At 59.3% G+C, this 55657-nt stretch carries 55 protein-coding genes, 1 tRNA gene and 1 pseudogene (2 of these 57 only partly in view); 32 read left to right on the plus strand and 25 right to left on the minus strand.

All coding sequences use genetic code 11. The features are described from left to right. The 4 genes in view from ACQ4MY_RS07425 to ACQ4MY_RS07440 are tightly spaced (each overlapping or abutting the next) and all read right to left on the minus strand, a layout consistent with a single transcriptional unit that may run on beyond the window. Window positions 1–190, minus strand: the start of a protein-coding gene (locus ACQ4MY_RS07425) for a DUF4350 domain-containing protein (RefSeq protein ID WP_440094598.1). Its footprint begins 974 nt before the window's first position; 190 of the gene's 1164 nt are visible here — the first part of the coding sequence; the start codon lies at window positions 188–190; the stop codon falls past the left edge of the window. Continuing rightward, window positions 187–1734: a DUF4129 domain-containing protein gene (locus ACQ4MY_RS07430; protein WP_440094600.1), complete on the minus strand. Its 1548-nt coding sequence runs from the start codon at window positions 1732–1734 to the stop codon at window positions 187–189. Before ACQ4MY_RS07430 ends, ACQ4MY_RS07425 begins: the two co-directional genes overlap by 4 nt. Then, window positions 1721–2698 carry a stage II sporulation protein M gene (locus tag ACQ4MY_RS07435; protein WP_440094601.1) on the minus strand — a complete coding sequence of 326 codons (978 nt, stop codon included), beginning with the start codon at window positions 2696–2698 and terminating at the stop codon, window positions 1721–1723. Before ACQ4MY_RS07435 ends, ACQ4MY_RS07430 begins: the two co-directional genes overlap by 14 nt. Further along, on the minus strand, window positions 2695–3420 hold the full coding sequence (locus tag ACQ4MY_RS07440) for an RDD family protein (RefSeq protein WP_440094603.1): 726 nt from the start codon (window positions 3418–3420) through the stop codon (window positions 2695–2697). Before ACQ4MY_RS07440 ends, ACQ4MY_RS07435 begins: the two co-directional genes overlap by 4 nt. A 181-nt stretch (window positions 3421–3601) precedes the next feature. Between ACQ4MY_RS07440 and sbcB the strand changes: the two genes are divergently transcribed. Then, complete coding sequence (gene sbcB, locus ACQ4MY_RS07445) at window positions 3602–5032, plus strand: exodeoxyribonuclease I (RefSeq protein WP_440094605.1); 1431 nt, start codon at window positions 3602–3604, stop codon at window positions 5030–5032. Between the two features lie 98 nt (window positions 5033–5130). Here sbcB and mvaT read toward each other — a convergent pair whose 3' ends face one another. Continuing rightward, complete coding sequence (gene mvaT / locus ACQ4MY_RS07450; RefSeq protein WP_007933316.1) at window positions 5131–5508, minus strand: histone-like nucleoid-structuring protein MvaT; 378 nt, start codon at window positions 5506–5508, stop codon at window positions 5131–5133. Between the two features lie 339 nt (window positions 5509–5847). Here mvaT and purU point away from each other — a divergent pair, with 339 nt between their 5' ends. Further along, window positions 5848–6696: a formyltetrahydrofolate deformylase gene (purU, locus tag ACQ4MY_RS07455; protein ID WP_007912774.1), complete on the plus strand. Its 849-nt coding sequence runs from the start codon at window positions 5848–5850 to the stop codon at window positions 6694–6696. Window positions 6697–6780: 84 nt separating this feature from the next. After that, window positions 6781–6957: a hypothetical protein gene (locus tag ACQ4MY_RS07460; protein ID WP_283439261.1), complete on the plus strand. Its 177-nt coding sequence runs from the start codon at window positions 6781–6783 to the stop codon at window positions 6955–6957. Window positions 6958–7029: 72 nt separating this feature from the next. On the opposite strand, the gene ACQ4MY_RS07465 is transcribed toward ACQ4MY_RS07460, so the two are convergent. The 5 genes and pseudogenes from ACQ4MY_RS07465 to ACQ4MY_RS07485 form a co-directional block, all read right to left on the minus strand. Next, entirely contained in the window at window positions 7030–8025 is a 996-nt protein-coding gene (locus ACQ4MY_RS07465) for a lysylphosphatidylglycerol synthase transmembrane domain-containing protein (protein WP_008080397.1), read from the minus strand. Then, a complete protein-coding gene (locus ACQ4MY_RS07470) occupies window positions 8022–8798 on the minus strand; it encodes a DUF2334 domain-containing protein (RefSeq protein WP_440094607.1) in 777 nt (258 codons plus the stop codon). Before ACQ4MY_RS07470 ends, ACQ4MY_RS07465 begins: the two co-directional genes overlap by 4 nt. Continuing rightward, a complete protein-coding gene (locus tag ACQ4MY_RS07475) occupies window positions 8791–9882 on the minus strand; it encodes a glycosyltransferase family 4 protein (protein WP_440094765.1) in 1092 nt (363 codons plus the stop codon). The genes ACQ4MY_RS07470 and ACQ4MY_RS07475 overlap by 8 nt, the downstream gene beginning before the upstream one ends. A gap of 185 nt (window positions 9883–10067) precedes the next feature. After that, complete coding sequence (locus ACQ4MY_RS07480) at window positions 10068–10832, minus strand: methyl-accepting chemotaxis protein (protein ID WP_371043227.1); 765 nt, start codon at window positions 10830–10832, stop codon at window positions 10068–10070. A gap of 93 nt (window positions 10833–10925) precedes the next feature. Continuing rightward, a pseudogene (locus ACQ4MY_RS07485) lies at window positions 10926–11957 on the minus strand (HAMP domain-containing protein); the annotation flags it as partial. A 186-nt stretch (window positions 11958–12143) separates the two neighbouring features. Here ACQ4MY_RS07485 and ACQ4MY_RS07490 point away from each other — a divergent pair. Next, complete coding sequence (locus tag ACQ4MY_RS07490; protein ID WP_045123087.1) at window positions 12144–13631, plus strand: helicase HerA-like domain-containing protein; 1488 nt, start codon at window positions 12144–12146, stop codon at window positions 13629–13631. An 80-nt stretch (window positions 13632–13711) separates the two neighbouring features. Here the strand turns inward: ACQ4MY_RS07490 and ACQ4MY_RS07495 are convergent, their stop codons facing one another. Beyond that, window positions 13712–14167 (minus strand): DUF721 domain-containing protein, encoded by a 456-nt coding sequence (locus ACQ4MY_RS07495; RefSeq protein ID WP_008080387.1) that lies wholly within the window; start codon window positions 14165–14167, stop codon window positions 13712–13714. Between the two features lie 308 nt (window positions 14168–14475). Between ACQ4MY_RS07495 and secA the strand changes: the two genes are divergently transcribed. The 4 genes from secA (at window position 14476) to ACQ4MY_RS07515 (ending at window position 20307) form a co-directional block, all read left to right on the plus strand. Then, the gene (secA, locus tag ACQ4MY_RS07500; RefSeq protein ID WP_158831161.1) at window positions 14476–17211 is read left to right on the plus strand and encodes a preprotein translocase subunit SecA; all 2736 of its coding nucleotides are present in this window, start codon (window positions 14476–14478) and stop codon (window positions 17209–17211) included. Window positions 17212–17333: 122 nt separating this feature from the next. Beyond that, window positions 17334–18551 (plus strand): bifunctional glutamate N-acetyltransferase/amino-acid acetyltransferase ArgJ, encoded by a 1218-nt coding sequence (gene argJ / locus ACQ4MY_RS07505; protein ID WP_008080378.1) that lies wholly within the window; start codon window positions 17334–17336, stop codon window positions 18549–18551. A 179-nt stretch (window positions 18552–18730) separates the two neighbouring features. After that, a complete protein-coding gene (locus tag ACQ4MY_RS07510) occupies window positions 18731–19363 on the plus strand; it encodes a glutathione S-transferase family protein (RefSeq protein WP_008080377.1) in 633 nt (210 codons plus the stop codon). Next, the gene (locus ACQ4MY_RS07515; RefSeq protein WP_440094611.1) at window positions 19360–20307 is read left to right on the plus strand and encodes a Nudix family hydrolase; all 948 of its coding nucleotides are present in this window, start codon (window positions 19360–19362) and stop codon (window positions 20305–20307) included. The genes ACQ4MY_RS07510 and ACQ4MY_RS07515 overlap by 4 nt, the downstream gene beginning before the upstream one ends. Before the next feature lie 120 nt (window positions 20308–20427). On the opposite strand, the gene ACQ4MY_RS07520 is transcribed toward ACQ4MY_RS07515, so the two are convergent. The 3 genes from ACQ4MY_RS07520 to ACQ4MY_RS07530 are packed head-to-tail and all read right to left on the minus strand — an operon-like array spanning window position 20428 to window position 24015. Continuing rightward, a complete protein-coding gene (locus tag ACQ4MY_RS07520) occupies window positions 20428–21012 on the minus strand; it encodes a cob(I)yrinic acid a,c-diamide adenosyltransferase (protein ID WP_008080375.1) in 585 nt (194 codons plus the stop codon). Window positions 21013–21015: 3 nt separating this feature from the next. After that, the gene (locus tag ACQ4MY_RS07525) at window positions 21016–23052 is read right to left on the minus strand and encodes a sensor histidine kinase (RefSeq protein WP_008080373.1); all 2037 of its coding nucleotides are present in this window, start codon (window positions 23050–23052) and stop codon (window positions 21016–21018) included. Between the two features lie 45 nt (window positions 23053–23097). Beyond that, window positions 23098–24015 carry a putative 2-dehydropantoate 2-reductase gene (locus ACQ4MY_RS07530; RefSeq protein ID WP_440094613.1) on the minus strand — a complete coding sequence of 306 codons (918 nt, stop codon included), beginning with the start codon at window positions 24013–24015 and terminating at the stop codon, window positions 23098–23100. A gap of 140 nt (window positions 24016–24155) precedes the next feature. Between ACQ4MY_RS07530 and ACQ4MY_RS07535 the strand changes: the two genes are divergently transcribed. After that, entirely contained in the window at window positions 24156–24641 is a 486-nt protein-coding gene (locus ACQ4MY_RS07535) for a YajQ family cyclic di-GMP-binding protein (protein WP_008080210.1), read from the plus strand. A gap of 137 nt (window positions 24642–24778) precedes the next feature. Beyond that, window positions 24779–25621, plus strand: a complete 843-nt coding sequence (locus ACQ4MY_RS07540) for a mechanosensitive ion channel family protein (RefSeq protein WP_008080211.1) — start codon at window positions 24779–24781, stop codon at window positions 25619–25621. A gap of 229 nt (window positions 25622–25850) precedes the next feature. Here the strand turns inward: ACQ4MY_RS07540 and ACQ4MY_RS07545 are convergent, their stop codons facing one another. Then, a complete protein-coding gene (locus tag ACQ4MY_RS07545) occupies window positions 25851–27176 on the minus strand; it encodes an OprD family porin (protein ID WP_008080212.1) in 1326 nt (441 codons plus the stop codon). 579 nt (window positions 27177–27755) lie between these two features. Here ACQ4MY_RS07545 and ACQ4MY_RS07550 point away from each other — a divergent pair. The 3 genes from ACQ4MY_RS07550 to ACQ4MY_RS07560 all read left to right on the plus strand — a co-directional run bounded on the left by ACQ4MY_RS07550 (window position 27756) and on the right by ACQ4MY_RS07560 (window position 28708). Continuing rightward, window positions 27756–27971 (plus strand): hypothetical protein, encoded by a 216-nt coding sequence (locus ACQ4MY_RS07550; protein ID WP_157173080.1) that lies wholly within the window; start codon window positions 27756–27758, stop codon window positions 27969–27971. Between the two features lie 101 nt (window positions 27972–28072). Then, window positions 28073–28498, plus strand: a complete 426-nt coding sequence (locus tag ACQ4MY_RS07555; RefSeq protein ID WP_158831169.1) for an HIT domain-containing protein — start codon at window positions 28073–28075, stop codon at window positions 28496–28498. 3 nt (window positions 28499–28501) lie between these two features. After that, a complete protein-coding gene (locus ACQ4MY_RS07560; protein ID WP_008080215.1) occupies window positions 28502–28708 on the plus strand; it encodes a SlyX family protein in 207 nt (68 codons plus the stop codon). A 66-nt stretch (window positions 28709–28774) separates the two neighbouring features. Here ACQ4MY_RS07560 and ACQ4MY_RS07565 read toward each other — a convergent pair whose 3' ends face one another. Continuing rightward, window positions 28775–29377 (minus strand): cold-shock protein, encoded by a 603-nt coding sequence (locus ACQ4MY_RS07565; RefSeq protein ID WP_008080216.1) that lies wholly within the window; start codon window positions 29375–29377, stop codon window positions 28775–28777. Window positions 29378–29690: 313 nt separating this feature from the next. On the opposite strand from ACQ4MY_RS07565, the gene ACQ4MY_RS07570 reads away from it, so the two are divergent. From ACQ4MY_RS07570 to nadA, 19 genes are all read left to right on the plus strand, one after another. Beyond that, window positions 29691–30161, plus strand: a complete 471-nt coding sequence (locus ACQ4MY_RS07570; RefSeq protein WP_008080217.1) for a Dps family protein — start codon at window positions 29691–29693, stop codon at window positions 30159–30161. 184 nt (window positions 30162–30345) lie between these two features. Continuing rightward, a complete protein-coding gene (locus ACQ4MY_RS07575; RefSeq protein ID WP_008080218.1) occupies window positions 30346–30684 on the plus strand; it encodes a ribbon-helix-helix domain-containing protein in 339 nt (112 codons plus the stop codon). 131 nt (window positions 30685–30815) lie between these two features. Further along, complete coding sequence (locus tag ACQ4MY_RS07580) at window positions 30816–31037, plus strand: FmdB family zinc ribbon protein (RefSeq protein ID WP_007912741.1); 222 nt, start codon at window positions 30816–30818, stop codon at window positions 31035–31037. 99 nt (window positions 31038–31136) lie between these two features. After that, a complete protein-coding gene (gene aspS, locus ACQ4MY_RS07585) occupies window positions 31137–32912 on the plus strand; it encodes an aspartate--tRNA ligase (RefSeq protein WP_008080219.1) in 1776 nt (591 codons plus the stop codon). 128 nt (window positions 32913–33040) lie between these two features. Further along, a complete protein-coding gene (locus ACQ4MY_RS07590; RefSeq protein WP_007912738.1) occupies window positions 33041–33787 on the plus strand; it encodes a YebC/PmpR family DNA-binding transcriptional regulator in 747 nt (248 codons plus the stop codon). Between the two features lie 156 nt (window positions 33788–33943). Continuing rightward, a complete protein-coding gene (ruvC, locus tag ACQ4MY_RS07595; RefSeq protein ID WP_008080220.1) occupies window positions 33944–34471 on the plus strand; it encodes a crossover junction endodeoxyribonuclease RuvC in 528 nt (175 codons plus the stop codon). A gap of 114 nt (window positions 34472–34585) precedes the next feature. Continuing rightward, window positions 34586–35194 carry a Holliday junction branch migration protein RuvA gene (ruvA, locus tag ACQ4MY_RS07600; RefSeq protein WP_008080221.1) on the plus strand — a complete coding sequence of 203 codons (609 nt, stop codon included), beginning with the start codon at window positions 34586–34588 and terminating at the stop codon, window positions 35192–35194. Then, the gene (gene ruvB / locus ACQ4MY_RS07605; RefSeq protein WP_008080222.1) at window positions 35195–36256 is read left to right on the plus strand and encodes a Holliday junction branch migration DNA helicase RuvB; all 1062 of its coding nucleotides are present in this window, start codon (window positions 35195–35197) and stop codon (window positions 36254–36256) included. A gap of 127 nt (window positions 36257–36383) precedes the next feature. Then, window positions 36384–36851, plus strand: a complete 468-nt coding sequence (gene ybgC, locus ACQ4MY_RS07610) for a tol-pal system-associated acyl-CoA thioesterase (protein ID WP_440094620.1) — start codon at window positions 36384–36386, stop codon at window positions 36849–36851. Beyond that, a complete protein-coding gene (gene tolQ / locus ACQ4MY_RS07615; RefSeq protein ID WP_008080223.1) occupies window positions 36841–37536 on the plus strand; it encodes a protein TolQ in 696 nt (231 codons plus the stop codon). The genes ybgC and tolQ overlap by 11 nt, the downstream gene beginning before the upstream one ends. Window positions 37537–37559: 23 nt before the next feature. Beyond that, complete coding sequence (gene tolR, locus ACQ4MY_RS07620) at window positions 37560–38012, plus strand: protein TolR (RefSeq protein WP_161806672.1); 453 nt, start codon at window positions 37560–37562, stop codon at window positions 38010–38012. Beyond that, window positions 38012–39079, plus strand: a complete 1068-nt coding sequence (gene tolA, locus ACQ4MY_RS07625; RefSeq protein ID WP_007912728.1) for a cell envelope integrity protein TolA — start codon at window positions 38012–38014, stop codon at window positions 39077–39079. Before tolR ends, tolA begins: the two co-directional genes overlap by 1 nt. A 17-nt stretch (window positions 39080–39096) precedes the next feature. After that, window positions 39097–40377, plus strand: a complete 1281-nt coding sequence (gene tolB / locus ACQ4MY_RS07630; RefSeq protein WP_177323305.1) for a Tol-Pal system beta propeller repeat protein TolB — start codon at window positions 39097–39099, stop codon at window positions 40375–40377. 52 nt (window positions 40378–40429) lie between these two features. Continuing rightward, complete coding sequence (gene pal / locus ACQ4MY_RS07635) at window positions 40430–40927, plus strand: peptidoglycan-associated lipoprotein Pal (RefSeq protein WP_003178634.1); 498 nt, start codon at window positions 40430–40432, stop codon at window positions 40925–40927. A gap of 6 nt (window positions 40928–40933) precedes the next feature. Continuing rightward, complete coding sequence (gene ybgF, locus ACQ4MY_RS07640; RefSeq protein WP_008080228.1) at window positions 40934–41770, plus strand: tol-pal system protein YbgF; 837 nt, start codon at window positions 40934–40936, stop codon at window positions 41768–41770. A 166-nt stretch (window positions 41771–41936) separates the two neighbouring features. Beyond that, the gene (gene queE / locus ACQ4MY_RS07645; RefSeq protein ID WP_008080230.1) at window positions 41937–42584 is read left to right on the plus strand and encodes a 7-carboxy-7-deazaguanine synthase QueE; all 648 of its coding nucleotides are present in this window, start codon (window positions 41937–41939) and stop codon (window positions 42582–42584) included. A gap of 1 nt (window position 42585) precedes the next feature. Continuing rightward, a complete protein-coding gene (queC, locus tag ACQ4MY_RS07650; protein ID WP_008080236.1) occupies window positions 42586–43278 on the plus strand; it encodes a 7-cyano-7-deazaguanine synthase QueC in 693 nt (230 codons plus the stop codon). A 62-nt stretch (window positions 43279–43340) separates the two neighbouring features. After that, window positions 43341–43416: transfer RNA gene (locus ACQ4MY_RS07655), tRNA-Lys, on the plus strand. Between the two features lie 271 nt (window positions 43417–43687). Next, a complete protein-coding gene (gene nadA, locus ACQ4MY_RS07660; protein WP_008080237.1) occupies window positions 43688–44746 on the plus strand; it encodes a quinolinate synthase NadA in 1059 nt (352 codons plus the stop codon). 136 nt (window positions 44747–44882) lie between these two features. Here nadA and ACQ4MY_RS07665 read toward each other — a convergent pair whose 3' ends face one another. From ACQ4MY_RS07665 to arcC, 9 genes are all read right to left on the minus strand, one after another. Continuing rightward, window positions 44883–45371: an RDD family protein gene (locus ACQ4MY_RS07665; protein ID WP_440094624.1), complete on the minus strand. Its 489-nt coding sequence runs from the start codon at window positions 45369–45371 to the stop codon at window positions 44883–44885. 97 nt (window positions 45372–45468) lie between these two features. Further along, the gene (locus ACQ4MY_RS07670; protein WP_003365337.1) at window positions 45469–45681 is read right to left on the minus strand and encodes a cold-shock protein; all 213 of its coding nucleotides are present in this window, start codon (window positions 45679–45681) and stop codon (window positions 45469–45471) included. A 405-nt stretch (window positions 45682–46086) separates the two neighbouring features. After that, a complete protein-coding gene (gene gcvT / locus ACQ4MY_RS07675) occupies window positions 46087–47211 on the minus strand; it encodes a glycine cleavage system aminomethyltransferase GcvT (protein ID WP_440094626.1) in 1125 nt (374 codons plus the stop codon). A 158-nt stretch (window positions 47212–47369) separates the two neighbouring features. Continuing rightward, window positions 47370–48746, minus strand: coding sequence for an L-serine ammonia-lyase (locus ACQ4MY_RS07680; protein ID WP_008086535.1), 1377 nt, complete (start codon window positions 48744–48746; stop codon window positions 47370–47372). A gap of 185 nt (window positions 48747–48931) precedes the next feature. Then, window positions 48932–51784 carry an aminomethyl-transferring glycine dehydrogenase gene (gene gcvP / locus ACQ4MY_RS07685; RefSeq protein WP_440094628.1) on the minus strand — a complete coding sequence of 951 codons (2853 nt, stop codon included), beginning with the start codon at window positions 51782–51784 and terminating at the stop codon, window positions 48932–48934. Window positions 51785–51795: 11 nt separating this feature from the next. Continuing rightward, window positions 51796–52179 carry a glycine cleavage system protein GcvH gene (gene gcvH / locus ACQ4MY_RS07690; protein WP_440094630.1) on the minus strand — a complete coding sequence of 128 codons (384 nt, stop codon included), beginning with the start codon at window positions 52177–52179 and terminating at the stop codon, window positions 51796–51798. A gap of 431 nt (window positions 52180–52610) precedes the next feature. Then, window positions 52611–54119 (minus strand): sigma-54-dependent transcriptional regulator, encoded by a 1509-nt coding sequence (locus ACQ4MY_RS07695; protein ID WP_102900179.1) that lies wholly within the window; start codon window positions 54117–54119, stop codon window positions 52611–52613. A 202-nt stretch (window positions 54120–54321) separates the two neighbouring features. After that, window positions 54322–54684 (minus strand): DUF5064 family protein, encoded by a 363-nt coding sequence (locus tag ACQ4MY_RS07700; RefSeq protein ID WP_008086543.1) that lies wholly within the window; start codon window positions 54682–54684, stop codon window positions 54322–54324. Window positions 54685–54746: 62 nt separating this feature from the next. Next, window positions 54747–55657, minus strand: partial view of a carbamate kinase gene (arcC, locus tag ACQ4MY_RS07705; protein ID WP_401241947.1) — the 3' portion only. 19 nt of this gene lie beyond the right edge of the window; 911 of the gene's 930 nt are visible here — the last part of the coding sequence; the start codon falls outside the window, past its right edge; its stop codon occupies window positions 54747–54749.

Genomic DNA, 55657 nt, shown 5'->3' on the forward strand with positions numbered 1-55657 from the left:
GGCTGACGTTGAGGCCGCGTTGCTGTAAGAACAGCTCTGCCGCCAGATACGGATTGGCCTGCACGGCAGGCGAGGGGCCATGATCGACTTCTTCCTGATAAGGCTTGGCCTTGAGGAACAGAAAAACGCTCAACGCGACAAGCAGCGTACCGATCAGCGCGCCGATCCACCACAGTGAACGCCGGTTCAAGACCGGGCCCCGTGACCGAACAGGGCGCGCCAGCCATCGCACAATTGCTGTTGCAGATGCGCCGCCGGGATTCGATGCCCGTAGGCCATGTTCTGCCAATGAGTGGTCAGTTCGCGGCTGAATGCGAGCAACTCCGGGCGCTGCAATTGTTCAACGCGCGCCAGCACCTGATGTTCGGTGTCGGCGGGTTTCAAGGTCAGCGCAAAGTCATGCAGCAGGTGGCTGAGCAGACCGCGATAGAGCAGGCTCAGCGCCGCGCGGGGCTGGGTTTGCCAGAGTTGTTCGGCGCGGGTGGCGATGTCGTCGGGCAGGGTGTCGCGGTTCAAATCCAGGCCGAAGGCTTGTTGCGGCAGCGCTCGCTTGGGTTTGGCCGGCAGGGACGGGCGGCGGCTGACGAAGGCTCGCAGAAATTCACGGTAATGCCAGATCAGCCAGCCGAGCAAGGCAATCACCGTGCCCCACAGCAGCACCTCGATCAGCTTGGCCAGCGTGTTGAAATGTTGACCGTCGAGCCATCCCAGCAGCGTCTTCAGCCACTGCGGTGCTTCACCGGGTTCTGAATCCTTGGCTGGCGCTGCCGGGTCTTCGCCAAAACGGTAGCGGGTGACGGACTCCTTGTTCTTGAACGGCGGCTGTTCGAGCAGGGCCTTGATACTGTCGCGCGAGGCCTGGCTGGTCAGCGGCTGATTCAACAAGCGCGGAGCATCGGGCCCGCTGTCGGCTTCGGCCGCCCACACCGAGGGCATGTTCGGCAATACCAGACACACCGCCAGTAGCAGACCCAGCACAGCGTTGTTCAGGCGTTGGCGCAAGCGACGGAACACCAGTTCGATGTCCCAGGCTTCCAGGTGCGTTCGGCGGTTCAGATAAAGACTGAACCCGCAGGCGACGTAGATCGGCTCCCAGACCACCAGCACCAGCGCATAAAAAGCGTTGGTCAGGTGCTCCAGCCAGCGCCAGTCGTGATCCGCCGCAAGAATCAGCGATTGCCAGTCCCAATCGGTTTCAATCGGCTGCGGCAGGAGCATGTAGAACAGCACCATCAAGCCGATCCACAACGCCGTTTCCAGGTGCACGCCGATGATCGTCAGCCATTGCGCAGCGCCCGCGTTGCGCTGCAACAGCACGGTTACCCGTTGCTGTCGCGCGTTGCCATCGAGGCCCTCAAGTTGCATCACTGGCATCAGAAAGCTGCGGCTCAGGCTCAGCCGGCGCCAGGTCAGGCTGGCCAGCAATTGAGGTTTGAGCAGCCGTGGCCACTCGCGCAGCGCTTGCTTGAGCGTCGGTGTTTCGCCGAACAGTGCTTTGGAAAGGATGTACAGCGGCAGGCGCTCGTAGGCTGGTTTCAACCACCAGAAAATAAACACCGCCAGCGACGGAGAATCCCACAGCAGCAGGCTGAGCACGGCAAACAGCGGCAGGGTGACGATGGCCCAACTGGTCATCAACAGACGTCGGTGCTGCTGAGACATCAGCACGCCGAGATCCATGGCTTCCCAGTTCGTGCGTGGACGGATCACCACCGTGGCGTCACTCAGGCGCATGGCGATTCCTTCCGGCGAACAACAGATAAGCCGCGACCATTAACCAGAGCCCGGCGCCGACCAGGTATTTGGTCAGCGGGGCGACACTGGTTTTCGATGACCAATAGGCCTCGATGAACGCCGCGATCAGCAGAAACACCATCACTCCGCAGACCAGCAACACGCTTTTGCGCGCCGCGCGTTTCAAGGCTTCGGCGCGGGTCAGGCGCCGGGGGGCAATCAGCGCCCAACCGAGTTTCAGACCGGCCGCGCCGGCGAGGGCAATCGCCGTCAGTTCGAAGGCGCCATGGCCGATGACGAACGGCCAGAAGGTCTGGCCGAAACCGATCTCGGTCAGGTGCCCGGCGACCGCGCCGATCACCAGCCCGTTGTAGAACAGAAAGAACGCGCTGCCGATGCCCATCAGCAATCCGCTGGCGAAGGTCTGGAAGGCGATGCCGATGTTGTGCATCACGTAGTAACCGAACATCACCCAGTCTTCGCTGGCCGCGCGCTCGGCGGGACGACCGAGGTGGCCGGCGACGGGGTCGTACATGCCTTGCATCTCGCGCACCTGTTCGGCGGGGATCAGGTTGTAGACCAGCTCGGGAAACCCATACACCAACACACCAACACCGATCAGGCTGCCGAAAAACAACAGCGCCGCGACCAGCACAAAAGGCCATTCGGCGCGCACCAGTCGCGGAAAACCGGCGAGGATAAAGCTCAGCAGATTGGCCCCGAGACGACTGCGATGGCGATACAACTGCTGATGCCCGCGCAGCACTTGCTGTTGCAACGAGTCGATGAGGAAACTGCTGTAACCGCGCTCCTGCGCCAACGCCAGGTGCTGGCAAAGTCGGCGATAGGCTTTGGGGAAAGCGCTGACCTGCGAGGTGTCCTTGCCGCGTTCAAGACGTTCGAGGGCCAGCGCAAAACGCTCCCATTCGGCCTTGTGGCGACTTTCGAAGAGGCTTTGCTTCATGTCGGGCCCAACAAGCTGCGTGCGATGCCGTTGAGTTCCGTCACAGCTTTGGGCGCGGAAATGTGCAGCGGCTGGGCGAGCAGGGCGGCCAGTTCATTGACCCGCGCTGCTGACAATTCGCCCTGACGTTCGGCAAACCCGAGCACCGCGCGTTGTTCGCTGAGGGTCAGCACAACGGGTGAACGGCGCGGTTCGGCCTCGGGCAGTTGCGGGCGGGTCAGCTTGCGTTCGCTGTAGACCACCAGCGTGCCGGCGGCAATGTCGCCGAGGCGTTTGAACGTCGGATGATGCAGGCAACTGAGGGTGCCGAGAAAGTAGCCGAACGGCAGCAGATCGACGAAGCGCAGCAGGTTGCGCAGCAACGAAGCCGACCAGCCCACCGGTGTGCCGTCATCGTGGACCACGCGCAGGCCCATCCACTGTTTACCAGGCGACTGGCCCTGACGCAGCACTTCAAACAGCACCATGTACCACCAGCTGATGGCGAACAGCAGCAACGAACCGAGACCCAGCCCCAGCTTGCCGAGGAACGCCAGTGCGATAAACAGCACGCCCGCGATTACACCGCGAATGCCCAGATCGATCGCGAACGCCACAGACCGCACCATCAATCCGGCCGGACGCAGGGGCAGGTCGATGCCTTCCGGCGTTTCGACCTGATGCCGCGTATCCAGCGGCGGGGCCAGCGGTGCTTTCCTTGGCGGTGCTGTGGTCTCGAGCATGGGCTACCTGATGTTCGCCTGTTCGGGGTGCAAGTGCGTCCGATGCTAGCAGCCTCTCGGGGGGAAACGACATCACTATGTATTGCACCGCGTGTGAGGCAACGTGCAGAAATGACGCGAGGCTGGCCGCGACAAGGGTTGAGCGCCTAGACTTTGCCGATCTTCAGTTCAGGAACCGCCCGTGACTTCAATCTTCTGGTACGACTACGAAACCACCGGCATCAATCCGCGTAACGACCGCCCGCTGCAGGTCGCCGGGATTCGCACTGACCACGAGCTCAACGAAATCGACGCGCCGGTCAACCTCTACTGCCAGCCCAGCGAAGACATCCTGCCGCACCCGGCGGCCTGTGCAATTACCGGCATCACCCCCAGCCAGCTCGCCGAAAAAGGTTTGAGCGAGGCCGATTTCATGACCCGCGTACACGCGCAACTGGCCGCGCCCGGCACCTGCGGCGCGGGTTACAACACCTTGCGTTTCGACGACGAGATGACGCGTTACAGCCTGTATCGAAACTTCTTCGATCCCTACGCCCGGGAATGGCAGGGTGGCAACAGTCGCTGGGATCTGATCGATGTGGTGCGCGCCGCGTACGCATTGCGCCCGGACGGCCTGGTCTGGCCGACCGATGACGAGGGCCGCGTCACCCTCAAGCTTGAACGCCTGACCGCCGCCAACAACATCGATCACGGTCATGCCCACGAAGCGTTATCCGATGTGCGCGCGACCATCGCGCTGGCCAGACTGATTCGCGAGAAACAGCCGAAGCTCTATGACTGGCTGTTTCAATTGCGCAGCAAACAGAAGGTCATGGATCAGATTCGCCTGTTGCAGCCGCTGGTGCATATTTCCGGGCGCTTCTCCGCGGCGCGCAGTTACGTCGGCGTGGTCATGCCGTTGGCCTGGCACCCGAAAAACCGCAATGCGCTGATTGTCTGCGACTTGCACCTCGACCCGCAGGGCTTGCTCGACCTGGATGCGCAAACCCTGCGCCAGCGCCTTTACACGCGCCGCGACGATTTGCTCGAAGGCGAATTGCCGGTACCGCTCAAGCTGATTCACATCAATCGTTGCCCGGTGGTGGCACCGTTGTCGGTGTTGCGCGCCGAAGATCAGCAGCGACTGGGTCTGGACATGGCGCTTTATCAGGCGCGAGCACTGCGACTAACTGACGCACAACAAGTTTGGAAAGATAAAGTCGCGGCGATTTATGCCAGCGAAGATTTCACCCCCAGCGAAGATCCGGAACAACAGTTGTACGACGGATTTATCGGTGATCGCGACCGCCGTCTATGTGAGCAAGTGAGAGCGTCCGATCCGGCACAATTAGCGCAAGAGCAATGGCCTTTCGATGATGAACGTTTGCCTGAATTACTCTTTCGATATCGAGCGCGTAACTTTCCCGATACGTTGAATTCTGAAGAGCAAGAGCGCTGGAGAATATTTTGCCAGCAGCGTTTGTCGGTGCCTGAATGGGGGGCGCCGAATACCCTGACATCATTTATCAACACGGCCGAGCAATGGCTGCTTAGTGCGACGCCGATGCAGAGCGCGGTGATCAATGAATGGCAGAATTATGTCCAGGCATTACGCAAACGTTTGGATCTTTGAAATCGAACATGCCCGGCATAAATGTCGGGCATAAAAAAACGCCAGCATTGGCTGGCGTTTTTTTTCGTCACCGATCAATCAGCGACGGGCGTTGCGGCTTAGCCCAGCAGGGTAGCCCAGCCTTCAACCACGTCACCGCCCCACTTGGCTTTCCACTCTTTCAGAGTTTTGTGGTTGCCACCTTTGGTTTCGATGACTTCGCCGTTGTGCGGGTTTTTGTATTGTTTAACTTTGCGAGCACGCTTGGTGCCGGTAGTTTTTACTGCGCCGCCGCGTGGTGCTTTGGTTTTCGACTCTGGGTCCAGCAGCGCGATGATGTCACGCAGCGACTTGGAGTATTCGCCCATCAGGGTGCGCAGTTTGCCTTCGAATTCCAGCTCGGTTTGCAGTTTGTCGTCTTGCGACAGGTTCTTCAAACGGGCTTGCAGCTCTTTGATAGCTTCTTCGGTGGCGCGATATTCGTTGATCAAGGACATGAGAACTACCTTATGTGGAGGTGTTGAATGGCAGGGGACAGTGCCGCAATAATAGTCAGGCTGTTTCATCAAGTAAACATTTAACCGGAGTTTTTATTTAAATTAGTTACGATTAATAGGCATGAATTGATTGTTCCGTTAAATAGTGTGATGCAGTCATCACAGATATTCACAAAGATCTGTTGATGCGGTGCCATTAGAGCGCCATCACGTTGACGTTTATCCCCGTCAAAAAGCCGTATCGTCTGCCCAAACCCACCCCTGCGCCGATCAATACTGCAGTTTTCCCGCGCAGTCGCTAGAATGGCGGCCTTTGCGAAGTTCTGGAGTCTTCCCCTCATGCGCACTTTTCGTCTGGTGATTTCTTGCCCGGACCGCGTTGGCATCGTTGCCAAAGTCAGTAATTTTCTGGCAGCCCACAATGGCTGGATCACCGAAGCGAGCCACCACTCGGATAATCAGGTGGGCTGGTTCTTCATGCGTCACGAAATTCGTGCCGACTCGCTGCCATTCGGTATTGAAGTGTTGCGCGAGAAGTTTGCACCGATCGCTGAAGAGTTCTCGATGGACTGGCGCATCACCGACACCGAGCAGAAAAAGCGCGTTGTATTGATGGCCAGCCGCGAATCCCACTGCCTGGCGGACTTGCTGCACCGCTGGCACAGCGATGAGCTGGATTGCGAAATCTCCTGCGTGATCTCCAACCACGACGACCTGCGCAGCATGGTCGAGTGGCACGGCATCCCTTATTACCATGTGCCGGTCAATCCGCAGGACAAGCAACCGGCCTTCGATGAAGTGTCGCGTCTGGTCAAACAGCACGACGCCGAAGTCGTGGTGCTGGCGCGCTACATGCAAATCCTGCCGCCGGACATGTGCCGCGAATATGCACACAAGGTCATCAACATTCACCACAGCTTCCTGCCGTCGTTCGTCGGCGCCAAGCCGTACCACCAGGCTTCCCTGCGTGGTGTGAAACTGATCGGCGCGACCTGCCACTACGTGACCGAAGAGCTGGATGCCGGCCCGATCATCGAGCAGGACGTGGTACGTGTCAGCCACAGCGACAGCATCGAAGACATGGTGCGTTTCGGCCGTGACGTCGAGAAGATGGTGCTGGCTCGCGGCCTGCGTTACCACCTCGAAGATCGCGTGCTGGTGCACGGCAACAAGACCGTGGTGTTCTGATCGAGCGCCCGCAGGCTTGAAAAACCAAGGGTCTGGGCGTTCAATCGTCCAGACCCTTTGTCATTTCTGCTTTGAGGAAAAGCCATGACCGATCCACTGGACAAAGCCACTTCCAAAGCACCGGCGACGTTGGGCGAGGGGTGTTTGAGTCGCTACGACCCGGAGGACATGAGCCCGGAGGATGGCACCGAGTTTCCCGGTGCGGCCGAGTTGTGGGAGCAGGTAAAACCAGAGTCGGACGATGAAACAGGCGAAGCCTGAAAAGATCGCAGCCTGCGGCAGCTCCTACATTGAAACCCAATCCCTGTAGGAGCTGCCGAAGGCTGCGATCTTTTAAGCTTGACGCACTTTCATCAGTTTCCTTAGCAAAGGCCGCCCCAGCATCAACAAAAACACCGGTCCCCCTACTACCAGATAAAAGTAATACGTCACCACCCGCCAGATCAGAATCGCCGCTGCTGCCGTCGATTTCCCCACCATCGGCGCCAACAGCGCCGCCGAGGTCAATTCCGCCGCCCCCGCGCCACCTGGCAACAGACTGAACTGCCCGGCGCCGAGCGAAAGCATCTGCACCAGAAAACTCCACGCCCACTGCAAGTCTGCGCCCAGCCCGCGCAGGGCCAGATACAGCACGCTATAGCGCAGCAGCCAATGCACGCAGGTCAGGGCGAACACCTTGGCCAGGGTTTGCCAGGGCAATTTCAACGTGTCGGTAAACGCGGCGAGAAAGTGCAGCAGCTTGCGCGCCCAACGGCGACGGGTACCGGCCTTGACGTTCATCCTCGCCAACAGACGACCGCTCAGCCGGATCAGGGCGCGGTGGTAACGTGCCAGCAACACGCAACTGAACAGGCCGCCAAACAACGACACGGCGCTGACCATCAGCAGCCATTCGAGGCGATCACTGAGGTGCTGGAACAGCGCGTAAATCAGAATCCCGCTCAACGCACAGAGAAAGAACAGCAAATCGCTGAGCTGGTCCATGGCAAACACCGCACTGCCACGCGCCGGACGTACGCCGCTGCGCGCCAGTAACGCCATGATCGTCAGCGGCCCGCCACTGCCGCCGGGTGTGGCGCAATAGGCGAACTCAGCGGCCATGACCACGCCGAGACTTTTCAGTGGCGTGACGCGCTCGCACTGATCGCCGAGCAACAAGCGTAAACGCAAGGTATTGATGCCCCAGCAGAGCAGGATCATGCCGAACATGACCAGCAGCCAGTGCAGCGGAAAACTTTGCAGACGCGCCCAGATTTCGCCGCCGCCCAGCACCACCGGGATCAGCACTGCCGCGAGCAAGCCGATCAGTAACAGAATGCCGCGACTCATGCGACGTGTTCCAGTTGACCGCGCTGTTGTGCCAGCCAGTTGATTTTGCTCATCGGTACGCGTCCATCCGCCAGCAGTTGTTGAAGAGTGTGCAGCCAATAATCACGGGAAAAACGGTGACGCATGTCCACGGGGTGCAAGCCTAGCCGAATCACCGGCGCCTGGCGCCAGCGCTGTTGCCGCTGATCGCTGAGCATTTTCGACAGGCCTCGACGCCAGGCACTGCGGGCGCTCCAGACCAGACCGGGGGCCGCTATGGGGGTGAAGTCCGGCAGAAGATAAAGATGTTGCGGGTCGCTGGTGTAACGCAGCGGCAATTGGCGCAAGGCTTGGCGGGTGCCATCGCTCATCAGCCAGGCCGGGGCGACGAAACCGTGCAGTGGCCAGTTGTGGCGCTGGAACATTTCGACACCGGCGCGCAGGCGGGTCAGGGCGGCGTCGTGGGACAACCGATAGAACTCGCCTTCGTGGGTATAAACGCGGCGCATGAACCAGTCTCGCGGGGTGTGCGGGCCGGGTTCCTGATCGTCATGGTAATAACCGTGCAGCGCCAGTTCATCACCGCGTGCCACGCGTTCGCTGAGCATCCGGGAAAACGCCGGATGAGCGTCGAGCGTGTCGTGGCGGTGGAAGTCCGGCACAACCAGCCACGTCATCGGCACGTTGCCCAGGGCGTCGATCGCTTCGACAAACGGCTGGTAATCCGCCCACGTCGAAGGTGCTACATCGTGCAGCACCAGCAACACGGCGGGTTTGGCGAGGGGGTCAGCCATTGGCAACTCTGGGCAACGAATCGCCGAGCACGGCGTGATAGTGACCCAGCAGGCTGTCGACTACCGTGTCCCAGGCGTAATGCTGTTCGACATGTTGGCGGGCTTGCTGGCCAAGCCGGGTGTTGCCACGACTGAATAGCTCACGCACCGCATTGGCCATGGCTTGCGGGTTGTTCGGCGTGCAAAGCAGGCCGCACGATTCATTGACGATTTCGGTAAACGCGCCAGCCGCGACGGCCACCACCGGAATGCCGCAGGCCATGGCTTCAAGAATCACCAGGCCGAAGGTTTCCTGATCGCCGGCATGCAGCAACGCATCGGCACTGGCCATCAACTGCGCGACCCGTGGGGCCGGGCAGAACTCATCGATGACACTGACGTTGTCCGGCACCACGGCGGGCATCGACGAGCCAACCAGCAACAGGTGATAACGCGGGCCCAGCCGCTGCATGCATTTGAGCAGCACTGGCAGGTTTTTCTCTTTCGAGCCTCGTCCAGCGAAGATCAGCAGGCGCGTGTCTTCGGCAAGGCCCAACTCGGCGCGCAGATTGCGGTCGCCAGCGTGCGGATGAAAAGTTTGCAAATCGACGCCCAGCGGTTGCACGAAGACATTGCGTACGCCGAGGCTGCTGAGCTTGTCGGCCATGACTTGGCTTGGCGCCAGCACCCGATCGAAATTGCCGTAAAGTTTGGTGACGTAGGCTTCGACATTCGGCGTGAGCCAATGGCCCATGCGATTGCCGACCAGCAGCGGCAGGTCCGAGTGATAGAAACCGATCACCGGCACGTCGAGTTGCCGGCGCGCATCAAGTGCGGCCCAGGCGGTGAGGTACGGATCGCCGACTTCGATCAGATCGGGCTGTAAATCCTGCAGGACGTTTCGCCATGGCGCGAGCCGCAGCGGGAAGCGATAACCCTTGCCGAAGGGCAGGGCAGGGGCGGGAACCGTGTAAACGCCGTCGTCTTCGCCGAAATGCGCACCGGGGATCAACAGGCTGTGACGAATGCCAGGCTTAAAGCCGAGGCGACGATGTTTGGCATCCAGATACGTCCGTACGCCACCGCTGGCCGGGGCGTAGAACATGGTGATGTCGGCGATGTGCACGGTGATCAACCCTCCGCTGCGTGGTTCTCCCTTGGTTGACCTTTATCCAGAATAGATGTTCGGTCGGGATTACAACGGGGGGCAGATGCAAAAAGATCGCAGCCTGCGGCAGCGCCTACATTCGAATCCCGGTAGGCGCTGTCGCAGGCTGCGATCTTTCAATCTTAGATGCGGAAACTACCCACCAACTGCTTCAACCGCGAAGCCTGCTGCTCCAGATCCGAGCAAGCCCGCAACGTCGCCTGCAGGTTCTCCACGCCTTCCTGGTTCAGCGTGTTGATCTCGGTGATATCAACGTTGATCGACTCGACAACGGCAGTCTGCTCTTCAGTCGCCGTGGCCACCGACTGGTTCATCCCGTCGATTTCGCCAATGCGCTGCGTCACGCTGTTCAAGCGTTCCCCGGCAAGGTTGGCGATCTCCACGCTGTCCTGACTGTGGCGCTGGCTGTCGCTCATGGTACTCACCGATTCACGGGCGCCCACTTGCAGCTCCTCGATCATCGTTTGCACCTGTTGCGCCGATTCCTGGGTGCGGTGCGCGAGGTTACGGACTTCATCCGCGACTACCGCGAAACCACGGCCAGCCTCACCGGCACGCGCCGCTTCAATCGCCGCGTTGAGCGCCAGCAGGTTGGTTTGCTGGGAAATGCTGGTGATGACTTCAAGAATCTGACCGATGTTCACGGTTTTGCTGTTCAGCGACTCGATGTTGCTGCTCGACGCGCTGAGCATGCTCGACAGCTGGTTCATTGCCTTGATGCTGCGATCCACCACTTGCTGGCCGTCTTCTGCCAGGCCGCGAGCATCGCTGGCCTGATTCGAAGCCTGGGCGGCGTTGCGGGCGATTTCCTGCGCGGCGGCGCCGAGCTGATTGATCGCGGCGGCCACGCTGCTGGTGCGCGAAGCTTGCTGATCGGAGTTGTACATCGACGAGTTCGACGCGGCGACCACGCGCAGCGCCACTTCGTTGACCTGGCCGGTGGCTGACGACACTTCGCGGATCGAACTGTGAATACGCTCGACGAAACGGTTGAAAGCGGTACCCAGAATGCCGAATTCATCGTTATTGACGATGGTCAGGCGTTTGGTCAGGTCGCCTTCACCGTCGGCGATGTCTTCCATGGCGCGGGTCATCACGTGCAGCGGCTGGATCAGCAGGCGGATCAGCATGCCGAGCAACGCGATGATGATCGCCACGGCGATGATTGTCGCAATCACTGCCGAGGTGCGGAACTCGCTGAGCATCGCGAACGCCTGATCCTTGTCCACCGACAATCCGATGTACCAGTTCACCGACGGCAGGCCTTTGATCGGCGCGAAGGTGACGATGCGGGTCTTGCCATCAACGGTGACTTCACTGAAATCGCTGCTGATGCGCGGGGTGTCCTGTGGATAGGCTTCCTTGAGTGATTTCATCACCAGGGCCTTGTCCGGGTGCACGAGGATCTTGCCGTCGGCGCTGACCAGGAACACATAACCCATGCCGTCGAAATCGCGGGCGGCGAGGGTATCGACCAGCGATTGCAGGCTCAAGTCGCCGCCTACCACACCGACGCTCTGGCCGGCCTTTTTCGAGGCGGTGGCGATGGAGATGATCAGTTGCCCGGTGGCGGCGTCGATGTACGGTTCGGTCAGGGTCGAGGTGCTGCTGCTCTCGGCACCTTTATACCAAGGGCGCACGCGCGGATCGAAACCGTCTGGCATTTTCGTGTCCGGGCGAATGGTGAAGTGCCCGGTGGCATCGCCCAGATAGGTGGCCATGAACGTCGAGGTCAGGGTCTTCTGTTCCAGCAGGCTGGCGACGTTGGCCGGTTCCGGGTTGATGGCGATGTTCTGGGCGGCGTTTTCGATCAGCAGAATGCGACCGCTGAGCCAGGTCTGGATGTTGCCGGCGGTGACCTCGCCCATTTCGTTGAGGTAGTTGTTCAGGTCATCGCGGATCGCGTTGCGCTGTAGCCAGTCGTTGTACAGCGTAAACGAGGCGAAGGCGGCGATGACGATGAGGGCGGCGGCAAGCAAAATTTTATGGCTGAAGCGCAGATTTTTGTTCATGGCTTGGGGTTCCGCTAAGGTCTTAATGTCCTGGGCGTGCTTTTATAAAGGCGCGCAATATGGGCAAAGGTGAATGCAAACTGATATTTCCGACTCTCCTTAGGGAAATGTCCGACCGACTTTTCAGTCAGGTTCACGCTTTATCTATCGGCCAAAGTGAATCAAAGATTAACCATGGGTGACAAAATGCCTGACTCATCGCAACTCGTAATCGGCGCCGATCTCACCGCGCAACCGATTGGTCAGGCCATGCGCCTGGCGAACCGCCACGGCCTGATCGCCGGCGCGACCGGTACCGGTAAAACCGTGACCTTGCAGCGTCTGGCCGAAGCGTTCAGCGACGCCGGTGTCGCGGTTTTCGCCGCTGACATCAAGGGTGACCTGTGTGGCCTCGGTGCTGCCGGCAACCCGCAGGGCAAGGTCGCCGAGCGCATCGCCGGGATGCCGTGGCTCGACTACAAGGCGCAGGCGTACCCGGTGACCTTGTGGGACATCCACGGTCAGTCCGGTCATCCATTGCGCACAACGTTGAGTGAAATGGGCCCGCTGTTGATCGGCAGCTTGCTGGAACTCACCGACAGCCAGCAGGCGGCGTTGTATGCCGCTTTTAAAGTGGCGGATCGCGAAGGGTTGTTGCTGCTGGACCTGAAAGACCTGAAGGCGCTGCTCAATCACCTCAAGGACAACCCGCAAATGCTCGGCGAGGACGCCGCGCTGATGACTACCGGTTCCAGTCAGGCGCTGCTGCGCCGTCTGGCGACGCTGGAACAGCAGGGCGCCGAAGCCCTGTTCGGCGAACCGGCGCTGCAATTGGAAGATATTTTGCAGCCGGCGGCCGATGGGCGTGGACGGATTCATCTGCTCGATGCCAGTCGTCTGGTGCATGAGGCGCCAAAGGTCTACGCAACGTTTTTGCTGTGGCTGCTGGCGGAGTTGTTCGAACAGCTGCCGGAGCGCGGCGATGCCGACAAACCGCTGCTGGCGTTGTTTTTCGATGAAGCGCATTTGTTGTTTGGCGATACGCCCAAGGCCTTGCAAGAGCGCCTGGAACAAGTGGTGCGGCTGATCCGCTCGAAAGGCGTTGGCGTGTATTTCGTTACGCAATCGCCGGCGGACTTGCCGGATGATGTGCTGGCGCAACTGGGCCTGCGCGTGCAGCACGGCTTGCGCGCATTCACCGCCAAGGAGCAGAAATCCCTGCGTGCAGTGGCGGACGGCTTCCGGCCGAATCCGGCGTTCGACACGTTGTCGGTGCTGACCGAGTTGGGCATCGGCGAGGCATTGGTCGGCACGCTGGCCGAGAAGGGCACGCCGGAGATGGTCCAGCGTGTGCTGGTGGCACCGCCGCAATCGCGGATCGGGCCGCTGACGGAAACCGAGCGTACGCTGCTGATCGCCGGGTCGCCGTTCAAGGGGCGCTATGACAAGCCGATCGATCGTGAATCGGCGTATGAAATACTCATGGGCCGTAAAGGCCTGGCGCCTGAGGCCGAAACCCCCGACGCAAAACCCGCGCCTGAAGAGCCAAGCCTTGCCGACAGGGCCGGGGAGTTCCTCGGCACAGCCGCCGGCCAGGCGCTGAAATCCGCCATGCGCCAGGCCGCCAACAATTTGGGCAAACAACTGGTACGCGGCCTGATGGGCTCTTTATTAGGCGGCAGCAAACGCCGCTGAAAGTAAAGATCGCAGCCTGCGGCAGCTCCTACAGGAGTTAATGTAGGAGCTGCCGCAGGCTGCGATCTTTTGACCTTGCTTCAGGTTTTGTCTTTGGCGTGTGCCGCCAATCGTTCCAGCGCTGCACGCAAACCCGGATCACTGATCCCGTCGGCTGTCGCCTGAATTGTCGCCGCGGCATCCGTCGACAAATCCATCGTATTGCCAACCACCGCGCGCTGCACCGTCGGCGGCTGCACTTTGAACAGAATCCGCGTCAAACTGGCGAACTCGTCAAACATCTGCAATTGCCGCTGCAAGCGTTTTTGCTGATAGCGCAGGCGCGTGGCCCAGTGGCCATCGGTGACAATCAGCAACAAACTGCCCTCACGCCACGAGGCGACATGGCAATGTTCACGGGCGGCAGGTTGCAGTTGGCTTTCGAGCAGACGCTGCAAATGCCCCAGTCGCTGGGCATGGCCGAGAATGGCTTTGAGCGGCTTGGCTTCGCGCAGGAGAACGGCGGGTGCTCTGGCCGTAAGAGGGCGAAATGCCATGATTGAACACCTGAAGTAACAGAAACGCCATGGTAGCAGAAAGGCCGAAATCACTCGCCCATTGCTTTTGCCCCCGCTTTACCCATTAAATCAACGACTAACTTCTGCCTTTTATGACTTGAAGTTGAGCAAAACGCCCCTATTTTAAGTGAGCCCCGTCAAAGCGCAGTGCCAGCATCGTGGAACATCGCCACTTTCCTCACTTCCGTTTCCGGGTAGAATGCTCGTTCGCATGCGGCCATGAGGGCTGCACGGGCGACGCTCACGGGGCCGCCCTCCATCCCTTTAGTGTGGAAGATCCTGCCGATATGTTTGCGCCTTTGTTAAAGAAACTTTTTGGAAGCAAGAACGAGCGTGAAGTCAAACGCATGCTCAAGACGGTGCAGCTCGTCAATGCCTTCGAAGAGCAAATGGTGGCCCTTTCGGACGATCAATTGCGCGCCAAGACCGCTGAGTTCAAGGCCCGCATCGCCAAAGGGGAAACCCTCGACAAGCTGTTGCCAGAAGCCTTTGCGGTCGCCCGCGAAGCCGGCAAGCGCATCATGGGTATGCGCCACTTCGACGTACAGCTCGTCGGTGGCATGACCTTGCACGAAGGCAAGATCGCCGAAATGCGCACCGGTGAGGGTAAAACCCTCGTGGCAACCCTGGGCGTTTACCTCAACGCATTGTCCGGCAAGGGCGTGCACGTTGTGACGGTGAACGACTACCTGGCGCGTCGTGACGCCAACTGGATGCGCCCGCTGTATGAATTCCTCGGCCTGACCGTCGGCGTCGTGACGCCGTTCCAGCCGCCGGAAGAGAAACGTCTGGCGTACGCCGCCGACATCACCTACGGCACCAACAACGAATTCGGTTTCGACTACCTGCGCGACAACATGGCGTTCAGCATGGAAGAAAAATTCCAGCGCGAACTCAACTTTGCCGTGATCGACGAAGTCGACTCCATCCTCATCGACGAAGCGCGTACCCCGCTGATCATTTCCGGTCAGGCCGAGGACAGCTCCAAGCTGTACATGGAGATCAATAAACTGATCCCGCAGCTGGAACTGCACGTTGAAGAAGTCGAAGGCGAAGTCACCAAGGCTGGCCATTACACCGTTGACGAGAAGACCCGTCAGGTCGAACTCAACGAAGCCGGTCACCAGTTCATCGAAGACATGCTCACCCGCGTCGGCCTGCTGGCTGAAGGCGAGAGCCTGTACTCGGCGCATAACCTGGGCCTGCTGACCCACGTCTATGCCGGTCTGCGTGCGCACAAGCTGTTCAACCGCAACATCGAATACATCGTGCAGGACGGTCAGGTCGTACTGGTCGACGAACACACCGGTCGTACCATGCCGGGCCGTCGTCTGTCCGAAGGCCTGCACCAGGCCATCGAAGCCAAAGAAGGTCTGAACATCCAGGCCGAGAGCCAGACCCTGGCCTCGACCACGTTCCAGAACTACTTCCGTCTCTACACCAAGCTGTCCGGCATGACCGGTACCGCTGACACCGAAGCGTTCGAATTCCATCAGATCTATGGTCTGGAAGTGATGGTCATTCCGCCGAACAAACCGTTGGCGCGTAAAGACTTCAACGACCTGGTGTTCCTCACCGCCGAAGAGAAGTACGCGGCAATCGTTGCCGACATCAAGGAAAGCATGGCGGCCGGCCGTCCGGTGCTGGTGGGTACTGCGACCATCGAAACCTCCGAGCACATGTCCGCACTGCTCGTGAAGGAAGGCATCGAACACAAGGTTCTCAACGCCAAGTTCCACGAAAAAGAAGCCGAGATCATCGCGCAGGCCGGTCGTCCGGGCGCACTGACCATCGCCACCAACATGGCCGGTCGTGGTACCGACATCCTGTTGGGCGGCAACTGGGAAGTTGAAGTCGCGTCGCTGGAAGACCCGACGCCTGAGCAGATTGCCCAGATCAAGGCCGACTGGCAGAAGCGTCACCAGCAAGTGCTGGAATCCGGCGGTCTGCAGGTGATTGCTTCCGAGCGTCACGAGTCGCGCCGTATCGACAACCAGCTGCGTGGCCGTGCCGGTCGTCAGGGCGATGCCGGTTCGAGCCGCTTCTACCTGTCGCTGGAAGACAGCCTGATGCGCATCTTCGCTTCTGATCGAGTGAAGAACTTCATGAAAGCCCTGGGCATGCAGCCGGGCGAAGCGATCGAGCACCGCATGGTGACCAACGCGATCGAGAAGGCGCAGCGCAAGGTTGAAGGCCGTAACTTCGACATTCGTAAACAACTGCTCGAGTTCGACGACGTCAACAACGAACAGCGTAAAGTGATTTATCACATGCGTAACACGTTGCTGGCCGCTGACAACATCGGTGAAACCATCGCCGACTTCCGTCAGGACGTGCTCAACGCCACCGTCAGCGCCCACATTCCACCGCAATCGCTGCCAGAGCAGTGGGACGTGGCCGGTCTGGAAGCGACGATTGCCAGCGACTTCGGCGTGAAACTGCCGATCCAGCAATGGCTCGACGAAGACGATCACCTGTACGAAGAAACCCTGCGCGAGAAGCTGATGGCCGAGCTGATTGCCGCGTACAACGAGAAAGAAGACCAGGCGGGTGCCGAGGCACTGCGTTCCTTCGAGAAGCAAATCGTTCTGCGCGTGCTGGACGACCTGTGGAAAGACCACCTGTCGACCATGGATCACTTGCGTCACGGCATCCACCTGCGTGGCTACGCCCAGAAGAACCCGAAGCAAGAGTACAAGCGCGAGTCGTTCACGCTGTTCTCCGAGCTGCTCGATTCGATCAAGCGCGACTCGATCCGTGTGCTGTCGCACGTTCAGGTTCGTCGCGAAGACCCGGAAGCCGAAGAGCAACGTCTGCGTGAGGAAGCTGAAGCACTGGCCGCCCGCATGCAGTTCGAACACGCTGAAGCGCCAGGTCTGGAGCAACCGGAATTGCTCGGTGAAGAGGTCGATGTGGCCCTCGCCGCCGCACCGGTTCGCAACGAGCAGAAGCTGGGCCGCAACGAACTGTGCTACTGCGGTTCGGGCAAGAAATTCAAGCATTGCCACGGGCAGATCCAGTAAAACCCGTTTCAATCGCTGAAATACCCGCGCCGCGACCGGCTCCTGCCGTCGCGGCGTTTTGCCATTTAAATCACCGCCGCATCGATTGGCGGTGCTGACATCATTGAGTAAGGAGCGCATTCATGGCTGTTGGTCTTGGTCCTTTGCCAACGTTGCACCCGGTTGCCGGTTTTGAACTCGGTATCGCCTCGGCCGGCATCAAGCGCCCCGGGCGCAAAGATGTCGTCGTGATGCGTTGCGCCGAAGGCTCGACCGTGGCGGGCGTGTTCACCTTGAACGCCTTTTGCGCCGCGCCGGTGATCCTGGCGAAGAAGCGCGTACAGAACGCCGTGCGTTATCTGCTGACCAACACTGGCAATGCCAACGCCGGTACCGGCGAGCCAGGCCTGGCCGCTGCCGAACGCACCACCGCCAAACTGGCGGAACTGACCGGCGTTGCTGCCGAGCAGATCCTGCCGTACTCCACCGGTGTGATCGGCGAGCCGCTGCCAGTCGAGAAGATCGAAGGCGCGCTGCAAGCTGCACTGGACGACCTCTCGGAAAACAACTGGGAAGCGGCCGCCACCGGCATCATGACCACCGATACCTTGCCGAAGGGCGCCAGCCGCCAGTTCGAGCATGACGGCGTGACCATCACCGTTACCGGCATCAGCAAAGGCGCGGGCATGATCCGCCCGAACATGGCGACGATGCTCGGTTACATTGCCACTGACGCCAAAGTCTCCCGCGATGTGCTGCATAACCTGATGCTCGACGGCGCCAACAAGTCGTTCAACCGCATCACCATCGATGGCGACACCTCGACCAACGACTGCTGCATGCTGATCGCCACGGGCAAGGCTGCACTGCCGGAAATCACCCGCGCCGAAGGCGAGTTGTTCGCCAAACTGAAGCAAGCGGTATTCGAAGTGTGCATGGACGTCGCCCAGGCCATCGTGCGTGATGGCGAAGGCGCGACCAAGTTCGTCACCGTTGAAGTGAATGGCGGCGGCAACCATCAGGAATGCCTGGACGTTGGCTACACCGTGGCACACTCGCCGCTGATCAAGACCGCGCTGTTCGCCTCCGATCCGAACTGGGGCCGCATTCTGGCTGCCGTCGGTCGTGCCGGCGTGCCGGATCTGGACGTGAGCAAGATTGACGTGTTCCTTGGCGAGGTGTGCATCGCCAGCCGTGGCGCGCGTGCGGCGACCTACACTGAGGCGCAGGGTTCGGCGGTGATGCAGCAGGAAGAAATCACCATCCGCATCGAACTGGGTCGCGGCGATTGCAGCGAAACCATCTGGACCACCGACCTGTCGCATGAATACGTGAAGATCAACGCTGAATACCGCACTTGATCTAAAAGGTGGAGCGGGCTGCCGGCCTCATCGCGGGCAAGCCCGCTCCCACAGGGTTCTGTGGTGTACACAAAATTTGTGAGCGACCTCAATCACTGTGGGAGCGGGCTTGCCCGCGATGACGGACGAACAGACGCCAGACATTCTGGATTGTTTCCCTGACAAGAAGGTATTCACCCATGTCCCTGCACCTGATCATCGGCGACAAACTGCTTTCCTCCTGGTCCCTGCGCGCCGCCCTGGCGCTGGAGCTGACCGGCGCACCCTATACCGAAGAACTGATCAAGCTCGGCAAGCCCGACACCCGCGAGCTGCTGCTCAAGCATTCGCCGACCGCCAAGGTCCCGCTGCTGCAAACCTCGCGTGGCACTGTCGCCGATTCGCTGGCCATCGCCGAATACCTCGCTGAACAGTTCCCGTCCGAGCAGCTCTGGCCGAGCGATATCTTCGCCCGTGCGCAGGCCCGATCCGCTTGCGCACAAATGCACAGCGGCTTCTTCGCCATGCGCAATCACATGCCGTTCAACCTCAATCACGATGCGCCGCTCAGCCCGGTGCCGCCAGAAGTGAAGGTCGACATCGAACGCATGCTCGCGCTGTGGGCCGAATGCCGTGCCGCCGCCACCGAGAGCGGGCCGTATTTGTTCGGCCGGGTGAGTCTGGCCGATGCCTTCTTCGCGCCGATTGCCGTGCGCCTGCGTACTTATCAAGTGCAACTGCCGGCCGTCGACCAAGCCTATGTTGAAACCGTCTACCAATGGCCCGCGTTCAAGGCGTGGCAAAAGGCTGGACTGGAGGAATTGAATCCGTGAAACGCGTACACGTCGCCGCCGCCGTCATCCGTGACGACAGCGGCAAAATCCTGATTGCCCGCCGCGCCGACTCACAGCATCAAGGTGGGTTGTGGGAGTTTCCCGGCGGCAAGGTCGAGGCTGACGAGGCAGTCGAAACCGCGCTGGCCCGTGAGCTGCACGAAGAGTTGGGCATCGTCGTTGGCGCCGCCCGACCGCTGATCAAAGTCCGTCACGATTACCCCGACAAACAGGTATTGCTGGATGTCTGGGAAGTCTCGGCATTCACCGGCGAGCCGCATGGTGCCGAAGGCCAGCCATTGGCCTGGGTCACGGCGAAGGAGTTGGTCAACTACGAGTTCCCGGCGGCCAATCAGCCGATCGTGGCGGCAGCGCGTTTGCCGGCTGAATACCTGATCACCCCGGAAGATCTGGAAACCCCGGCGTTGTTGCGCGGTATCCAGAAGGCGATTGCCGGCGGGATCAAGTTGATTCAGCTGCGTGCACCGAACGGTTATGACCCCAAGTATCGCGATCTGGCAGTTGATGCGGCGGGTCTTTGTGCGGGCAAGGCGCAATTGATGATTAAAGGGCCGTTCGAATGGCTCGGCGATTTCCCTTCTGCCGGCTGGCACATCACCTCCGCACAATTGCGTAAATACGCAGCGGCGGGGCGTCCGTTGCCGGCGGAGCGTTGGTTGGCGGCGTCGTGCCACAACGCTGAGGAACTGGCGCTGGCTGAGCAGATGGGTGTGGACTTTGTCACGCTGTCGCCGGTGCAGCCGACGTTGACGCATCCGGATGCGCAGCCGTTGGGCTGGGAGCAGGCTGGGGCGCTGATCGAAGGCTTCAGCAAACCGGTGTTTCTGTTGGGCGGTGTTGGCCCGGTGGAGCGCGAGAAGGCTTGGGGTGTTGGGGCGCAGGGTGTGGCGGGGATCCGCGCGTTCTGGCCTGATTCTCTGTAAAGGCAGCAGGCCTCATCGCTGGCAAGCCAGCTCCCACAAGGTTTTGTGTCGTTCACAAATGTTGTGTACAACTCGAAACCTGTGGGAGCTGGCTTGCCAGCGATGGCGGCCGGTCAGGCGCTACATCTCTGTCGGTTTTGGGGCCGGCTGCCAAAGAATCTCCGCAATCCCCTGTCGCCGCGCAATCAACCGCGCCGCGACAAACAACAAATCCGACAACCGATTGATATACGCCAGGCCAACCCCGGCCAGCGGCTCAAGCGCATTCAAATGCTGACAGCGCCGTTCGGCACTGCGCGCCAGGCTGCGACACACATGGGCCTGCGCAATCAGCATCGACCCGCCCGGCAAAATGAAATTCTCCAGCGGCCCCAGCTCCTCATTCCACACGTCGATCGCCGCTTCCAGCCGTTCGATTTCCCCTGCGTTCAACGCCTGATACTCAGGCATCGCCAACTCGCCGCCCAAATCAAACAGCCGATGCTGACAAGGCGCCAACACTTCGATCAGTTCATTCAGCCCAGGATAGGCCTCACGTTCGGCAATCAAACCGGCCAACAGCACGCCGACCTGACTGTTCAGCGTGTCGACCTCACCTATCGCCTCGATGCGCGGATGATCTTTCGGCACGCGGCGGCCGTCGCCCAGGCCGGTTTCGCCTTTGTCGCCGGTGCGGGTGTAAATCTTCGACAAGCGAAAGCCCATGGGTTACCTCGGTAGTTGATTGTTTTCGGCTGCGATCGGTGCCGGTTGCGCCAGTGGCAGGCGCAGAGTGAAGCAGGTGCCCTGACCGGGAGCCGACTGCACTTCCATCTGCCCTTTGTGGTTGTTGGTAATGATGAAGTACGACACCGACAGGCCAAGCCCTGTGCCCTGGCCGATTTCCTTGGTGGTGAAGAACGGCTCGAAGGTGCGTTTGCGCACGTTCTCGCTCATGCCGATGCCGTTGTCTTCCACCTGGATCTCGGCCCATGGCGGATTGAGTTTGGTGCGCAGAATGATTCGCCCGGGCTCGCTGTCGTCCTCGCGCTGGTGAATTGCTTGCGCGGCGTTCTTCAGCAGATTGAGCAGCACTTGTTCCAGTTCATTGGCGGTGCCGGGTACCGGGCCGAGCGCCGGGTCGAATTGGCGAATGATCGCTTGACCCTTGAAGTCGAAACCGATGGCCAGATCGAAGTCGTTGCCAGCGATGTCCACCGCCTGGTCGATCAGTGCCGGCAAATCGCACGGCGCCATTTGCCGCGTGCTGCGGCGACTGAAACTGAGCATGTGCGTGACGATTTTTGCTGCCCGGGCACCAGCCTGTTGAATGCCATCGAGCAGTTGCGGCACTTCGCGGCCTTGCAGGTAGCGGTTGACCGTGTCCAGTTCGATGCCCAGTTGTTCGGCGGTTTCGAGGTTCTTCGGCAGCTCTGTCGACAGCCGGCGCCTGATGTTCTGCACGTTGTGCAGGATCGCCCCCAGCGGGTTGTTGATTTCGTGGGCCATGCCGGCGGCGAGGCCGCCGACCGAGAGCATTTTTTCCGACTGCACCATCATTTCTTCCAGCGACAGGCGCTGAGTAATGTCATCGATGCGGATCACCACGCCGCGCCCGGCACCGCCCATCAGCGGGTAGAACGTCAGCGCGTAGTGCTTCGGCTCATCGTCCTTGAACCACGTCACCCGCTCGATTTTCGCCACGGTGTGTTGCTCGACGGTCTGCTTGAGCTGCGGCAGGAATGGCTTGAGCGGTTCGAACGCGAGAAAGATCGGCTGGTTCAGCGCCTCGTCCAGGCGTGTCCCGGAGAGGGCGCTGGCTTCCTGGTTCCATTGAGTGACGTAGAGCTGCTCGTCGAGGGCGATCAGCGCCGAGGGCATCGAGTCGATGATGCTGTTGAGGTAGTTCTGGAAACCAGTGAGCTTCTTCTCGATCTTGCTGCGCACCTGCACTTCCAGTTCCAGTTTGCGGTTGGTGTGGCGGGTTTCTTCCGCCAGCCCCTGCGCCTGATCGTAAGCGGCTTGCGAGTCATCGCGGGCGCGCTTGAGCTGCTGCTCACGGGCCTCGATACGCGAGAGCATGGTGTTGAAGGCCTCGGCGAGACTGCCGATTTCATCGTGGTTGCCGCGCGAGGCCCGCAGGGCGTAGTTTTCTTCGCGGGTGACCTGACGCGACAATTCTTCGAGCTGGTGGATCGGGCGGGTGATCAAACGCTTGATCTGCCGGGCAATCACCAGCCACAGCAGCACGCTGAAAATCAGGATGCCGAGGCTCGCGGTCAACGTACCGGTGTAGAAGGCCATCGGCAGTTCGCTGCTCGCCACCAGCAACAGATGGCCGGGCGCGGTGCCGGGGCGGGGCAGGGTGATCAACTGGTTGCTACGAAATTCGGTGAGCTGCCAGGCTTCGATGTGTCGATAACGCTCTGGCAGTTTCAGTTTGTCGCCGCGCTGCACCTGAGCGAGGCGTTCGCCTTTGCCGTCATACAGGGCGGCGGCGCGCAGTGGTGAATAACTGTCGAGCTCCTTGAGCAGACGCTCGGCGCTCTCCGGTGATTGCAGGGACTCGCTGACCAGACTCGGGTTGGCAATCAGTCGGCCGATGGTCTGCAAGGCCTGCGGTGCCATGCTTTCCTGGGAGATGTAGTAGGCGGCGCTGATAAAGGTCAGGTTGGCGACCAGCAAAACAGTGGTCAACAGCACCAGCAGGGCGGCCAGCAGTTTCTGGCCGACCGGCAGGTTTTCGAGGCGCTGGCGCAATGGCATCAGGTTTATCGCAGCAAAGGAACAAGTGGCCAGCGTAGCCGCTGCTCAGTCGCTGGGCAATCCAAGGCTGTGCAGATGCGCGACGAGGCGCTGCTGCAATTGCTTGAGGTGCGGCAGGTTCAACTGGTGGCGCGCAGCGACTTTGCAGGCATGGCCCAACAAGTAGCTGATTTCGGTGCGGCGCTGGTTGGCGACGTCCTGATACATCGAAGAGTAATTGGCGGCGGTGGCGTGGATCACCCGTTCGACTTCCTCTTGCAGGTTGTCGGCAGCCGCTGGCTGGCCGCAGCGCTGCAACAATTCGGCGAGTTCGGCGCACAGCGTGGCGACTTCGCAGTGATGCTGCTGCAGCCCGCCGTTACGGCAGCCGTGCAGCACGGTCAGCGGGTTGATCGCACAGTTGAGCGCCAGTTTGCGCCACAGGCGGGTGAGGATGTCGGCGCTCCACTCGTGGGGGATTTTCGCCGCGTCCAGGTCATCCAGCCAGATCGGCGCCACCGGATGACCGGCATCGCCAAGCCAGGTGAAACCGTGGCCGGCGAACACCACGCGCCAGTCGCCATCGCGGAACGCGCCTTCCGTGCTGGAGGCGCTGATGCAGCGGGCTTGCGGGACTCGTGTGGCGACGGCGTCCTGGCTGCCGAGGCCGTTCTGCAACAGGATCAGCTCGGCATCCGCCGTCAGGCGCGGGGCGAGGCGGGCGACGGCGCTTTCAGCGTCATAGGCTTTGCAGGCGACCAGCAAGCGTCGGATCGGCTCGGGGCTGTCCGGGGTTTCGCCCGGCACCACGTAGGTACTGGCCTTTCCTTGTTCCACCAGGGTCAAGCCGCCAGCGCCTTGATAACTGCGCAGGCGCTCGGCATCCCGCAGGATCAGTCTGACCGGCAAACCGGCGCGGGCCAGGCGTGTAGCCCACAGCGTGCCAAGACTGCCGGCGCCGAGAATGTGCCAGGTGGTCGACATCAGTTTTTTGCTCGATTGCGTGCAGGCATGTGCGGCTCGCCGTGTTCGTAGGAAAAGACCCGTTATAATGAGCCCGATTTTAACCGCAAGCCAAGCGCGCTCCATCCTCATCGAGCGCGCCTTTTTATTGGAGAGATTACATGCCGTCGTTCGACGTGGTATCCGAACTGGACAAACACGAACTCACCAACGCGGTCGAGAACGCCGTGAAGGAACTCGATCGTCGTTATGACCTGAAAGGCAAAGGCAGCTTCGAGTTCAAGGAAAAAGACCTGACCGTCAGCCTGACCGCTGAAGCCGGGTTCCAGCTGGAAGCGATGATCGAAATCCTCAAGCTGGCCCTGGTCAAGCGCAAGATCGACGTGCAGTGCCTTGAAGTCAAGGACGCTTACGCATCGGGCAAGCTGATGAAGCAAGACGCCATCCTCAAGGAAGGCATCGACAAGGAGCTGGCGAAGAAAATCGTCGGCCACATCAAAGACGCCAAGTTGAAAGTGCAGGCCGCCATTCAGGGCGAGCAGGTCCGTGTCACCGGCAAGAAGCGTGACGACCTGCAAGAGGCCATCGCGGCACTGCGCGCTAAAGAATTCGGCATGCCGCTGCAGTTCAACAACTTCCGCGACTAAGCTTTTTCGTCGGGAACCTCTCGGCGTTTTCAGCGTCCGAGCCCCAAGCAACGGCAGAAACGATTGAGCCCCAACAGGCTCGGTCTTTCTGCCGCTGATTTTTTCAGCCCGGGTAGCCGGAAATCAGGAGATAGAACATGGATTTGAATGCTGAGGTAGACCACCTGGTCAAGGCGTCCCAGGCGTGGATCCCGATGATCATGGAATACGGCAGCCGCGTGCTGCTGGCCGTGATTACCCTGGCCATCGGCTGGTGGCTGATCAACAAGGTCACGCAAAAACTCGGCGGCTTGCTGGCCCTGCGCAACGCTGACCTGGCGCTGCAAGGCTTTATCAGCAGCCTGGCCAACATCATTCTTAAAGTGCTGCTGATCGTCAGCGTCGCGTCGATGATCGGTGTCGAAACCACCTCGTTCGTTGCTGCGATCGGTGCTGCAGGCCTGGCCATCGGTCTGGCGTTGCAGGGCAGCCTGGCGAACTTCGCTGGCGGCGTGCTGATTCTGCTGTTCCGTCCATTCCGCATCGGCGACTGGATCGAAGCGCAAGGCGTGTCGGGTACCGTCGACAGCATCCAGATTTTCCACACTGTGCTGCGTACTGGCGACAACAAGACCATCATCGTGCCGAACGGTAACCTGTCGAACGGCATCATCACCAACACCAACCGTCAGCCGACCCGTAAGGTTGTGTTCGATGTGGGTGTCGATTACGAGGCCGATCTGCAGAAGGCCCGTCAGGTGCTGCTGGATCTGGCCAAGGATGATCGCGTTCTGCAGGATCCGGCGCCACAGGCGGTGATTTCGACGCTGGGTGACAGCTCGATCACTGTCTCCCTGCGTGTCTGGGTTAAAACCGCAGACTACTGGGACGTGATGTTCATGTTTAACGAACAGTCGCGCGATCGTTTAAAAACCGCCGGTATCGATATCCCGTTTCCACAACGGGTAATTCGTGTAGTTCAGGAAACGGCTGCACAGTAACAACATTGATACCTGGCTTTGCGGTCAGTTAATTAATGAAAAACCCAAGTGCTGTTCGCAGTCTTGGGTTTTTTTATGTCTGTGCTGAAAGTTTGCTGGCTAATAGATAGCCGGCTAATCTTTATTGTTTGAATGAAGTTGGGCCGGGCATAAAAAAACCGCCCACCTGAGTCAGGTGAGCGGTTCTTGTTAGAGCAGGGCTCTACAGTACGTCAGCTGTGCATCCCTATTAGAGGATGTTCAGTGGGTACTCAACGATCAGACGAGTGTCGTTGTTGTCAGACGAGTAGCCGCTGTACGCGCCGTTGGAGCGGTACATGGCGTAACGCAGACGGAACGACAGGTCTTTGGCCGGGCCTTCCTGGATCACGTACTTGGACTCGGCGTTCCACTCGTTCTCTTTACCTTCACCCAGACCGTTGGTCTCGATGTTGTTACCCATTACGTAACGGGTCATGAAGCTCAGGCCAGGGACGCCGTAAGTTTTCATGTTCAGGTCGTAGCGCGCTTGCCAGGATTTCTCCTCGCGGCCCACGAAGTCGGAGATTTGGATGGAGTTGGCCACGAAGATCGTGCTGTTGCCGTCAACGCCATAGTAATAAGCGTTGTCGCCGCTCGACTGCTGGTAGGCAACGGTGAACTTGTGCGCGCCCAGGCTGTAAGCAGCGGCCAGGGACCACAGGTTGTTGTCCACACCCAGAGTGCCGTCACCGATGGCGTCGACCAGGTCACCACGGCTGTCGCCCTTGGTTTTGTACCCGTTCAGGTCGAAGTTCAGCGACTGTTCGTCGTTGATTGGCAAGGTGTAGTTCAGGTTGATGTAGTACTTCTTGAAGTAGTCATCAGCGTCGGATGCAGCCAGGGCACCGGTGAAGTTGTCGGTGAAGGCGTAGCTGGCACCAAAGATATTGATGTTGGTCAGGCCTTTGCCGCCGAAGCCGTTCTCATCTGGCAGACCGCCGATGCTGTCACGGCCCATACCGGTTTGCTTGCTCAGGGAAGTGAAGCGACCTGCGCTCAGTTCCAGACCTTTGATCTCTTTGGAAGTGATCAGGGTACCGGTCGCGACTTCTGGCAGCAGACGGCTGTCATCGGTAGCGAAAACCGGGCTGGCAACGAATTGCTGACCGTACTTCAGAGTGGTGTCGGATACGCGGAATTTGACTGCGCCGCCGATTTTGCCCTGGGATTTTTCCGGGTTGCCGTCGCTGTCGTTGGCGAACAGGCCGTTACCGCGGTGGCCCGAGCCGCCGTCCAGTTTGACCGAACCCATTGCCATGGCGTCGAGACCGAAGCCAACGGTGCCTTGAGTGAAGCCCGATTCGTAAGTCAGCAGTTGGCTGAGACCGGAATCCTGGCGATAACCAGCAGTACCGGAAGTGCCATTGCCTGCACCGTTTTTAAAGTCACGGTTCATGTATTCAAAACGAGTCTTCAGTTTCAGGCTCTGGTCGCCGATGAAACCTTTGGAATCATCCTGAGAGGACGCCACTGCGAACTGCGAGGTGCCTGCTGCAACAGCCAGGGCGATCATGCTCCACTTCATCACGCGCATCGTGATTTGCTCCTTTGGTTTTTAGAAGAGTACTGCCGTCCCACCTGTTTTATTATCTGGGCGGCTCTTTCTTTTTGTGTCGGCGCAAACTTATATCACGCCGACAATGTTGGCGATACTTGCGAATCTAACGTTTCACCTTCTTTACGACGCTGTCGCAAACGGTTGTGTAGATGTCGCAAATTCACAGTACCGATGCAATCGGGCCGACAACTTTCTCGCTGTTTTTTTAGCCGTTTGCATCGCTAAAAAAGAGTCCCTGGCAAAACACTTGAATCTCCATCGGGCAACCCTGCCACTGTTTTTGTTGGGCTTGAGGCATCCACATCGTGTGGTGCGCTTATAGTCCATATGTGTGCGAATGCAACAAGCGTGCACAAACCGCAATCTTGCTGCGGTTATTTTTTTGCACAACGCGTGTTACCTGTAAAAACCTCATAAATACGGGGCGCAAAGCCCCTTTTTACAAGGGCTTGACGCCATTCCTGCAATGGTGTTGCCGCGACATCAGCCGCACGCGACAGCCAAAAACGTTACCGGTTCACCCCGTGAGTGAGTATTCGGCGGATGCTTCGACGCATGAGCGTAGACGCACTGTGCGGTTTTGGTGCAAAAAAAATGACCCGCTGTCCTGTAATCACACAGTTTGATGAGTGGGCGATCGCGAACGCATCAGGGTTTTTCGGTCATTTGCGTGTGTTCATTGCCGTTCTCGGTTCTTTGCTGGTGCAACGTGTCGGTAAATGTCACATGTCGGGGCGCGCGGCGAGTGACGAGAGGGCACTGCTGTCGTGAAGGCTGGCGCAATCGCAGGTATGCTGCCGGTCTGTCGCTTGGTACCGCGTCCTGCGGGATGGCCGCTAAGCTCAATATGTCGAACAGCCGGAGTGCGCGCAGTGTTTGCTTTAGATCCACGACTTCAACAGGACACCCTGACCCTCGGCGACTTCCCGCTCTGCCGATTGTTGTTGTCCAACGACGCCAACTACCCGTGGTTCATCCTGGTGCCTCGTCGCGACGATATCAGCGAGTTGTTTCAATTGGATGTCGCCGATCAACAGCAGTTATGGCTGGAAACCACCGCGCTGGCCGAGTTGCTCAAGGATTTGCTGGATGCGGACAAGATGAACGTGGCGACGCTGGGTAACGTCGTCAGCCAATTGCACATGCACGTGATTGTGCGCAAACGCGATGACGCCGCCTGGCCGGCGCCGGTCTGGGGCAAACACCCGGCCAAGCCTTATAGCGCCGAGCAAGTGGCCGCCATTCGCGAACGCTTGCGCCTGGTGCTGACCGAAGACTTCACGTTTCTGGAGGGCTGAAGCATGAGCCTGGAACAACGCGTTACCGATCTCGAAAGCCGTCTGGCGTTTCAGGATGACACTATCCAGTCGTTGAACGATGTACTGGTTGCGCAGCAGCGTGTGGTTGATCGTCTGCAATTGCAGATGGCCGCACTGCTCAAGCGTCAGGAAGAGATGGTCGGGCAGTTCGAATCGTTCGAAGAAGAAGCACCACCGCCGCACTATTGATACGTTTTCAAAGGCATAAAAAAACCGCGTACAGCCAGGCTGTACGCGGTTTTTTATTGCCTTGGCTCAGCGACGCGGCAAAGCGGCGATCACGTCCTCGGCTTGCAGGCCCTTGTCCCGGTTCATTACCGAGAACTCTACGCGCTGGCCTTCGACCAGGACGCGGTGGCCTTCGCCACGGATTGCACGAAAGTGCACGAAGATATCATCGCCGGAATCCCGGGAGATAAAGCCGAAGCCTTTGGAGGTGTTGAACCACTTGACGGTACCGGTATCGCGATTGGTCATGTCATAGCTGGTTGGAGCGGCAGCAGGTGAAGAACGATAAAAACTGACGGCCAGGTGCAATACGACGGCCACCAGCGCGATCACCAGGGTGAACAGTACGGCTGGCTGGCCGGCGATGACAGGCATCGGCGCGATCAGGGTCAAGGTTTGCAGGACGACGGTCAGCACCAGCAGCGCGCTGACGAGGTTTTGCAGATGCTGGCGCGGGCCTTTGTTCCAGTAAGGAATCACCGGAGCAATGACCAGGTTCAGCAGGCCGAAAAAGGCCAGGTAGAGAGCATCAGGTTGTTGCAGGTAGGGAACGGCTTCAGATTTCAAGCTGGGTATGAACGACAGCAGCAAAGCGGCTGCGCCCATTAGCAGGTGGACGATTTTCAACATTTTAATTGGCTCACGTTTATGACGGCTCACAAGGAAGAGCTGAAGGCGCACGGTTCGCTTCGTAACAAAATAAAGAGGCGGTAGGCACGTACACGGCATCAGCCTATGCGCAAGACCCCGAAAAATGGGGCATGGCGACACACTGCCTATTTAACAGCAAAGCCTGCAGCTACTCAAATCAGCCCGGCCAGCGGCAAGGTGTTGGTCGATTTGTCGCAGTCTGTGTGCCCGATCAAGGCTGCGGGGTGTCGACAGCCTTGCTAGAGTGGGTCTGCACCTTTGGATGAATTCAATCGCCGTTAGGGGGTAAAACATGGCAATCGATATCGGTATCAGTGAAGAAGATCGCAAGTCCATTGTTGAAGGACTGTCGCGTCTGCTGTCGGACACCTACGTGCTGTATTTGAAAACCCACAACTTCCACTGGAACGTCACCGGGCCGATGTTCCGCACGCTGCACTTGATGTTTGAAGAGCAGTACAACGAATTGGCGCTGGCCGTCGACTCGATCGCCGAGCGTATTCGTGCGCTGGGTTTTCCCGCACCTGGGGCCTACGCCACGTACGCGCGTCTTTCCTCTATTAAGGAAGAAACCGGCGTGCCGAGCGCCGAGGACATGATCAAGCAACTGGTTGAAGGCCAAGAGGCGGTTACCCGCACCGCGCGCGGTATCTTCCCGCTGTTGGACAAAGTCAGTGACGAGCCGACTGCCGACCTGCTGACCCAACGCATGCAAGTGCATGAAAAAACCGCGTGGATGCTGCGCGCGCTACTGGAGGCATGATCCGGGCGCGCGGGCATCTCGTACGGTTGCTCGCGCGCTGTCCAGACTCTTACCGGTTGCGTTGGCTTATCCTACGTGGATGGGCAATAAGTCATCTGGCTATAACTTTGCGTCTGCGCTTTTATGGAGGTCACACGGATGTGGCTTTTGAAACCCGCAGAAATGGCAAAGGAGTGTCAGCGATATGGAAGATGCAGACAGGCGCAAGGACAGGATTGTCGGGCCGCCTCAGGATTTGATCGTCGATCCGTTCGTCAACGAGTTCGACATGACGCTGGTCCGGCCGTTATCACGGTCTGTACGTTTGAATGGCTACGCCACCTGCCTGCGACTGGAGCAGGTCTACTGGAATATCCTCGGCAACATGGCCGCCGATAATTGCTGTTCCATCAGTTCGCTGTTGTCCCACGTCGATCGCGAAGTGCAACTGCGCCACGGTGGGGTGAAAAACTTCAGCGCGCTGGTGCGGGTAGTGTGCGTGATCAATGGGGGTGGGGCAGTGCCGCCGGCCATTGCCGTCTGAAAAAAGGCGATTGCCATTAAATGCGGGCTGTGCAGTCTTACGGCTGCACAGCCCGCATTTAATGGATATAATCCCGCTCTTTCGCCGCAAAGCCCCGCGCGCGGTGGCAACCTGATCGCCGAGACACCCCCATGCCGATGTACGATTATCAATGTGCTTCCTGTGGTCATCAGTTGGAAGCCATTCAAAAGATCAGCGAGGCACCGCTGGTCGACTGCCCTGCCTGCCAGGCGCCAGAGTTGAAGAAACAACTGTCGATGCCAGGCTTTCGCCTCAGTGGCGGCGGTTGGTACGAAACCGATTTCAAGACCGGCGCCAAGAAGAACCTGGCCGGTGGCGACAAATCTGACTAGGGTTCAACCCCGGGTTGAACGACACGCGTGAGTTTCCGCATTGCTTGAACGCAACGCGATCTCCACCGAATATCGAATGACGAGAAGCGAACCATTATCATGATGCGCAGCCACTATTGCGGCCAACTGAACGAAAGCCTGGAAGGCCAGGAAATTACCCTTTGCGGATGGGTTCACCGTCGCCGCGACCACGGCGGGGTGATTTTCCTCGATATCCGTGATCGTGATGGTCTGGCCCAAGTGGTATTCGATCCGGATCGCGCCGAGAGCTTCGCCGCTGCCGATCGCGTGCGCAGTGAATACGTGGTGAAGATCACCGGTAAGGTGCGTCTGCGCCCGGCCGGTGCGACCAACGCCAACATGGCGTCGGGCATGATCGAAGTGCTCGGTTACGAACTGGAAGTGCTGAACGAGTCGGAAACCCCGCCGTTCCCGCTGAACGAGTTCTCCGATGTCGGCGAAGAAACCCGCCTGCGCTATCGCTTCCTCGACCTGCGTCGTCCGGAAATGGCCGAGAAGCTGCGTCTGCGTTCGCGCATGACCACCAGCATCCGTCGCTTCCTCGACGAGAACGGCTTCCTCGACGTTGAAACACCGATCCTGACCCGTGCCACCCCTGAAGGTGCGCGTGACTATCTGGTACCGAGCCGCACCCACGCCGGTTCGTTCTTCGCCCTGCCGCAATCGCCGCAACTGTTCAAACAACTGTTGATGGTGGCCGGCTTCGACCGTTACTACCAGATCGCCAAGTGCTTCCGTGACGAAGACCTGCGCGCTGACCGTCAGCCAGAATTCACCCAGATCGACATCGAGACCAGTTTCCTCGATGAAAAAGAGATCATGGGCCTGACCGAGCAAATGATCCGCAACCTGTTCAAGGAAGTGCTGGATCTGGAATTCGGCGAATTCCCGCACATGACCTTCGAAGAAGCCATGCGCCGCTACGGTTCCGACAAGCCAGACCTGCGTATCCCGCTGGAACTGGTCGACGTTGCCGATCAACTGAAAGAAGTTGATTTCAAAGTGTTCAGCGGCCCGGCCAACGACCCGAAATGCCGTATCGCTGCTTTGCGCGTACCAGGCGGGGCGAGCATGCCGCGCAAGCAGATCGACGACTACACCAAGTTCGTCGGCATCTACGGTGCCAAGGGCCTGGCGTACATCAAGGTCAACGAGCGCGCTGCCGGTGTTGACGGTCTGCAATCGCCGATCGTGAAAAACATTCCGCTGGAAAACCTCAACGCCATCCTCGATCGCGTTGGCGCCGTTGACGGCGACATCGTGTTCTTCGGCGCCGACAAGGCCAAGATCGTCAGCGAAGCCTTGGGCGCACTGCGCATCAAGCTTGGTCACGACCTCAACCTGCTGACCTGCAAGTGGGCGCCGATGTGGGTTGTCGACTTCCCGATGTTCGAAGAAAACGACGACGGCAGCTTCTCTGCGCTGCACCACCCGTTCACCGCGCCGAAGTGCTCGCCGGAAGAACTGGAAGCCAACCCGGCCGGCGCTCTGTCCCGTGCCTACGACATGGTGCTGAACGGCACTGAGTTGGGTGGCGGTTCGATCCGTATCCACCGCAAGGAAATGCAGCAAGCAGTCTTCCGCCTATTGGGTATCAACGAAGCGGAACAGGAAGAGAAATTCGGCTTCCTGCTCGACGCCCTGAAGTACGGTGCACCGCCGCACGGTGGTCTGGCCTTCGGTCTCGACCGTCTGGTGATGCTGATGACCGGCGCCCAGTCGATCCGTGAAGTGATCGCCTTCCCGAAAACCCAGAGTGCTGCTGACGTGATGACGCAAGCGCCGGGTGTGGTGGATGCCAAGGCATTGCGCGAGCTGCACATTCGTTTGCGCGAAACGCCAAAGGCTGAGTAACACGGGCCTGAAGGCGCATCTTCGGATGCGCCTTTTTTCTTTCTATAGAGAGCAGGTCGAGATTTTTTGTGTGCTGGCCGCTGCATGAGCAGGGCGGGCAACGTTTCAAAGAGAATTCGGAGCGAGTTATGGCAGGTCATTCCAAGTGGGCGAACATCAAGCACCGCAAAGAACGTCAGGATGCCAAGAGAGGCAAGATCTTCACCAAGTGGATCCGTGAGCTGACCGTTGCGGCCCGCCAGGGTGGCGGTGATCCGGGTTCCAACCCGCGTCTGCGCCTGGCGCTGGACAAGGCACTGAGCGCGAACATGAGCCGCGACATCATCGACCGTGCCGTCGCGCGCGGCGCCGGTGCCACCGAAGCGGACAACGTTGAAGAGCTGACCTACGAAGGTTACGGCCCTGGTGGCGTAGCGGTGATGGTCGAGTGCATGACCGACAACCGCAACCGCACTGCGGCAGCCGTGCGCCATGCGTTCAGCAAGTGTGGCGGCAACCTCGGCACCGACGGTTCGGTGGCGTACCTGTTCGAGCGCAAAGGCCAGATCAGCTTCGCGCCAGGTGTCGATGAAGACGCACTGACCGAAGCGGCGCTGGAAGCCGATGCCGATGACGTGGTCAGCCACGAAGACGGTTCGATCGACGTGTTCACCTCGTTCACCAGTTTCTACGCGGTGCGTAACGCGCTGGAAGCAGCCGGGTTCAAGGGTGATGATGCCGAAATCGTCATGCAGCCGACCACCAGCGCCGAGCTGGATCTGGAAGGTGCCGAGAAGGTGCTCAAGCTGATCGACATGCTTGAGGATCTGGATGACGTGCAGAACGTTTACTCCAACGCGGACATTCCGGAAGACGTCGCCGCTCAGCTCGGTTGATGTAAATAGAAAGGTCGCAGTTTTCCCTGGCTCTACACTTCCCCTGTAGGAGCTGCCGAAGGCTGCGATCTTTTGATCTTTTAAAAACACAAAGATCGCAGCCTTCGGCAGCTCCTACCTGTACCCTCAGCTTTCGCATCAATTTCTGCAGGCGTTATGACTTTAATTCTTGGTATCGACCCCGGTTCGCGCATCACCGGTTACGGGATTGTTCGTGATACCGGGCGTGGCGGCTGTATTTATGTAGCGTCCGGCTGCATTCGTACCGGCGCGGGCGAATTGCATGAGCGTTTGCAAATCGTTTATCGCGGCGTGCGTGAAATCATCCAGACGTACGGCCCGGTCACCATGGGCATTGAAAAAGTCTTCATGGCGAAAAACGCCGATTCGGCTTTGAAACTCGGTCAGGCCCGTGGCGCCGCGATTGTCGCTGGCGCTGAAGAGAGCCTGGAAATCGCCGAGTACACGGCGACTCAGGTCAAACAAGCCGTGGTCGGCACCGGCGCTGCCAATAAAGAACAAGTGCAGATGATGGTCATGCACATGCTCAAGCTCACCGCCAAACCGCAAATCGATGCATCCGACGCCCTGGCCATTGCCATTTGTCACGCGCACACCCGCTCCAGTCTGCTGCCGCACGGCCTGGGCACTGCACGCAGTCGTGGCGGGCGCCTGCGTCTCTGATAGCATCAGCATCAAATTTCCTGAAAGCGGATGCTTGCGCCTGTGTCGTCGGCCCGAAATCCGCGTTTCGACAGTCGCCAGCCCACGGTTGGCCAACGCTCAAGGATCTGAAACGTGATTGGACGCTTGCGCGGCACCCTGGCTGAGAAACAGCCGCCGCACCTGATTCTGGATGTAAACGGCCTCGGGTATGAGCTGGAAGTGCCCATGACCACGCTTTATCGTCTGCCGTCGGTCGGTGAACCGCTGACCCTGCACACCCATTTGGTCGTACGCGAAGACGCGCAACTGCTCTATGGTTTTGCCGGCAAGCGTGAGCGAGACTTTTTTCGCGAGTTGATCCGTCTCAATGGTGTCGGGCCGAAATTAGCCTTGGCGTTGATGTCGAGTCTGGAAGTCGACGAACTGGTTCGCTGCGTACAATCCCAGGACACCTCGGCGCTGACCAAGGTGCCGGGCGTTGGCAAGAAGACGGCCGAGCGCTTGCTGGTCGAGCTGAAAGATCGCTTCAAGGCGTGGGAAACTTCGCCGGCGATGTTTGCGCTGGTACCGAATCAGCCGGACGGCCCGGCGCCGGTCAATACCGCCGAGAACGATGCCGTCAGTGCGTTGATTTCCCTCGGTTACAAACCGCAGGAAGCGAGCAAGGCGATTACCGCCATCAAGGACAAGAATTTGAGCAGTGAAGACCTGATCCGCCGCGCCCTGAAGGGAATGATTTAAGTGATTGAAGCTGATCGTCTGATCGCCGCCGCGCACAGCCCGCGCGAGCGCGAAGAAGTCCAGGACCGGGCCATTCGCCCGGTCAGCCTGGCCGACTACATTGGCCAGCCGACCGTGCGCGAGCAGATGGAACTGTTCATCCAGGCTGCCCGTGGCCGTAATGAATCCCTTGATCACACGCTGATCTTCGGCCCGCCGGGCTTGGGTAAAACCACGCTGGCGAACATCATTGCTCAGGAAATGGGCGTATCGATCAAGAGCACATCCGGTCCGGTGCTTGAGCGTCCAGGCGATCTGGCCGCATTGCTGACCAATCTTGAGCCGCACGATGTGTTGTTCATCGACGAAATCCATCGTCTGTCGCCGATCGTGGAAGAAGTGCTGTACCCGGCGATGGAGGACTTCCAGCTCGACATCATGATTGGCGAGGGGCCGGCGGCGCGTTCGATCAAGCTTGATCTGCCACCGTTCACGCTGGTGGGTGCGACCACTCGCGCCGGCATGCTGACCAACCCGTTGCGTGACCGTTTCGGTATCGTCCAGCGTCTTGAGTTCTACAGCACGGCCGATCTGGCGACGATTGTCAGCCGTTCGGCAGCGATTCTCGGTCTGCCGCTGGATCCGGAAGGTTCTTTCGAAATCGCCCGGCGCGCCCGTGGTACGCCGCGAATTGCCAACCGTTTGCTACGGCGCGTGCGCGATTTCGCCGAAGTCCGCGCCAAGGGCCATATCACCAAAGCGGTGGCGGATCTGGCGTTGAACCTGCTGGATGTCGACGAACACGGTTTCGATCATCAGGATCGCCGTTTACTGTTGACCATGATCGAGAAGTTCGACGGCGGGCCGGTCGGTATCGACAGCCTCGCCGCCGCGATCAGCGAAGAACGTCACACCATTGAAGACGTGCTGGAACCGTACCTGATTCAGCAGGGCTACATCATGCGCACACCACGGGGCAGGGTGGTAACGCGGCACGCGTATCTGCATTTCGGTTTAAACATTCCGTCACGAATGGGTGAGATGCCCGTGGTAGACGAGTTTCTCGATGCCGTGGACGATTGATACACATTTTTTGGCGATTTATTCAGGGTTTGTACTGTCAGACGACGGTACTTTTGCAGTAAAGCCCTGAAACCATGAAAAACAGTTGCCTGGCCGGATTGGCAACCTGAGGAGTAAGCACTAGAGTATGCGCGCGCAAAACGGGCTTGAGCCGTTCGCACATCGTTGTCGCGTTTATTACGAGGACACCGATGCGGGCGGCATCGTGTATTACGTTAATTACCTCAAGTTTATGGAACGGGCTCGAACCGAGCGGCTCCGCGAGCTGGGCTTTGCCCAATCGCAGCTTGCCGGCGAGGATCTGTTGTTTGTCGTGCACTCCAGCGAAGCGCGCTACCACGCGCCGGCGCGACTGGACGACGAACTGCTGGTAAGCGCTGATGTAATCGAATTGAACCGGGTCAGCCTGCGCTTCAAACAGCAGGTCAGGCGGGCAACGGATAATGTGCTGCTCTGTGAAGGGCAGTTTTTGGTGGCCTGTGTGCGCACTAACAGTTTGAAACCCCGGGCCCTTCCCGAAGACTTGCGTGCGGCCTTTGCCGACGTGGTCGGTCCGGGTACACACTCAAAGCAGGAGATAAAGCGTGGAAGCTAACGTCGTCGACCATTCCTCCATGTGGAGCCTGGTCAGCAATGCCAGCATCGTGGTGCAGTTGGTAATGTTGACCCTGGTGGCCGCATCGGTGACCTCATGGATCATGATCTTTCAGCGCAGCAATCTGCTGCGCGCCGGTCGACGCGCCCTGGAGAGCTTCGAAGAGCGCTTCTGGTCGGGTATCGACCTGTCCAAGCTGTACCGTCAGGCAGGCAGCAACCCGGACCCGGATTCGGGCGTCGAGCAAATCTTCCGTGCCGGTTTCAAGGAATTCTCCCGTCTGCGTCAGCAGCCAGGCGTCGATCCTGAAGCGGTAATGGAAGGCGTGGCCCGTGCCATGCGCGTGGCCATCTCCCGCGAGGAAGAGAAGCTCGAGCAGAGCCTGCCGTTTCTCGCCACCGTTGGTTCGGTCAGCCCGTACATCGGCCTGTTCGGTACGGTGTGGGGCATCATGAACTCCTTCCGCGGCCTGGCCAGCGCCCAACAAGCGACCCTGGCCACCGTAGCCCCGGGTATCGCTGAAGCCCTGATTGCCACCGCGATCGGTCTGTTCGCCGCGATCCCGGCGGTCATCGCTTACAACCGTTTCGCCGCTCGCAGCGAAACCTTGCTGGGCCGCTACTACACCTTCGCCGATGAATTCCAGGCGATCCTGCACCGCAAAGTGCACACCAGCGAAGAATAAGCAGGTAATTTCCAATGGCTTTAATCGCTCGAGCTCGCAAAAAGCGCAAGCCGGTCGCCGAGATGAACGTGGTGCCTTACATCGACGTGATGTTGGTACTGCTGGTCATCTTCATGGTGACCGCGCCGATGCTCAATCAGGGCGTGAAAGTTGATCTGCCCAAGGTTTCCAGCGAAGCCTTGCCGCAGGACAACAACACACAGGTCCTGACCATTTCGATCAAGGCTGACAAGACCTATTACTGGAACCTTGGCAGCGAAGTCGATACCGAGAAGCAACAGGACAGGGCCATGACCCTGCCGCAAATGACCGACGCGGTGACCAAGATCATTCGCGCCGGTACCGAAGGCGGCAAGCGTACCCAGGTCTTCATCCGCGGTGACAAGACCGTCGATTATGGTTCCGTCATGGGCGCCATGGGCGGGTTGCAGAAAGCCGGGGTCGGTAATGTTGGTTTGATTACCGAGGCCCCCTGATGCAGCAACAGCGAGAGCCGTCCGCCTCGGAAAGCTACTTCTGGCCTAGTGTTCTGGCGATTGTCCTGCACGTGCTGGTGTTCGGCATGCTGTTCGTCAGTTTTGCCTTTACACCAGAGCTGCCGCCGGCCAAACCGATTGTCCAGGCGACCCTGTACCAACTGAAATCGAAAAGTCAGGCAACCACCCAGACCAATCAGAAGATTGCGGGTGAGGCGAAGAAATCCGCCGCGCGCCAGACCGAAGTCGAGCAGATGGAACAGAAAAAGGTCGAGCAGGAAGAGATCAAGGCCGCTGCGGAACAAAAGAAAGAAGAAGCGGCTCAAAAAGCCGAGGAAGCCAAGAAGGCCGATGAGGCTAAAAAAGCGGACGAAGCGAAGAAGGCGGATGACGCCAAGAAAGCTGACGACGCGAAAAAAGCCGAAGCCAAGAAGGCCGAAGAGAAACAATTGGCTGATATAGCCAAGAAGAAGGCTGAAGAAGAGGCTAAGGAAGAAGCCAAGAAAGAGGCTGCTGAAGAAGCCAAGAAGAAGATCGTCGAAGACGCGAAGAAGAAAGCCGCCGAAGACGCCAAGAAGAAAGCTGAAGCTGAAGAGGCGAAGAAGAAAATCGCCGACGAAGCGAAGAAGAAAGCTGCTGCCGATGCTGCGAAGAAGAAAGCGCAGGATGCGGCACGCAAATCGACCGAAGACAAAAAGGCTCAGGCCTTGGCCGATCTGCTTTCCGACACGCCGCAGCGCCAGCAGGCCTTGGCCGATGAGCAGGGTGACGAAGTCGCGGGCAGTTTCGATGACCTGATTCGTGCGCGAGCTGCAGAAGGCTGGGCCCGTCCACCTTCGGCACGCAAAGGCATGACGGTCGTGTTGCAAATCGGCATGTTGCCGGACGGTACGGTGACTTCGGTCAGCGTGGCCAAATCCAGTGGCGACGGTCCGTTTGATGCTTCGGCAGTCGCGGCAGTGAAGAATATTGGACGTTTGACAGAAATGCAGGGAATGAAGCCGAGCGATTTCGCTCCGTATCGTTCATTCAAGATGACATTCACACCTGAGGATCTAGCCTTGTGAGAAACCTTCTTCGAGGAATGCTGGTCGTGATCTGCTGCATGGCAGGGATCGCGATGGCGGATGAAAAGAACATTCTGGTTACCAGCGGCAGCGATCGGGCTACCCCGATCGCCGTTGTACCGTTCGGTATGCAGGGCGGTGCCGTACTGCCGGACGACATGGCCGAAATCATTGGTAACGATTTGCGGAACTCGGGCTACTACTCGCCGATTCCAAAGCAAAACATGATCAGCCAGCCAAGCCAGCCGAGCGAAATCATCTTCCGTGACTGGAAGGCGGTGGGTGCTCAATACATGATGGTCGGCAGCATTGCCCCAGCGGGCGGTCGTCTGCAGGTACAGTGGGCACTGTTCAACGTGGCCACCGAGCAGAAAGTGGCGGACGGCAACGTTTCCGGTACGACCGAGCAGTTGCGCGACATGGCGCACTTCATCGCCGACCAGTCGTTCCAGAAACTGACCGGTATTGAAGGTGCGTTTTCGACGCGTCTGCTGTACGTGACGGCTGAGCGTTTCTCCGAGAAGAACACTCGCTACACCCTGCAGCGTTCGGACTATGACGGTGCCCGTGCGGTGACCTTGCTGCAATCGCGTGAGCCAATCCTGTCGCCGCGTTTCGCACCGGACGGCAAGCGTATTGCCTACGTGTCGTTCGAGCAGAAGCGCCCACGCATCTTCATGCAGAACATCGACACCGGTCGCCGTGAGCAGATCACCAACTTCGAAGGCCTGAACGGCGCGCCAGCCTGGTCGCCAAATGGTGATCGCCTGGCGTTCGTACTGTCCAAGGACGGTAATCCGGACATCTACGTGATGAACCTGGCTTCGCGCCAGATCACCCGTGTGACCGCAGGTCCCGGCATCAACACCGAACCGTACTGGGGCAAGGATGGTTCGACCATCTACTTCACCTCGGACCGCGGCGGCAAGCCACAGATCTACAAAACCAGCGCCAGCGGCGGCGGTGCCGAGCGAGTGACCTTCATCGGTAACTACAACGCCAACCCGAAACTGTCGGCTGATGAAAAGACTTTGGTGATGATCCATCGTCAGGATGGCTTCACCAATTTCAAGGTGGCGGCCCAGGATTTGCAGCGAGGGAGTGTAAAGATCCTCACTGATAGCACTCTGGACGAGTCGCCTACTGTTGCGCCCAACGGCACCATGGTAATCTACGCCACCCGCCAACAGGGCCGGGGAGTCTTGATGCTCGTGTCCATTAATGGACGCGTTAGGCTCCCGCTTCCTACCGCTCAAGGCGAAGTCAGAGAACCGTCCTGGTCCCCTTACCTGAAGTGAGCGGGCGCTACACGTTTTACTTAACACACTGGGGTTCATTAGGAGTTTCACGATGGAAATGCTGAAGTTTGGTAAATTTGCTGCGCTGGCTCTGGCCATGGCTGTAGCTGTAGGTTGCTCGTCCAAAGGCGGCGACAACGCCGGTGAAGGCGCTGTTGATCCAAACGCTGGTTACGGCGCAAACACTGGTGCCGTTGACGGTTCCCTGAGCGAAGAAGCTGCTCTGCGCGCAATCACCACCTTCTACTTCGAATACGACAGCTCGGACCTGAAGCCAGAAGCCATGCGCGCTCTGGACGTTCACGCCAAAGACCTGAAAGCAAACGGCGCTCGCGTTGTTCTGGAAGGCAACACCGACGAACGTGGTACTCGTGAGTACAACATGGCACTGGGCGAGCGTCGTGCGAAAGCCGTTCAGCGCTACCTGGTACTGCAAGGTGTTTCCCCAGCTCAGCTGGAACTGGTTTCCTACGGCGAAGAGCGTCCAGTTGCTACCGGCAACGACGAGCAGTCCTGGGCTCAAAACCGTCGCGTCGAACTGCGTAAGTAATTCGATATGCGAACGTGCCGTCGTGCTGTAACTGTTCTGGCTCTCAGCCTCGCGCCGCTTGCGGCGTGGGCTGCGGTTCCTGTGGTCGATGACAACTCCGGTTATAACAATAGCGGGAGCAGTTATCCGCCTGCAGGTTACGGTACGAACGGCGCCTATGCCGGGGGAGCGGCTTCGGCCCCTGCCTCGGCACAAGGCATGCTGTTCAACCAATTGCAACAGATGCAGGATCAGATCTCGCGCCAGCAAGGCGTGATTGAAGAACTGCAGAATCAGGTTGCGCGCATGAAGCAGGAATCCCTGGAGCGATACCAGGATCTTGATCGGCGCATAGGAACCGGCGGTGCTGCACCGGCCGCGACTCCTGAGAATTCTTCTGCCGGTGGCGATGCAAGTGCTGCTGCCGGAGCTGCTGCTGGCGCCGGGGCTGCTGCCCAGGCACCTGCTGCGGGTAGCGAACCGGCTGATCCGGCCAAAGAAAAGCTGTATTACGATGCTGCTTTCGACCTGATCAAAGCCAAGGATTTCGACAAGGCCAGCCAGGCTTTCGCCGCTTTCCTGCGCAAATACCCAAACAGCCAATACGCGGGCAATGCCCAGTACTGGTTGGGCGAAGTCAACTTGGCCAAAGGCGATCTGCAAGGTGCAGGTCAGGCGTTTGCCAAGGTTTCGCAGCTGTATCCCAAGCACGCCAAAGTGCCGGATTCGCTGTACAAGCTGGCTGATGTAGAGCGCCGCCTTGGTCATACCGACAAGGTCAAAGGCATTCTGCAGCAGGTGGTGGCCCAATATCCGGGTACCTCCGCCGCTCAGTTGGCTCAACGCGATCTGCAACGCATGTAAGCACGCTTGACCCGTTTAGAAGAAACCCGCGCTTGTCGCGGGTTTTTTCGTTAGAATTCACGCCCTTTTTCTGAAACACGCTTCTTGTAGTCCGCGCGTTGGCGCGATTGCCTGAAGTGCCTGACGGAGGCGGACAGCCTGTTTAGCTGTTACGCCCGTGGCGACTATGCAAGACACATTGAGAATCACCGAAGTTTTCTACTCTTTGCAGGGGGAAACGCGGACTGCCGGGCTGCCCACTGTTTTTGTGCGTCTGACCGGTTGCCCTTTGCGTTGCCAATACTGCGACAGCGCGTACGCCTTCAGTGGCGGTACCGTGCGCACCCTCGACGACATCCTCGAGCAAGTGGCCGGATTTCGTCCGCGCTACGTTTGTGTCACCGGCGGTGAGCCGCTGGCACAGCCGAATGCCATCCCTTTGCTTAAACAGTTGTGTGATGCCGGCTATGAGGTCTCGCTGGAAACCAGCGGCGCTCTCGACGTCTCGGCGGTCGATCCGCGCGTCAGTCGCGTGGTTGATCTGAAAACACCGGGTTCGAAAGAAGCCCATCGCAACCGTTACGAAAATATCGAATTGCTGACCCCCAATGATCAGGTGAAGTTTGTCATCTGCTCGCGGGAAGACTATGACTGGGCGGTATCGAAACTAATCCAGTACGGGCTTGATCGACGTGCGGGTGAAGTGCTGTTCTCCCCAAGTCATCATGACCTCAATGCCAGGGACCTGGCGGATTGGGTGGTGGCAGACAACCTGCCAGTGCGGCTGCAACTGCAGTTGCATAAATATCTATGGAATGATGAGCCGGGGCGCTGATATGACTGAACAACTGAAGACTAGCGAAAAACGTGCGGTAATCCTGCTGTCTGGCGGCCTCGACTCGGCCACTGTTGTAGCGATGGCCCGTGCCGAAGGTTACGCCTGCTACACCATGAGCTTCGACTACGGTCAGCGCTCCCACGCCGAATTGCATGCCGCTGCACGCGTTGCCCGTGATTTGGGTGTGGTCGAGCACAAAGTGATTGGCCTCAATCTGAATGGCATGGGCGGCTCGGCCCTGACCGACACCAGCATCGACATTCCTGAAGAGCTGGGTGAAGGCATTCCGGTGACTTACGTGCCGGCGCGTAACACGGTGTTCCTGTCGTTGGCATTGGGTTGGGCAGAAGTGCTCGGCGCGCGCGACATCTTTATCGGTGTGAACGCGGTGGACTATTCCGGTTACCCGGATTGCCGTCCCGAGTTCATCGAGTCGTTCGAGCGCATGGCCAATCTGGCGACCAAGGCAGGCGTGGAAGGCAATGGCTTCCGTATCCAGGCGCCGTTGCAGAACCTGAGCAAGGCGCAGATCGTCCAGGCCGGCGTGAAGCTGGGCGTTGATTATGGTCTCACCGTTTCGTGCTATCAGGCCGACGATGAAGGCCGCGCGTGCGCCAAATGCGACAGCTGCCGCCTGCGTGCGGAAGGCTTCGCGGCCGCTGGTGTGGACGACCCAACACCTTATTTTTGATTATTTTCAAAAAGGTGTTGAATAGTCCTTAAAAATCAGTATTATACGCGCCACCACACAGCGGGTCGTTAGCTCAGTTGGTAGAGCAGTTGGCTTTTAACCAATTGGTCGTAGGTTCGAATCCCACACGACCCACCATTTTTGGCGGTTTAGAAAATCCGGAAGGCCCACGCAAGTGAGGATTTCCGGGTTTTTTTTTGCCTGCAATTCGGGCCCGCGTCGTTTCAGTGTCAGTAGCGCTGACGCAGGTCAGAATGATCTTTTGTATCAACGGGATATTCTGTAGCCTTGCGCAGCTTCAATGCTGTCCGTGCCTGATAATACTCACTCTCCCGGCGGTACCCTCAAGCGGTCCGGAGCCGGGTGTATACTCGACTTTCGCGCGAAAGCGCCTGCAGGTCTTGCGAACATGACGCAGATTTCCGAACGCCTTCTGGTTCAAGCCCACCTCGATGCCAAACAGCCCAAACCGCTGACGGCTGAGGAAGAGGCTTATTACCGTGCCGCCATCGCCGCCGAGCTCAAGGCTCAGGACGCGGTGCTGGTGGCTCACTTTTATTGCGACCCGGTGATTCAGGCGCTGGCCGAAGAAACCGGCGGTTGCGTCTCCGACTCCCTGGAAATGGCGCGCTTCGGCAACGCCCACCCGGCCAAGACCGTGGTGGTCGCCGGTGTGAAGTTCATGGGCGAGACGGCGAAGATTCTCAACCCGGAAAAACGCGTGCTGATGCCGACTCTCGAGGCGACCTGCTCGCTGGATCTGGGTTGCCCGGTCGACGAGTTCTCGGCGTTCTGCGATCAGCACCCGGAGCGTACGGTGGTGGTCTACGCCAACACCTCCGCAGCGGTAAAGGCTCGGGCTGACTGGGTGGTGACATCGAGTTGCGCGCTGGAGATCGTCGAAAGCCTGATGGACAACGGTGAGACGATCATCTGGGGGCCGGACAAGCACTTGGGCACGTACATCCAGCGCAAGACCGGCGCAGACATGCTGTTGTGGGACGGTGCCTGCATCGTCCACGAGGAGTTCAAGTCCAAGCAGCTTGAGGACATGAAGGCGCTGTACCCGGACGCCGCGATTCTGGTGCACCCGGAGTCGCCGACGTCGGTGATCGAGCTGGCGGACGCCGTCGGTTCCACCAGCCAGTTGATCGCTGCCGCGCAATCGCTGCCGAACAAGACGCTGATCGTCGCCACCGACCGTGGCATCTTCTACAAGATGCAGCAGTTGTGCCCGGACAAGGTCTTCATCGAAGCGCCAACCGCCGGTAACGGCGCAGCGTGCCGCAGTTGCGCACATTGCCCGTGGATGGCCATGAACACCCTTGAGCGCACGCTCAAGAGCTTGAAGGAGGGCACGAACGAGATCTTTGTTGATCCGGCGTTGATTCCGCAGGCGATCCGGCCGCTCAAGCGCATGCTGGACTTCACCCAGGCCGCACGGATGAAGTTGGCCGGTAACGCCTGAGATCTTTCAGACACAACACAAAACCTGTAGGAGTGAGCCTGCTCGCGATAGCGGCGTGTCAAACAACGAATATGTTGACTGACACACCGCGATCGCGAGCAGGCTCACTCCTACATTGGTATTCGGCGTCTGGAAGTTATTTGGTCTTTTTCGGGATTCGTACGAGGCGAGTATCCGAATAGATGTCATGCCACGTGCGCTTCTGCTTGTCATACAGCGACCAGAAGAATCCGATCCCGGCGCACAGCCATGACGCAATCGACACCATAAAGCGCAGCAGCGCCTGCCACAGGCTGATCGCGCTGCCATCGGCGTTCTGCACACGAATGCCCCACACCTGCATGCCCAGCGTCTGCCCGCCGTGGGTCCAGAACTTGGCAAAGAATCCAAACAGCACCAACAACAGTACCGTCGAATACAGTGGGTCGCCGTCCATTTTTCCGGCATCGGTCAGCACGCGCAGGCGTTCTTCGCCGATGATCGCGGCCTGGATCAGTTTGTAAATGAAACCGGTGACGATCAGCAGAGCGGTGCACAGCAGGAAGTCATAGAACATCGCGGCCAGACGACGGCCCAGGCCAACGGCAGGAAAATCGCCCTGGGGAGTGAGCAGGTTTTTCGACATGGCAGCCTCTGGACGCTAATGGAAGCGCCATTTTACGGATTCGCGCGCACAAAAAAGCCCCTGATATCAATATCAGGGGCTTTTTCGTTACAGAAGATTAGCCTTCTGCTTGTACTTCGTCAGCCTGCATGCCTTTCTGGCCTTGCACAGCAACGAAAGTCACTTTCTGGCCTTCCTTCAGGCTTTTGAAGCCGTTGCCCTGGATGGCGCGGAAATGCACGAACAGATCCGGACCGCTTTCAGGAGTGATAAAACCAAAACCTTTCTCGTCGTTAAACCACTTGACGGTACCGCTCTGACGTTCAGCCATTTCTTATTTCCTTTGACGCAAAAAATTAATGACAGTCTCCTTCACATGAAAGAGTACTGGGGCTGGTTGCAGGAGAGTAAGAAGACGTCGAACGGGATGTAGCTAACTTGTAGGCTACTGCCCAGGTCACGATTCCAAGCTGACCCATGCAAACACAGTGAACAAACTCTACGCCAACTACGGGAGAAAAAACAAGCCCCGTGAAGACCCCGGTTTTCCTGCGCTTGCTGGTTGTTAGTCGGTCCACTAGTGCAGGCTTAGACGATTTGCTTGTTCAGTTGTTTTCGAACGTTATAAGCAAAGTTCATATTCGAATCGGTTGATAGACAATGCACTGTTTTATGGCGGTTGCGTTACACATTAGTGCACGTTTAACGCAACCGCGTTACTTATAGAAACAGTCAATCAACCACGATAGTAGCGTTGTGGAACAAATGGCATTTTGCTTACAAGCATTTGCACCTTTTTCCCACGCACGATGGCCCAAACAGCTGTATCAAGTGCGACATAAGCGCTGTCGAGGTAACCCATCGCCAATGGCCCGCCCAAGGTCGGACCGAAACCACCGCTGCACACGCTGCCAATGATTTCGCCAGCCTCGTTGACGATTTCTGCGCCTTCGCGCACCGGGGTGCGTTCTTGTGGCAGTAGGCCTACACGTTTGCGCGCTACGCCATTTTGTTGCTGGGCGAACACTGTCTCAGCGCCCGGGAAACCGCCAGCGCGTGTGCCGTCAGCACGGCGTGGCTTGGAGATCGCCCACAGCAGGCTGGCTTCGATCGGTGTGGTTTCGGTGTTCATGTCGTGGCCGTACAGGCACAGGCCAGCTTCAAGACGCAGCGAGTCGCGAGCACCAAGACCAATGGCCTCGACTTCCGGTTCGGCGAGCAGGGCGCGGGCAAGTTTTGCTGCATCAGCGGCCGGCACGGAGATTTCGAAACCGTCTTCACCGGTGTAGCCCGAGCGGCTGACGAAGCAATCGACGCCCAGCAACGACACGCGATTGAACTGCATGAAGGTCATCTTCGCCACTTCCGGGGCAAGACGCGCCAGCACGGTAACGGCCGCCGGGCCTTGCAGCGCCAGCAGCGCGCGCTCTTCGAACAGCTCTGTAATGGCGCACTGAGCGCCGATGTGTTTTTGCAGATGAGCGAGATCCTGATCCTTGCACGCGGCGTTGACCACCAGGAACAGCTCATCGTTGCCGAGGTTGGCGACCATCAGGTCATCGAGGATGCCGCCGCTCTCGTTGGTGAACATCGCGTAGCGCTGCATGCCCACTGGCAGGTCGATGATATCCACCGGCACCAGGGTTTCCAGGGCTTTGGCGGCGTTGGCGCCGGTCAGGCGGATCTGGCCCATGTGCGAGACGTCGAACAGCCCGGCCTGTTCACGGGTGTGCTGGTGTTCTTTCATCACGCCGAGCGGGTATTGCACCGGCATGTCGTAGCCGGCGAACGGCACCATGCGGGCGCCGAGTTCGATGTGCAGGGCGTGAAGTGGAGTTTTCGACGGTTGTTCGGTAGACATGCGTGGCTCCTTGAAAATTTGGGTTTGGGGTGAGGGCAAGATCAAGAGCCCCTCACCCCAGCCCTCTCCCGGAGGGAGAGGGAGTTAGTTACGTTTCTCCCGGAGGGAGAGGGGGCTAAATGCGATCGTCTCCCTGAGGGAGGCGGAGTTAAATAGGTTCAGCATTCGATAATGTTGACCGCCAGACCGCCGCGGGCGGTCTCTTTGTATTTGCTTTTCATGTCGGCGCCGGTCTGGCGCATGGTGCGGATGACTTTGTCGAGGGAGACGAAATGCTGGCCGTCGCCACGCATGGCCATGCGCACCGCGTTGATGGCTTTCACCGAACCCATCGCATTGCGCTCGATGCACGGCACCTGCACCAGTCCGCCAATCGGGTCGCAGGTCAGGCCGAGGTTGTGTTCCATGCCGATTTCTGCGGCGTTCTCGACTTGCTGAACACTGCCGCCGAGCACTTCACACAAGGCGCCGGCGGCCATCGAACAAGCGACGCCGACTTCACCTTGGCAGCCGACTTCGGCGCCGGAGATCGAGGCGTTTTCCTTGTACAGAATGCCGATGGCCGCAGCCGTCAGCAGAAAGCGCACGACGCCGTCGTCATTCGCGCCGGGGATAAAGCGCATGTAGTAATGCAGCACCGCCGGAACGATCCCCGCCGCGCCGTTGGTTGGCGCCGTGACCACACGCCCGCCGTTGGCGTTTTCTTCGTTGACCGCCAAGGCATACAGGTTGACCCAGTCGAGTACCGACAACGGATCGCGCAGCGCTGATTCCGGGTTCTTGCACAGCTGCCGATGCAATGCCGCCGCCCGACGTTTGACCTTCAAACCGCCCGGCAAAATGCCTTCGTTACGGCAACCGGCAGCAACGCAGTCCTGCATCACTTGCCAGATGTTCAGCAGCCCGGCACGGGTTTCCGCTTCCGGGCGCCAGGCGCTTTCGTTGGTCAGCATCACCTGACTGATCGACAGACCATAGGTGGTGCAATGGCCGAGCAAGTCCTTGGCACTTTTGAACGGGAAGGTCAGCGGCGTGGCGTCTTCAACGATGCGGTCGGCACCGGCCGCATCCTCATCGACGACAAAACCACCACCGACGGAGTAGTACTCGCGGCTGCGAATCTGCAGCCCGGCCGCATCGAAGGCGCGGAAGATCATGCCGTTGGGGTGATAGGCCAGCGGCTTGCGGATCATTGCCAGGTGTTCTTTCTCGTTGAACGCAATGCTGTGTTCACCGAGCAGATTCAGCCGGCCGTTGCCGCGAATTTCTTGCAGGCGCGCGGCGACGGTTTCGGTATCAACAGTGTCCGGGTGTTCGCCTTCGAGGCCGAGCAGCACGGCTTTGTCGCTGCCGTGGCCTTTACCGGTGGCGCCGAGGGAACCGTACAACTCGACGCGAACGCTGGCGGTGGCCGTCAGCAGGTTTTCACGTCGCAGGCCTTCGGCGAAACGCGCAGCAGCACGCATCGGGCCGACGGTGTGGGAACTGGAGGGGCCGATGCCAATCTTGAACAGGTCGAACACGCTTAACGACATGAGTGGTTCTCCGGTTTCTTGTTATAGGAATTGGCGAAACATCAGGCTGGTTACATCCCCTGTAGGAGCTGCCGAAGGCTGCGATCTTTTGATCCTGATCTTTCAACAGCAAGATCAAAAGATCGCAGCCTTCGGCAGCTCCTACAGGTGAAGCGGTGGGGGCGAGTGGCTCGCCCCCTACACGTTTAAGCGTAGCTTTCGATCGACGGGCAGGCGCAGACCAGGTTGCGGTCACCGAAGACGTTGTCGACGCGACCGACCGGTGGCCAGTATTTGCCTTCGATCAGCGACGCTACCGGGTAAACGGCCTGCTCGCGGCTGTAAGGGTGCGTCCACTCGCCAACCAGTTCCGCAGCGGTGTGCGGCGCGTTTTTCAGTGGGTTGTCGTCCTTGTCCAGCGTGCCGTTTTCCACCGCGCGGATTTCTTCGCGGATGCGGATCATGGCGTCGCAGAAGCGGTCCAGTTCTTCCTTGGATTCACTTTCGGTCGGCTCGATCATCAGCGTGCCGGCGACCGGGAAGGACATGGTCGGCGCGTGGAAGCCGAAGTCGATAAGGCGCTTGGCGACGTCATCAACGCTGATGCCGCTGCTGTCTTTCAATGGACGCAGATCCAGAATGCACTCGTGCGCCACCAGACCGTTGCTGCCGGTGTACAGCACTGGGTAGTGCTCTTCGAGGCGACGGGAAATGTAGTTGGCATTGAGGATCGCCAACTGCGAAGCGCGCTTCAGACCGGCGCCGCCCATCATGCGAATGTACATCCAGGTGATCGGCAAAATGCTCGCGCTGCCGAACGGTGCCGCGCAGACCGCGCCTTCCTTGCGCTCCATCTGGCCGTGGCCGGGCAGGAACGGGGTCAGGTGCGACTTAACGCCAATCGGGCCAACGCCCGGGCCGCCACCGCCGTGGGGGATGCAGAAGGTTTTGTGCAGGTTCAGGTGCGAAACGTCGCCGCCGAACTTGCCCGGTGCGCAGAGGCCGACCATCGCGTTCATGTTGGCGCCGTCGATGTACACCTGGCCGCCGTTGTCATGAATGATTCCGCAGATTTCGCGGATGCCTTCTTCGAACACGCCGTGGGTCGACGGGTAAGTGATCATCAGCGCGGCGAGGTGTTCGCGGTGCTCGATGGCTTTGGCACGCAGGTCTTCGATGTCGACGTTGCCGCGCGCATCGCACGCAGTCACGACAACGCGCATGCCAGCCATGTTGGCGGTGGCCGGGTTGGTGCCGTGGGCGGACGACGGGATCAGGCAGATGTCGCGACGCTCATCGCCACGGCTCTGGTGATAAGCGCGGATCGCCAACAGACCAGCGTATTCACCTTGCGAACCGGCGTTCGGTTGCAGCGAGATCGCGTCGTAACCGGTGGCGGCGCAGAGCATCGCTTCCAGTTCATCGGTCAGTTGCTGGTAACCGGCACTTTGTGCGGCCGGGGCGAACGGGTGCAGCGCACCGAATTCAGCCCAGGTCACCGGGATCATTTCGCTGGCGGCGTTGAGTTTCATGGTGCACGAGCCCAGCGGGATCATGGTGCGATCCAGCGCCAGATCCTTGTCCGCCAGTTTGCGCAGGTAGCGCATCAGCTCGGTTTCCGAGTGATAACGATTGAACACTGGGTGGCTGAGGATTGGCGACTGACGTACCAGCGCAGCAGGAATAGTTCTCTGCACGGAAGCGGCGAGGGCAGCAAAATCCGGCAGGGTCTTGCCGTCGGCGAACAGGCCCCACAGGGTTTCGATATCCGCCTGAGTGGTGGTTTCGTCGACCGACAGGCCCAGACGTTGAGCGTCGATCACGCGCAGGTTGATCTGCGCAGCATGCGCCTTGTCGTGCAGTGCGGCGGTTTGTGCGCCGGTGGCCACGGTCAGGGTGTCGAAGAAGCTCGCTTGTTCAACTGTCGCGCCCAGCGCGGTCAGACCCTTGGCCAGAATCGCGGTCAGGTGATGCACGCGGTTAGCGATCTGGGTCAGGCCTTTCGGGCCGTGGTAGACGGCGTACATGCTGGCGATGTTGGCCAGCAGCACCTGCGCGGTGCAGATGTTCGACGTGGCCTTCTCGCGGCGGATGTGTTGCTCGCGGGTTTGCATGGCCAGACGCAGGGCCGGCTTGCCGAAACGGTCAACCGAAACACCGACCAGACGGCCCGGCATATCGCGCTTGAACGCATCTTTGGTGGAGAAGTAAGCGGCGTGCGGGCCACCGAAGCCCAGCGGCACGCCGAAGCGTTGTGCCGAACCGATGGCGACGTCCGCGCCGAACTCGCCCGGGGCGGTCAGCAGGGTCAGGGCCAGCAGGTCAGCAGCCACGGCCACCAACGCGTTGGCGGCGTGGAAGCGTTCGGTCAGTTCGCGGTAATCGAACACGTCACCGTTGCTCGCCGGGTATTGCAGCAGTGCGCCGAAGAACGGCGTCACGTCAGTCAGTTCACGCTCATCGCCAACAACCACGTCGATGCCCAGTGGCTCGGCACGGGTGCGCAGCACGTCGAGGGTTTGCGGGTGGCTGTGGATCGAGGCGAAGAATTGGTGGCTGCCCTTGTTCTTGCTCAGGCGTTTGCAGAAGGTCATGGCTTCGGCAGCAGCGGTGGCTTCGTCGAGCAGCGAGGCGTTGGCGATCGGCAGGCCGGTGAGGTCGCTGATCATGGTCTGGAAGTTCAGCAGCGCTTCGAGACGGCCCTGGGAAATTTCTGGCTGGTACGGCGTGTAAGCGGTGTACCAGGCCGGATTTTCCAACAGGTTGCGCAAGATCGGCGACGGCGTATGGCAGTTGTAGTAGCCCTGGCCGATGTAGGTCTTGAACAGTTGGTTTTTGCCGGCGATGGATTTGATCATCGCCAGGGCATCGGCTTCGCTTAGGCCGTCGTCCATGCCGAGCACGCTGGTGCCCTTGATGCTTTCCGGGATGACGCTGGCGCTCAGCGCTTCGAGGGAATCGAAGCCGAGGCTGTTGAGCATGGCTTGCTCGTCACCGGCGCGCGGGCCGATGTGACGGGCGATGAATTCGTTGGCGGTGCCAAGGTTTACTTGAGTCATGTCGGTGTTCCTCAGGCTTCGGCTTGGGCTTTGATCAGACGGTCGTACGCGTCTTGATCGAGCAGTTTGGCCACGGCCGAAGGGTCGCTTGGCTGAAAGCGGAAGAACCAGCCTTCGCCCAGCGGATCTTCGTTGACCAGTTCCGGGCTGTCTTCCAGTGCCGGGTTGGTTGCCAGCACTTCGCCGTCGAGAGGCATGTACACGCCGCTGGCGGCTTTCACCGATTCCACGGTGGCGGCTTCGGCGCCTTTTTCGTAAGCCTGCAGCTCAGGCAGTTGCACGAACACCACGTCGCCCAAGGCGTTCTGCGCGAAAGCAGTGATGCCGACAGTAACGCTGCCGTCAGCTTCGGCGCGCAGCCATTCGTGATCTTCAGTAAAACGCAACTCGCTCATGGAAACTCCTCAGGGGCCAGACTCGTCTGGTGGACGCGGTGGAAGGCTTGGGCAGGGAACGCCCTTATTTATGAGGGATGAGTAGCAAGAATGCGGCCAAGGTTTATTTATGCTTATAAATCAATGGTTTGAGTGATTTTTTAGAATGGGATTCAGTGGTGTGTGTAGCGAAATCGCTACGGCATGGAGCGGGGAGAAAAGCTGAACGGGATCAAAGCCTTGCACAGCGGTGTTCAGGGGAGGGTGTAACGATATCATTCCGCTGTAGCGCTTTCAGTACAGGTGGAGGTCGTTTTTAACGCAGATCGAAGGACTGCTGCAAAACCTGTGGGAGCTGGCTTGCCAGCGATAGCGGTGGGTCAGCCAACATTGATGTTGAATGTGCTGCCGTCATCGCTGGCAAGCCAGCTCCCACAGGGTATGAGGTGATCTCAGGGTTTGTTGGGGATGCCGTATTTGCGCAGGCGATGGGCGATGGCCGTGTGCGAGGTTTGCAGGCGGCTGGCCAGTTGGCGCGTCGAGGGGTAGCTGACGTAGAGTTTTTCCAGCAGCGTTTTTTCGAAGGATTCGACCGCTTGTTCAAGGCTGTCGACATCGCTGTCCGTCTGCCGCGCCACCGAGGTGCCAGCGATGTCGAGGTCGCCAATATCCACCAGGCTGCTCTCGCAAATCGCCGCCGCGCGGAAGATCACGTTCTGCAATTGCCGCACGTTGCCCGGCCAGCGATTGCCGAGCAGCGCCGGGTAGGTCCCTGGTGCGAGGCGGCAGACCGGGCGCTGAATCTGCGCGCAGGCCTGCTGCATGAAATAGCGCGCCAACAGCAGAATGTCCTGGCCGCGCTCACGCAGCGGCGGCACTTCAACGTTGAGTACGTTGAGGCGATAGAACAGGTCTTCGCGGAACAGCCCTTCGCTGACCATTTTCTCTAGATCACGGTGGGTCGCGCTGAGGATGCGCACGTTGACCTTCACCTCGCGATCACCGCCCACCCGACGGAAGCTGCCGTCGTTCAGGAAACGCAGCAATTTCGCCTGCAAGTACGGCGACATCTCGCCGATTTCATCGAGAAACACCGTGCCCTGGTTGGCCAGTTCCATCAGCCCTGGTTTGCCGCCACGCGCCGCGCCGGTGAAGGCGCCGGGGGCGTAGCCGAACAGTTCGCTTTCGGCGAGGTTCTCCGGTAGCGCTGCGCAGTTCAACGCCAGAAACGGCGCGCTGTGCCGCGCACTGATCGCGTGGCAGGCACGGGCGACCAGTTCTTTGCCGGTCCCGGTTTCGCCTTGAATCAGCAGCGGTGCATCGAGGGCTGCTACACGCTGCGCGCGGGCCTTGAGGGTGCGGATCGCCGGGGATTCGCCAAGCAGTGCATCGAACCCTTCAGCGTGGTCGTGGTGCAGTGCCGAGAGTTGTTCACCGATACGGTTCGGTTGATACAAAGTGAGCAGGGCGCCAGCGTCGGTGATCGGCGTGGCGTCGAGCAACAGGGTCTGGCCGTTGACGGTGATTTCGCGCAGCGGCAGGCGGAAGCCGTGTTCGAGCAAGGTGTCGAGCAGGGCCGGATCGTTGAACAGTTCAGAGACGCTTTCACCCGCCGGCTCACGACCGTACAACGCGATCAACGCCGGGTTGGCCAGCAGCACTTTGCCGGCGCTGTCGAGCGCCAGAACCGGATCGGTCATTGCCGCAAGCAACGCGTCAAGCTGCAGGTGTCGACGCTGGCCAGGGAGGATGTCGACCACGGTCACCGCTTCCACGCCGAGCACGCGGAACAACGCATCTTTCAGTTCTTCGAGCACTTGCGGACTCAAGGTCGGCGCATCGATGTAGACGTTCGGCGGGATCATCTCCACCGCATCCAGATTGAGGTTGCGCCCACCGAGGATAGCCAGGACTTCCTGGGTGATGCCGACGCGGTCGATGAAACTGACGTGGATACGCATGGGGCGGTTCAGTGATCTGCAGAGCGGAGGGTGGCAAGTATGCCTTGGGGCGGGCTAATGGTGAAACCTGTGTCCTGCGCTGATCGTTCCCATGCTCCGCGTGGGAATGCATCCCGTGACGCTCTGCGTCACAGCGGACGCGGAGCGTCCGTGGCGGCATTCCCACGCAGAGCGTGGGAACGATCGATGTGCAAAATTCAGGTTATTCGAAATGCTCAAGATTGACCGGATCCCCGGATTGCATATTCAACTTCTGCCGAATGTCTTCAAACATCAGGTCGTAATGCTTGTGCACCGAGCCGATCTGGCTGTGCGCCTTGGGAATCCCGTACTTCTCGGCGATGCGGGTCACGTCACGGGCGAAGTTGTAAGCCTCTTCCTTGGGCAGGAAAAACGTTTCCTTCATGTCCTTGCCCTGCATGCTGCCATGCAGGGTGAACTGTATTCCTTTGCCTTTCGAAGGATCGGTAAACACTTCATAGTCGAGGTGTACGTTGTAATTGACGTCATCGTCGGTCAACGCGTGCCGCTCGATGTGCAAGTGACCAGGTTCGAATTGGGCCATGGTTTTCTCCTTTCAAGGCATGGGAGAAGGGCAGACCCTCGGTCTGCCCCCGGAGTTTCTAATTATCGGTAAGTGATGCCCGGCTTCGCGGTGGTCACACGCGTACCGGCCGTGCCCTGGACGATGGCTTCGATGTCCGCCAGCGAACCGATCACCGCGACCTTGCCAGTATGGCGCGCGAATTCGCAGGCTGCCTGCACCTTCGGCCCCATGGAACCGGCGGCGAAACCGAGGCGTTCGAGTTCATCCGGGTGCGCTTCGGCAATGGCTTTCTGCGTCGGTTTGCCGTAATCGATGAACGCCGCGTTGACGTCCGTGGCGATCACCAGCAGGTCGGCTTCCAGTTGCTCGGCGAGCAGTGACGAGCACAGATCCTTGTCGATTACTGCCTCGATGCCTTTGAGGTTGCGGTTCTCGTCGTACATGGTCGGGATGCCGCCGCCCCCGGCGCAAATAACGATGCTGCCCTTGTCCAGCAGCCACTTGATCGGGCGGATTTCGAAGATGCGTTTTGGCCGTGGACTGGCGACGACACGACGGTACTTATCGCCATCCGGGGCAATCGCCCAGCCTTTTTCGGCGGCGAGTTTTTCCGCTTCGGCCTTGTCATAGACCGGGCCGATCGGCTTGGTCGGGTTCTTGAACGCGGGGTCGTTGGCGTCGACTTCAACCTGGGTCAGCAGGGTGGCGAACGGCACTTCGAAGTCGAGCAGGTTGCCCAGTTCCTGTTCGATGATGTAGCCGATCATGCCTTCGGTTTCGGCGCCGAGCACGTCCAGCGGGTAAGGGGTGACGGAGGTGTAGGCCGCCGCTTGCAGCGACAGCAGGCCGACTTGCGGGCCGTTGCCGTGGGCGATGACCAGTTGGTTGCCGGCATGGATCTTGGCGATTTGCTCGGTGGCGATGCGGATGTTGGCGCGCTGATTGTCAGCGGTCATCGGCTCACCACGGCGGAGCAGGGCGTTACCGCCCA

The sequence above is a fragment of the Pseudomonas sp. SM4 genome (assembly GCF_051913165.1).
In the GTDB taxonomy this organism is placed as follows: domain Bacteria; phylum Pseudomonadota; class Gammaproteobacteria; order Pseudomonadales; family Pseudomonadaceae; genus Aquipseudomonas.

Bases quoted from the DNA above. Each gene is read 5' to 3' on its own strand.
- ACQ4MY_RS07680 (WP_008086535.1), bottom strand. From the start codon at position 48,746: ATGTCGTTAAGCGTGTTCGACCTGTTCAAGATTGGCATCGGCCCCTCC.
- ACQ4MY_RS07520 (WP_008080375.1), bottom strand. From the start codon at position 21,012: ATGGGCTTTCGCTTGTCGAAGATTTACACCCGCACCGGCGACAAAGGC.
- ACQ4MY_RS07465 (WP_008080397.1), bottom strand. From the start codon at position 8,025: ATGAGTCGCGGCATTCTGTTACTGATCGGCTTGCTCGCGGCAGTGCTG.
- mvaT (WP_007933316.1), bottom strand. From the start codon at position 5,508: ATGTCCTTGATCAACGAATATCGCGCCACCGAAGAAGCTATCAAAGAG.
- tolA (WP_007912728.1), top strand. From the start codon at position 38,012: ATGCAGCAACAGCGAGAGCCGTCCGCCTCGGAAAGCTACTTCTGGCCT.
- ACQ4MY_RS07535 (WP_008080210.1), top strand. From the start codon at position 24,156: ATGCCGTCGTTCGACGTGGTATCCGAACTGGACAAACACGAACTCACC.
- ACQ4MY_RS07695 (WP_102900179.1), bottom strand. From the start codon at position 54,119: ATGCGTATCCACGTCAGTTTCATCGACCGCGTCGGCATCACCCAGGAA.
- gcvH (WP_440094630.1), bottom strand. From the start codon at position 52,179: ATGAGCGAGTTGCGTTTTACTGAAGATCACGAATGGCTGCGCGCCGAA.
- ACQ4MY_RS07570 (WP_008080217.1), top strand. From the start codon at position 29,691: ATGGCAATCGATATCGGTATCAGTGAAGAAGATCGCAAGTCCATTGTT.
- ACQ4MY_RS07495 (WP_008080387.1), bottom strand. From the start codon at position 14,167: ATGGCATTTCGCCCTCTTACGGCCAGAGCACCCGCCGTTCTCCTGCGC.
- ACQ4MY_RS07510 (WP_008080377.1), top strand. From the start codon at position 18,731: ATGTCCCTGCACCTGATCATCGGCGACAAACTGCTTTCCTCCTGGTCC.
- queC (WP_008080236.1), top strand. From the start codon at position 42,586: ATGACTGAACAACTGAAGACTAGCGAAAAACGTGCGGTAATCCTGCTG.
- ACQ4MY_RS07560 (WP_008080215.1), top strand. From the start codon at position 28,502: ATGAGCCTGGAACAACGCGTTACCGATCTCGAAAGCCGTCTGGCGTTT.
- ACQ4MY_RS07700 (WP_008086543.1), bottom strand. From the start codon at position 54,684: ATGGCCCAATTCGAACCTGGTCACTTGCACATCGAGCGGCACGCGTTG.
- ACQ4MY_RS07590 (WP_007912738.1), top strand. From the start codon at position 33,041: ATGGCAGGTCATTCCAAGTGGGCGAACATCAAGCACCGCAAAGAACGT.
- ACQ4MY_RS07475 (WP_440094765.1), bottom strand. From the start codon at position 9,882: ATGTTCTACGCCCCGGCCAGCGGTGGCGTACGGACGTATCTGGATGCC.
- ACQ4MY_RS07440 (WP_440094603.1), bottom strand. From the start codon at position 3,420: ATGCTCGAGACCACAGCACCGCCAAGGAAAGCACCGCTGGCCCCGCCG.
- queE (WP_008080230.1), top strand. From the start codon at position 41,937: ATGCAAGACACATTGAGAATCACCGAAGTTTTCTACTCTTTGCAGGGG.
- ybgF (WP_008080228.1), top strand. From the start codon at position 40,934: ATGCGAACGTGCCGTCGTGCTGTAACTGTTCTGGCTCTCAGCCTCGCG.
- ACQ4MY_RS07665 (WP_440094624.1), bottom strand. From the start codon at position 45,371: ATGTCGAAAAACCTGCTCACTCCCCAGGGCGATTTTCCTGCCGTTGGC.
- nadA (WP_008080237.1), top strand. From the start codon at position 43,688: ATGACGCAGATTTCCGAACGCCTTCTGGTTCAAGCCCACCTCGATGCC.
- aspS (WP_008080219.1), top strand. From the start codon at position 31,137: ATGATGCGCAGCCACTATTGCGGCCAACTGAACGAAAGCCTGGAAGGC.
- ACQ4MY_RS07580 (WP_007912741.1), top strand. From the start codon at position 30,816: ATGCCGATGTACGATTATCAATGTGCTTCCTGTGGTCATCAGTTGGAA.
- ACQ4MY_RS07530 (WP_440094613.1), bottom strand. From the start codon at position 24,015: ATGTCGACCACCTGGCACATTCTCGGCGCCGGCAGTCTTGGCACGCTG.
- ACQ4MY_RS07670 (WP_003365337.1), bottom strand. From the start codon at position 45,681: ATGGCTGAACGTCAGAGCGGTACCGTCAAGTGGTTTAACGACGAGAAA.
- ACQ4MY_RS07430 (WP_440094600.1), bottom strand. From the start codon at position 1,734: ATGCGCCTGAGTGACGCCACGGTGGTGATCCGTCCACGCACGAACTGG.
- ACQ4MY_RS07435 (WP_440094601.1), bottom strand. From the start codon at position 2,698: ATGAAGCAAAGCCTCTTCGAAAGTCGCCACAAGGCCGAATGGGAGCGT.
- ACQ4MY_RS07490 (WP_045123087.1), top strand. From the start codon at position 12,144: ATGCCTGACTCATCGCAACTCGTAATCGGCGCCGATCTCACCGCGCAA.
- gcvT (WP_440094626.1), bottom strand. From the start codon at position 47,211: ATGTCTACCGAACAACCGTCGAAAACTCCACTTCACGCCCTGCACATC.
- ACQ4MY_RS07545 (WP_008080212.1), bottom strand. From the start codon at position 27,176: ATGCGCGTGATGAAGTGGAGCATGATCGCCCTGGCTGTTGCAGCAGGC.
- ACQ4MY_RS07575 (WP_008080218.1), top strand. From the start codon at position 30,346: ATGGAAGATGCAGACAGGCGCAAGGACAGGATTGTCGGGCCGCCTCAG.
- ACQ4MY_RS07550 (WP_157173080.1), top strand. From the start codon at position 27,756: ATGAGCGTAGACGCACTGTGCGGTTTTGGTGCAAAAAAAATGACCCGC.
- purU (WP_007912774.1), top strand. From the start codon at position 5,848: ATGCGCACTTTTCGTCTGGTGATTTCTTGCCCGGACCGCGTTGGCATC.
- gcvP (WP_440094628.1), bottom strand. From the start codon at position 51,784: ATGACTCAAGTAAACCTTGGCACCGCCAACGAATTCATCGCCCGTCAC.
- ACQ4MY_RS07540 (WP_008080211.1), top strand. From the start codon at position 24,779: ATGGATTTGAATGCTGAGGTAGACCACCTGGTCAAGGCGTCCCAGGCG.
- ACQ4MY_RS07565 (WP_008080216.1), bottom strand. From the start codon at position 29,377: ATGTTGAAAATCGTCCACCTGCTAATGGGCGCAGCCGCTTTGCTGCTG.
- tolB (WP_177323305.1), top strand. From the start codon at position 39,097: ATGCTGGTCGTGATCTGCTGCATGGCAGGGATCGCGATGGCGGATGAA.
- ACQ4MY_RS07460 (WP_283439261.1), top strand. From the start codon at position 6,781: ATGACCGATCCACTGGACAAAGCCACTTCCAAAGCACCGGCGACGTTG.
- ybgC (WP_440094620.1), top strand. From the start codon at position 36,384: ATGCGCGCGCAAAACGGGCTTGAGCCGTTCGCACATCGTTGTCGCGTT.
- argJ (WP_008080378.1), top strand. From the start codon at position 17,334: ATGGCTGTTGGTCTTGGTCCTTTGCCAACGTTGCACCCGGTTGCCGGT.
- pal (WP_003178634.1), top strand. From the start codon at position 40,430: ATGGAAATGCTGAAGTTTGGTAAATTTGCTGCGCTGGCTCTGGCCATG.
- ruvC (WP_008080220.1), top strand. From the start codon at position 33,944: ATGACTTTAATTCTTGGTATCGACCCCGGTTCGCGCATCACCGGTTAC.
- secA (WP_158831161.1), top strand. From the start codon at position 14,476: ATGTTTGCGCCTTTGTTAAAGAAACTTTTTGGAAGCAAGAACGAGCGT.
- ACQ4MY_RS07470 (WP_440094607.1), bottom strand. From the start codon at position 8,798: ATGGCTGACCCCCTCGCCAAACCCGCCGTGTTGCTGGTGCTGCACGAT.
- ACQ4MY_RS07525 (WP_008080373.1), bottom strand. From the start codon at position 23,052: ATGCCATTGCGCCAGCGCCTCGAAAACCTGCCGGTCGGCCAGAAACTG.
- ACQ4MY_RS07480 (WP_371043227.1), bottom strand. From the start codon at position 10,832: ATGTACAACTCCGATCAGCAAGCTTCGCGCACCAGCAGCGTGGCCGCC.